This is a genomic window from Enterococcus sp. AZ078, from assembly GCF_051714985.1.
In the GTDB taxonomy this organism is placed as follows: domain Bacteria; phylum Bacillota; class Bacilli; order Lactobacillales; family Enterococcaceae; genus Enterococcus_B; species Enterococcus_B hirae.
Map to the genome: position 1 here is coordinate 405,172 of NZ_JBIOSW010000001.1, position 55,899 is coordinate 461,070.

The 55,899-nt window shown below is 35.2% G+C and carries 71 protein-coding genes, 1 tRNA gene, 2 pseudogenes and 1 other annotated feature (1 of these 75 only partly in view); of the genes and pseudogenes, 58 read left to right on the forward strand and 16 right to left on the reverse strand.

Features of this window, described 5'->3' with window-relative positions; genetic code table 11:
- Positions 1–311: 311 nt before the first annotated feature.
- Positions 312–1,289 carry a diacylglycerol/lipid kinase family protein gene (locus IGJ18_RS01830; RefSeq protein WP_438842791.1) on the reverse strand — a complete coding sequence of 326 codons (978 nt, stop codon included), beginning with the start codon at positions 1,287–1,289 and terminating at the stop codon, positions 312–314.
- A 426-nt stretch (positions 1,290–1,715) separates the two neighbouring features.
- Here IGJ18_RS01830 and IGJ18_RS01835 point away from each other — a divergent pair, with 426 nt between their 5' ends.
- Complete coding sequence (locus IGJ18_RS01835) at positions 1,716–2,219, forward strand: QueT transporter family protein (RefSeq protein ID WP_010720160.1); 504 nt, start codon at positions 1,716–1,718, stop codon at positions 2,217–2,219.
- Between the two features lie 210 nt (positions 2,220–2,429).
- On the opposite strand, the gene cbpA is transcribed toward IGJ18_RS01835, so the two are convergent.
- Entirely contained in the window at positions 2,430–3,071 is a 642-nt protein-coding gene (gene cbpA, locus IGJ18_RS01840) for a cyclic di-AMP binding protein CbpA (protein ID WP_010738510.1), read from the reverse strand.
- 160 nt (positions 3,072–3,231) lie between these two features.
- On the opposite strand from cbpA, the gene rpmG reads away from it, so the two are divergent.
- The 5 genes from rpmG to IGJ18_RS01865 all read left to right on the forward strand — a co-directional run bounded on the left by rpmG (position 3,232) and on the right by IGJ18_RS01865 (position 6,735).
- The gene (gene rpmG / locus IGJ18_RS01845; protein ID WP_002294578.1) at positions 3,232–3,384 is read left to right on the forward strand and encodes a 50S ribosomal protein L33; all 153 of its coding nucleotides are present in this window, start codon (positions 3,232–3,234) and stop codon (positions 3,382–3,384) included.
- Positions 3,385–3,402: 18 nt separating this feature from the next.
- Positions 3,403–3,573 carry a preprotein translocase subunit SecE gene (gene secE / locus IGJ18_RS01850; RefSeq protein ID WP_010720158.1) on the forward strand — a complete coding sequence of 57 codons (171 nt, stop codon included), beginning with the start codon at positions 3,403–3,405 and terminating at the stop codon, positions 3,571–3,573.
- A gap of 99 nt (positions 3,574–3,672) precedes the next feature.
- A complete protein-coding gene (nusG, locus tag IGJ18_RS01855; protein WP_010720157.1) occupies positions 3,673–4,218 on the forward strand; it encodes a transcription termination/antitermination protein NusG in 546 nt (181 codons plus the stop codon).
- Between the two features lie 243 nt (positions 4,219–4,461).
- Positions 4,462–5,346, forward strand: a complete 885-nt coding sequence (locus IGJ18_RS01860) for an alpha/beta fold hydrolase (protein ID WP_438842792.1) — start codon at positions 4,462–4,464, stop codon at positions 5,344–5,346.
- Between the two features lie 408 nt (positions 5,347–5,754).
- Positions 5,755–6,735 carry a hypothetical protein gene (locus IGJ18_RS01865; RefSeq protein WP_438842793.1) on the forward strand — a complete coding sequence of 327 codons (981 nt, stop codon included), beginning with the start codon at positions 5,755–5,757 and terminating at the stop codon, positions 6,733–6,735.
- A 19-nt stretch (positions 6,736–6,754) separates the two neighbouring features.
- Here the strand turns inward: IGJ18_RS01865 and IGJ18_RS01870 are convergent, their stop codons facing one another.
- The 4 genes from IGJ18_RS01870 to sdaAB form a co-directional block, all read right to left on the reverse strand.
- Positions 6,755–7,381 carry an EndoU domain-containing protein gene (locus IGJ18_RS01870; protein WP_438842794.1) on the reverse strand — a complete coding sequence of 209 codons (627 nt, stop codon included), beginning with the start codon at positions 7,379–7,381 and terminating at the stop codon, positions 6,755–6,757.
- Complete coding sequence (locus IGJ18_RS01875) at positions 7,378–8,499, reverse strand: hypothetical protein (protein ID WP_438842795.1); 1,122 nt, start codon at positions 8,497–8,499, stop codon at positions 7,378–7,380. Before IGJ18_RS01875 ends, IGJ18_RS01870 begins: the two co-directional genes overlap by 4 nt.
- 611 nt (positions 8,500–9,110) lie before the next feature.
- The gene (sdaAA, locus tag IGJ18_RS01880) at positions 9,111–9,977 is read right to left on the reverse strand and encodes an L-serine ammonia-lyase, iron-sulfur-dependent, subunit alpha (RefSeq protein ID WP_096709617.1); all 867 of its coding nucleotides are present in this window, start codon (positions 9,975–9,977) and stop codon (positions 9,111–9,113) included.
- Positions 9,978–9,990: 13 nt separating this feature from the next.
- Entirely contained in the window at positions 9,991–10,659 is a 669-nt protein-coding gene (sdaAB, locus tag IGJ18_RS01885) for an L-serine ammonia-lyase, iron-sulfur-dependent subunit beta (protein ID WP_010720152.1), read from the reverse strand.
- A 539-nt stretch (positions 10,660–11,198) separates the two neighbouring features.
- Between sdaAB and rplK the strand changes: the two genes are divergently transcribed.
- The 4 genes from rplK to rplL all read left to right on the forward strand — a co-directional run bounded on the left by rplK (position 11,199) and on the right by rplL (position 13,638).
- On the forward strand, positions 11,199–11,621 hold the full coding sequence (rplK, locus tag IGJ18_RS01890) for a 50S ribosomal protein L11 (protein ID WP_010720151.1): 423 nt from the start codon (positions 11,199–11,201) through the stop codon (positions 11,619–11,621).
- Positions 11,622–11,724: 103 nt separating this feature from the next.
- Positions 11,725–12,414, forward strand: a complete 690-nt coding sequence (gene rplA, locus IGJ18_RS01895) for a 50S ribosomal protein L1 (RefSeq protein ID WP_010720150.1) — start codon at positions 11,725–11,727, stop codon at positions 12,412–12,414.
- Positions 12,415–12,493: 79 nt separating this feature from the next.
- Positions 12,494–12,619 (forward strand) — a sequence feature (ribosomal protein L10 leader region).
- Between the two features lie 94 nt (positions 12,620–12,713).
- Positions 12,714–13,217, forward strand: coding sequence for a 50S ribosomal protein L10 (gene rplJ, locus IGJ18_RS01900; protein WP_438842796.1), 504 nt, complete (start codon positions 12,714–12,716; stop codon positions 13,215–13,217).
- 52 nt (positions 13,218–13,269) lie between these two features.
- Positions 13,270–13,638 carry a 50S ribosomal protein L7/L12 gene (gene rplL / locus IGJ18_RS01905; protein ID WP_010720148.1) on the forward strand — a complete coding sequence of 123 codons (369 nt, stop codon included), beginning with the start codon at positions 13,270–13,272 and terminating at the stop codon, positions 13,636–13,638.
- 77 nt (positions 13,639–13,715) lie between these two features.
- On the opposite strand, the gene IGJ18_RS01910 is transcribed toward rplL, so the two are convergent.
- From IGJ18_RS01910 to IGJ18_RS01935, 6 genes are all read right to left on the reverse strand, one after another.
- On the reverse strand, positions 13,716–14,861 hold the full coding sequence (locus IGJ18_RS01910) for a site-specific integrase (RefSeq protein WP_325821998.1): 1,146 nt from the start codon (positions 14,859–14,861) through the stop codon (positions 13,716–13,718).
- Positions 14,862–14,873: 12 nt separating this feature from the next.
- Entirely contained in the window at positions 14,874–15,188 is a 315-nt protein-coding gene (locus IGJ18_RS01915; protein WP_010738506.1) for a hypothetical protein, read from the reverse strand.
- A gap of 103 nt (positions 15,189–15,291) precedes the next feature.
- Positions 15,292–16,371 (reverse strand): LPXTG cell wall anchor domain-containing protein, encoded by a 1,080-nt coding sequence (locus IGJ18_RS01920; protein WP_010738505.1) that lies wholly within the window; start codon positions 16,369–16,371, stop codon positions 15,292–15,294.
- 140 nt (positions 16,372–16,511) lie between these two features.
- Positions 16,512–16,748, reverse strand: a complete 237-nt coding sequence (locus IGJ18_RS01925) for a type II toxin-antitoxin system RelE family toxin (RefSeq protein ID WP_010738504.1) — start codon at positions 16,746–16,748, stop codon at positions 16,512–16,514.
- Positions 16,749–16,982, reverse strand: coding sequence for a hypothetical protein (locus tag IGJ18_RS01930; protein WP_010738503.1), 234 nt, complete (start codon positions 16,980–16,982; stop codon positions 16,749–16,751).
- A gap of 1 nt (position 16,983) precedes the next feature.
- The gene (locus tag IGJ18_RS01935; protein ID WP_010738502.1) at positions 16,984–17,724 is read right to left on the reverse strand and encodes an XRE family transcriptional regulator; all 741 of its coding nucleotides are present in this window, start codon (positions 17,722–17,724) and stop codon (positions 16,984–16,986) included.
- Between the two features lie 163 nt (positions 17,725–17,887).
- Here IGJ18_RS01935 and IGJ18_RS01940 point away from each other — a divergent pair, with 163 nt between their 5' ends.
- From IGJ18_RS01940 to IGJ18_RS01950, 3 genes are all read left to right on the forward strand, one after another.
- A complete protein-coding gene (locus IGJ18_RS01940) occupies positions 17,888–18,106 on the forward strand; it encodes a hypothetical protein (protein ID WP_010738501.1) in 219 nt (72 codons plus the stop codon).
- A 55-nt stretch (positions 18,107–18,161) separates the two neighbouring features.
- Entirely contained in the window at positions 18,162–18,446 is a 285-nt protein-coding gene (locus IGJ18_RS01945; RefSeq protein ID WP_010738250.1) for a hypothetical protein, read from the forward strand.
- A gap of 145 nt (positions 18,447–18,591) precedes the next feature.
- A complete protein-coding gene (locus IGJ18_RS01950) occupies positions 18,592–18,741 on the forward strand; it encodes a hypothetical protein (RefSeq protein WP_164906921.1) in 150 nt (49 codons plus the stop codon).
- A gap of 217 nt (positions 18,742–18,958) precedes the next feature.
- On the opposite strand, the gene IGJ18_RS01955 is transcribed toward IGJ18_RS01950, so the two are convergent.
- Together IGJ18_RS01955 and IGJ18_RS01960 are read right to left on the reverse strand one after the other, a co-directional pair.
- Entirely contained in the window at positions 18,959–19,180 is a 222-nt protein-coding gene (locus IGJ18_RS01955; RefSeq protein ID WP_010738498.1) for a hypothetical protein, read from the reverse strand.
- Positions 19,181–19,272: 92 nt separating this feature from the next.
- Positions 19,273–19,485, reverse strand: a complete 213-nt coding sequence (locus IGJ18_RS01960; RefSeq protein WP_128436381.1) for a helix-turn-helix domain-containing protein — start codon at positions 19,483–19,485, stop codon at positions 19,273–19,275.
- Positions 19,486–19,592: 107 nt separating this feature from the next.
- Between IGJ18_RS01960 and IGJ18_RS01965 the strand changes: the two genes are divergently transcribed.
- The 42 genes and pseudogenes from IGJ18_RS01965 (at position 19,593) to IGJ18_RS02170 (ending at position 51,168) form a co-directional block, all read left to right on the forward strand.
- Positions 19,593–19,793: a helix-turn-helix transcriptional regulator gene (locus IGJ18_RS01965; RefSeq protein ID WP_071855678.1), complete on the forward strand. Its 201-nt coding sequence runs from the start codon at positions 19,593–19,595 to the stop codon at positions 19,791–19,793.
- A gap of 28 nt (positions 19,794–19,821) precedes the next feature.
- Positions 19,822–20,247, forward strand: a complete 426-nt coding sequence (locus IGJ18_RS01970; RefSeq protein WP_128436384.1) for a hypothetical protein — start codon at positions 19,822–19,824, stop codon at positions 20,245–20,247.
- A gap of 3 nt (positions 20,248–20,250) precedes the next feature.
- Positions 20,251–20,400 carry a hypothetical protein gene (locus IGJ18_RS01975; protein WP_164906922.1) on the forward strand — a complete coding sequence of 50 codons (150 nt, stop codon included), beginning with the start codon at positions 20,251–20,253 and terminating at the stop codon, positions 20,398–20,400.
- An 80-nt stretch (positions 20,401–20,480) separates the two neighbouring features.
- A complete protein-coding gene (locus IGJ18_RS01980; RefSeq protein ID WP_438842797.1) occupies positions 20,481–21,428 on the forward strand; it encodes a YqaJ viral recombinase family protein in 948 nt (315 codons plus the stop codon).
- 1 nt (position 21,429) lies between these two features.
- A complete protein-coding gene (locus IGJ18_RS01985) occupies positions 21,430–22,305 on the forward strand; it encodes a recombinase RecT (protein ID WP_438842798.1) in 876 nt (291 codons plus the stop codon).
- 39 nt (positions 22,306–22,344) lie between these two features.
- Positions 22,345–23,103, forward strand: coding sequence for a DnaD domain protein (locus tag IGJ18_RS01990; protein WP_325822050.1), 759 nt, complete (start codon positions 22,345–22,347; stop codon positions 23,101–23,103).
- A 14-nt stretch (positions 23,104–23,117) separates the two neighbouring features.
- A complete protein-coding gene (locus IGJ18_RS01995) occupies positions 23,118–23,969 on the forward strand; it encodes an ATP-binding protein (RefSeq protein ID WP_014834293.1) in 852 nt (283 codons plus the stop codon).
- Positions 23,966–24,325 carry a DUF1064 domain-containing protein gene (locus IGJ18_RS02000; protein ID WP_010738492.1) on the forward strand — a complete coding sequence of 120 codons (360 nt, stop codon included), beginning with the start codon at positions 23,966–23,968 and terminating at the stop codon, positions 24,323–24,325. Before IGJ18_RS01995 ends, IGJ18_RS02000 begins: the two co-directional genes overlap by 4 nt.
- A 24-nt stretch (positions 24,326–24,349) precedes the next feature.
- Complete coding sequence (locus IGJ18_RS02005; protein ID WP_160445037.1) at positions 24,350–24,586, forward strand: hypothetical protein; 237 nt, start codon at positions 24,350–24,352, stop codon at positions 24,584–24,586.
- Positions 24,580–24,711: a hypothetical protein gene (locus IGJ18_RS02010; protein WP_325822051.1), complete on the forward strand. Its 132-nt coding sequence runs from the start codon at positions 24,580–24,582 to the stop codon at positions 24,709–24,711. Before IGJ18_RS02005 ends, IGJ18_RS02010 begins: the two co-directional genes overlap by 7 nt.
- 11 nt (positions 24,712–24,722) lie before the next feature.
- Positions 24,723–25,037, forward strand: a complete 315-nt coding sequence (locus tag IGJ18_RS02015) for a MazG-like family protein (RefSeq protein WP_160445036.1) — start codon at positions 24,723–24,725, stop codon at positions 25,035–25,037.
- Entirely contained in the window at positions 25,034–25,165 is a 132-nt protein-coding gene (locus IGJ18_RS02020) for a hypothetical protein (RefSeq protein WP_325822052.1), read from the forward strand. The genes IGJ18_RS02015 and IGJ18_RS02020 overlap by 4 nt, the downstream gene beginning before the upstream one ends.
- Positions 25,166–25,280: 115 nt before the next feature.
- A pseudogene (locus IGJ18_RS02025) lies at positions 25,281–25,688 on the forward strand (DUF1642 domain-containing protein); the annotation flags it as partial.
- On the forward strand, positions 25,685–26,215 hold the full coding sequence (locus IGJ18_RS02030; protein ID WP_160445035.1) for a hypothetical protein: 531 nt from the start codon (positions 25,685–25,687) through the stop codon (positions 26,213–26,215). The pseudogene IGJ18_RS02025 and the gene IGJ18_RS02030, both read left to right, overlap by 4 nt.
- A complete protein-coding gene (locus IGJ18_RS02035) occupies positions 26,212–26,406 on the forward strand; it encodes a hypothetical protein (protein WP_325822053.1) in 195 nt (64 codons plus the stop codon). The genes IGJ18_RS02030 and IGJ18_RS02035 overlap by 4 nt, the downstream gene beginning before the upstream one ends.
- Before the next feature lie 70 nt (positions 26,407–26,476).
- Positions 26,477–26,626: a hypothetical protein gene (locus IGJ18_RS02040; RefSeq protein ID WP_325822054.1), complete on the forward strand. Its 150-nt coding sequence runs from the start codon at positions 26,477–26,479 to the stop codon at positions 26,624–26,626.
- A pseudogene (locus IGJ18_RS02045) lies at positions 26,587–27,287 on the forward strand (ORF6C domain-containing protein). Before IGJ18_RS02040 ends, IGJ18_RS02045 begins: the two are co-directional and overlap by 40 nt.
- Positions 27,288–27,897: 610 nt before the next feature.
- Complete coding sequence (locus IGJ18_RS02050; protein ID WP_010738232.1) at positions 27,898–28,311, forward strand: ArpU family phage packaging/lysis transcriptional regulator; 414 nt, start codon at positions 27,898–27,900, stop codon at positions 28,309–28,311.
- Between the two features lie 888 nt (positions 28,312–29,199).
- Positions 29,200–29,388, forward strand: a complete 189-nt coding sequence (locus IGJ18_RS02055) for a hypothetical protein (RefSeq protein ID WP_438842799.1) — start codon at positions 29,200–29,202, stop codon at positions 29,386–29,388.
- Positions 29,389–29,462: 74 nt separating this feature from the next.
- Complete coding sequence (gene terS, locus IGJ18_RS02060; RefSeq protein WP_438842800.1) at positions 29,463–30,122, forward strand: phage terminase small subunit; 660 nt, start codon at positions 29,463–29,465, stop codon at positions 30,120–30,122.
- The gene (locus tag IGJ18_RS02065; RefSeq protein ID WP_086324974.1) at positions 30,109–31,449 is read left to right on the forward strand and encodes a PBSX family phage terminase large subunit; all 1,341 of its coding nucleotides are present in this window, start codon (positions 30,109–30,111) and stop codon (positions 31,447–31,449) included. The genes terS and IGJ18_RS02065 overlap by 14 nt, the downstream gene beginning before the upstream one ends.
- A gap of 59 nt (positions 31,450–31,508) precedes the next feature.
- Positions 31,509–32,990: a phage portal protein gene (locus IGJ18_RS02070; protein WP_160445050.1), complete on the forward strand. Its 1,482-nt coding sequence runs from the start codon at positions 31,509–31,511 to the stop codon at positions 32,988–32,990.
- Positions 32,990–34,153 (forward strand): phage minor capsid protein, encoded by a 1,164-nt coding sequence (locus IGJ18_RS02075; protein ID WP_160445034.1) that lies wholly within the window; start codon positions 32,990–32,992, stop codon positions 34,151–34,153. The genes IGJ18_RS02070 and IGJ18_RS02075 overlap by 1 nt, the downstream gene beginning before the upstream one ends.
- A gap of 102 nt (positions 34,154–34,255) precedes the next feature.
- Entirely contained in the window at positions 34,256–34,825 is a 570-nt protein-coding gene (locus IGJ18_RS02080) for a phage scaffolding protein (RefSeq protein ID WP_160445033.1), read from the forward strand.
- Between the two features lie 2 nt (positions 34,826–34,827).
- Complete coding sequence (locus IGJ18_RS02085) at positions 34,828–35,688, forward strand: capsid protein (protein ID WP_160445032.1); 861 nt, start codon at positions 34,828–34,830, stop codon at positions 35,686–35,688.
- A gap of 70 nt (positions 35,689–35,758) precedes the next feature.
- Positions 35,759–36,697 (forward strand): hypothetical protein, encoded by a 939-nt coding sequence (locus IGJ18_RS02090; protein ID WP_438842801.1) that lies wholly within the window; start codon positions 35,759–35,761, stop codon positions 36,695–36,697.
- A complete protein-coding gene (locus IGJ18_RS02095) occupies positions 36,694–37,110 on the forward strand; it encodes a hypothetical protein (RefSeq protein ID WP_010738480.1) in 417 nt (138 codons plus the stop codon). Before IGJ18_RS02090 ends, IGJ18_RS02095 begins: the two co-directional genes overlap by 4 nt.
- Positions 37,104–37,445: a putative minor capsid protein gene (locus IGJ18_RS02100; protein WP_010738479.1), complete on the forward strand. Its 342-nt coding sequence runs from the start codon at positions 37,104–37,106 to the stop codon at positions 37,443–37,445. Before IGJ18_RS02095 ends, IGJ18_RS02100 begins: the two co-directional genes overlap by 7 nt.
- Positions 37,446–37,793 carry a minor capsid protein gene (locus IGJ18_RS02105; protein WP_438842802.1) on the forward strand — a complete coding sequence of 116 codons (348 nt, stop codon included), beginning with the start codon at positions 37,446–37,448 and terminating at the stop codon, positions 37,791–37,793.
- Positions 37,793–38,200 (forward strand): minor capsid protein, encoded by a 408-nt coding sequence (locus IGJ18_RS02110; protein ID WP_438842803.1) that lies wholly within the window; start codon positions 37,793–37,795, stop codon positions 38,198–38,200. Before IGJ18_RS02105 ends, IGJ18_RS02110 begins: the two co-directional genes overlap by 1 nt.
- The gene (locus IGJ18_RS02115; RefSeq protein ID WP_010738476.1) at positions 38,193–38,669 is read left to right on the forward strand and encodes a phage tail tube protein; all 477 of its coding nucleotides are present in this window, start codon (positions 38,193–38,195) and stop codon (positions 38,667–38,669) included. The genes IGJ18_RS02110 and IGJ18_RS02115 overlap by 8 nt, the downstream gene beginning before the upstream one ends.
- Before the next feature lie 77 nt (positions 38,670–38,746).
- Entirely contained in the window at positions 38,747–39,184 is a 438-nt protein-coding gene (locus IGJ18_RS02120; protein WP_438842804.1) for a hypothetical protein, read from the forward strand.
- An 8-nt stretch (positions 39,185–39,192) separates the two neighbouring features.
- On the forward strand, positions 39,193–39,774 hold the full coding sequence (locus IGJ18_RS02125) for a Gp15 family bacteriophage protein (RefSeq protein ID WP_252702689.1): 582 nt from the start codon (positions 39,193–39,195) through the stop codon (positions 39,772–39,774).
- Entirely contained in the window at positions 39,767–43,882 is a 4,116-nt protein-coding gene (locus IGJ18_RS02130; RefSeq protein WP_438842805.1) for a tape measure protein, read from the forward strand. Before IGJ18_RS02125 ends, IGJ18_RS02130 begins: the two co-directional genes overlap by 8 nt.
- Positions 43,866–44,600 carry a phage tail domain-containing protein gene (locus IGJ18_RS02135; RefSeq protein ID WP_252702671.1) on the forward strand — a complete coding sequence of 245 codons (735 nt, stop codon included), beginning with the start codon at positions 43,866–43,868 and terminating at the stop codon, positions 44,598–44,600. Before IGJ18_RS02130 ends, IGJ18_RS02135 begins: the two co-directional genes overlap by 17 nt.
- 2 nt (positions 44,601–44,602) lie before the next feature.
- Positions 44,603–46,000, forward strand: a complete 1,398-nt coding sequence (locus IGJ18_RS02140; RefSeq protein ID WP_438842806.1) for a phage tail protein — start codon at positions 44,603–44,605, stop codon at positions 45,998–46,000.
- A complete protein-coding gene (locus IGJ18_RS02145) occupies positions 45,987–47,957 on the forward strand; it encodes an SGNH/GDSL hydrolase family protein (protein WP_160445027.1) in 1,971 nt (656 codons plus the stop codon). Before IGJ18_RS02140 ends, IGJ18_RS02145 begins: the two co-directional genes overlap by 14 nt.
- A gap of 58 nt (positions 47,958–48,015) precedes the next feature.
- Entirely contained in the window at positions 48,016–48,366 is a 351-nt protein-coding gene (locus IGJ18_RS02150; protein WP_014834287.1) for a hypothetical protein, read from the forward strand.
- Entirely contained in the window at positions 48,359–48,649 is a 291-nt protein-coding gene (locus tag IGJ18_RS02155) for a holin (RefSeq protein ID WP_010738214.1), read from the forward strand. The genes IGJ18_RS02150 and IGJ18_RS02155 overlap by 8 nt, the downstream gene beginning before the upstream one ends.
- A complete protein-coding gene (locus IGJ18_RS02160) occupies positions 48,646–49,683 on the forward strand; it encodes a GH25 family lysozyme (RefSeq protein ID WP_160445026.1) in 1,038 nt (345 codons plus the stop codon). The genes IGJ18_RS02155 and IGJ18_RS02160 overlap by 4 nt, the downstream gene beginning before the upstream one ends.
- Before the next feature lie 233 nt (positions 49,684–49,916).
- Positions 49,917–49,990 (forward strand) — tRNA-Ile (locus IGJ18_RS02165).
- Positions 49,991–50,139: 149 nt separating this feature from the next.
- Positions 50,140–51,168 (forward strand): Abi family protein, encoded by a 1,029-nt coding sequence (locus IGJ18_RS02170; RefSeq protein WP_014834283.1) that lies wholly within the window; start codon positions 50,140–50,142, stop codon positions 51,166–51,168.
- Positions 51,169–52,033: 865 nt separating this feature from the next.
- Here IGJ18_RS02170 and IGJ18_RS02175 read toward each other — a convergent pair.
- Both IGJ18_RS02175 and IGJ18_RS02180 read right to left on the reverse strand, forming a co-directional pair.
- Positions 52,034–52,591, reverse strand: coding sequence for a GNAT family N-acetyltransferase (locus tag IGJ18_RS02175; protein ID WP_160445025.1), 558 nt, complete (start codon positions 52,589–52,591; stop codon positions 52,034–52,036).
- Positions 52,592–52,605: 14 nt separating this feature from the next.
- Positions 52,606–52,785: a hypothetical protein gene (locus IGJ18_RS02180; protein WP_010738465.1), complete on the reverse strand. Its 180-nt coding sequence runs from the start codon at positions 52,783–52,785 to the stop codon at positions 52,606–52,608.
- A 1,426-nt stretch (positions 52,786–54,211) separates the two neighbouring features.
- On the opposite strand from IGJ18_RS02180, the gene IGJ18_RS02185 reads away from it, so the two are divergent.
- From IGJ18_RS02185 to IGJ18_RS02195, 3 genes are all read left to right on the forward strand, one after another.
- Complete coding sequence (locus tag IGJ18_RS02185) at positions 54,212–54,940, forward strand: hypothetical protein (protein WP_161652239.1); 729 nt, start codon at positions 54,212–54,214, stop codon at positions 54,938–54,940.
- A 13-nt stretch (positions 54,941–54,953) separates the two neighbouring features.
- Positions 54,954–55,328, forward strand: coding sequence for a hypothetical protein (locus IGJ18_RS02190; RefSeq protein WP_010720093.1), 375 nt, complete (start codon positions 54,954–54,956; stop codon positions 55,326–55,328).
- A gap of 391 nt (positions 55,329–55,719) precedes the next feature.
- On the forward strand, positions 55,720–55,899 hold the start of the coding sequence (locus IGJ18_RS02195; protein WP_010720092.1) for a TVP38/TMEM64 family protein. It continues 498 nt past the right edge of the window; the window shows 180 of its 678 coding nt (coding positions 1–180); its start codon is at positions 55,720–55,722; its stop codon lies off the right edge, out of view.

Here is a 55,899-nt window from a genome sequence, read left to right on the forward strand (position 1 = left end):
GACAATAAGAAAGAATTTTTTGAAACAGCTTCTCATGTTTTGAAAAATTCAGGCTTATTTCAAGGAGCTGATGTTTGAACACCGTTTATCCGTTTTTAGAGATCGGTAGAAGAGCCTGAGGCAAGTTTTGGCTCAGGTTCACTTGAATCGCTCCTAATGAGAATGTTACTTATTTTTTAAGAGCCAAGAGATAGATAAAGACCGCAAAAGTTAGCCCAACAAGTCTGACTTTTGCGGTCTCTTCAATATCTCCAGCTCTTTTTATAGGGTTATCTTACCCATGGAAGAAAATGTATATAAAATAGGCAAAATCAATGTGACACGTTACACCAAAACAGTTGCTTTTTGGTAGCTAATTGCAAATCAAAAGGTTGTTTTTGGCTATCTTCACCATCTTCTTGACCATACTGAGGAACAGTTGATAGTATGCGCAATCTGCTAGTAGTAAAATGATGGAAATTTTTTGATTTCATTTGCTTTTTCTGTAGTAATAAGAAGATGATTCCCAAGATTTTGAATAAATTCACTCGTTCAACAACAACTAGATCGATCGTTGGTTTGGCAATTTCTGCTGTCGGCGCAATCGCTACACCGCCACCAAAATAAGGATGGTTCGTTGCAGTACATAAAAAGGCTTTGTCAAAACTGATTTGTTTTCCGCCAATGTCCACTAAGATTGGAAACCCTTTTTGCCAAAAAAAGACACGTAGGATAGAAAATAGGTAAGCAAAAGAACCTAAATTATATTTATTTAATTTTGTTTTTGAAGTAGAGTGGTTTGTAGCATGGACGATTGCCGCATCTAAGCCAATACCAAAATTGTTTACTACTACACCTTGTTTGTCACTCACTTTTTCCTCGTAAGTTAAGAGGTTGATTTCTTGAGGTTTGTTCGTCTTTAGGATATTTTCTAATGCTTTCTCGGCATTTCTAGGTAACCCAATCCCTCGAGCGAAATCATTGCCAGAGCCTGCGGGAATATAGGCTACTGGAAATGCCACATCTAGTTGATAAAAGGTATTTAACACTTGATGCAGTGTACCATCGCCACCGATGATCACGAGTAGGGGAAATTCAGACTCGCTTTCTTGTAGTTCGTCTGTCCATTCAACTAATGTTTCTTTCGCTAACTCTTCGGCAATTTTAGCATCATGCCCTGGATACTCACTGTATTGGATCGAATAGTGAACCTTTTTTTCGGCAAATAGCGGAATCATTTTTTCTGCTACTTTTTTACCAGCACCACTTCCAGCAGCTGGATTGATCAATAAGTAATAATGGAAATTCATTTTTACCTCCTGCATCTGATTCAGAAGATGAGTAAATCTCACTCATTCCACTCATTCATTAAAATAGAAAAAATGATCAAACTATTTTTTGCTTAGTCATTTAGTGAACAAGCAACTGAAACTTCTATCGTTAATTTTACATGGTTTGTGTCTTAGCGAAACTAAGAAAACAAACATTATTTTTTATCCTTGGCTATTATAGCAGAGAAGAGGAATTTTGAAAAAGCACCGTGCATAAATAAGAGATAAAGTTCACCCTGATTTGAATAAATAGCATAGAAGCAAAAGACTTATATTTAGAGAACGTTTTTTGTAGGAGCAGTTTCAAATCGCGGGGATATCTGCTATAATGAATCCTTGCTTATGACAGCTGCGGTTCATCAACCATCCCGCATTAAAAAAACTAGGAGAAATGAGGAATATTTTATGCAAAAAACGGTGGAACGCCAACGATTGATGGTCGTTGTAGTAAATGGAATTATTATGGCTTTGTATTTGGCACTTACGATTTTAGTGGCACCAGTCTCTTCTGGACCTATTCAATTTCGTATTTCTGAAAGCTTGAATCACTTAGTAGTCTTCAACCGGAAATTACTTTGGGGCGTGTTAGGTGGCGTCATTGTCTATAACGCATTTTTTGGTTTTGGTATATTAGATGTGGTCTATGGTGGGGGACAAACCTTGATTTCATTGGGGTTGACTGCTTTGCTACAAAATAAAGTAAAGAATGTCAAAATAAGATTAGCATTAAATACGCTTTTCTTTACAATTAGTATGGGATTGATTGCGTACATGTTGGTACCAACTGGTGGACAAGCATTTTGGACAACTTACGGTACGCTAGCTTTGAGTGAGTTCATCATTATGGCTATTTCTGCACCATTGATGTATTACTTGGATCGTTCCCTAGACTTTGAAAAAAGAGTATAGCGATCAATAGGTAGATAGAGGAAAACCTGTTAATCAGTTAAAATATATTTATAAAAAGGGATAACAGTAGTTAAAAGAAATTCATCTTTAGCTACTGTTTTTATTTCTGAAAAATTAGCGGATTGAACCAACCGTTATTGATTCTATCCGCTAATCTTAGTATGTTTTTTTCTATCGTAAAGTCGTAAAGTTGACTGATCCTTTACACATTTATTCAGGGTTTTGTAAATTTTCGATTTCGATCACTTTGTAATTTTTCTTTTCAAGATGGTTCACGATCGTGTCGCAAACTTTTTGATCTGTATGTGCAGGTAACGTGATCAGTGTACGACGGATGTATTCTTCTTTTTCAATATCTAACGTGATGCAACTTGCGATACTACTATGTTTTGCGATGATTTTAGCGATCGTAGCTAAATCTCCTTGTTTTCCAGTAGAAGCAATCGTTAAAACATAGCTGCCTTGTTCTACGCTCCAAGATTGTGAAAGCATGTTTAGCAATGTACTGTGGGTCAAAATACCGTAGAAATGATTGTCATTGTCAAGAACAGCAATATAAGGCAACTCTTTGATCGTAAAAAATATTTTAAAGAATGAAGTATCTAAATAAATGAATTTTGTTGCATTTTTTAAGAGGTGGGTGACGGGTAAAGTCATATCTCCACCATTCGCTTTGTGACGATAAATGTGCATTTTGTAAATATTTCCACGGAAAATATTTCCTGAAGCATCTAAAATTGGCACACAACGATAACCAGAGGATTCTAGAATCGCTAAGGCTTCTTCCAAGGTACTAGTTTCTGTGACAGTTGTTAAATCTTTTTTCTTATATACGAGTGTTTTTAGTAGCATAAAGTTACCTCCATGTATCTCATTTTTACTTAATTTCAAATTAATCATATCATAATTAATTATAAAACAATAGGTTATTCAATCTCGAATTGACAGAAAATCTTTTCCATGATACTGTAAATGAGTATAATTTTGATTTTCAGTGAGGAGGTAGGAGCGGATGGCAAAGAAGAAAGCAGCATTAGCTTGTTCCGTTTGTGGTTCTAGAAACTATACCAAATCGGTTAGTGAAGGAAAAAGTGGCGAACGTTTGGAAATCAATAAATTTTGTAAATATTGTAATCAATACACATTACATAAAGAAACAAAATAGAGGACAGGAGGGCCCGCAATGAAATTCATTAAAAGTGTAAAAGATGAAATGAAACAAGTGACTTGGCCTAGTGGCAAACAATTACGCAAAGACACACTAGTTGTCATTGAAACATCAATTATCTTTGGTGTGATGTTTTTCGTAATGGACACAGCGATCCAAAGCTTATTTGCTTACTTACTAAAATAAGTCGCTAGTAAAAGCAAGGATATCGTGCTATAATCAACGTGAAGAAAAACTTCGGGAAACTGGGGTTTTTTTATTTTACAACGAAATGAGGAGCCTTTAATGGAATCTTTTGAAAAAAATTGGTATGTACTACATACATACTCTGGTTATGAAAACAAAGTAAAAGCAAATATCGAATCACGTGCGCAAAGTATGAAAATGGCTGACTTTATTTTTCGTGTAGTTGTTCCTGAAGAAACTGAGAAAGAAGTAAAGAACGGAAAAGAAAAAGAAATCGTTCATAAAACATTTCCTGGTTATGTCTTAGTAGAAATGATTATGACAGATGCTTCTTGGTATGTTGTACGTAATACACCTGGTGTAACAGGATTTGTAGGGTCACATGGTGCAGGTAGTAAGCCAGCTCCATTATTGCCAGAAGAAGTAAGTCACATCTTACGTTCAATCGGTATGAGTCTTCGTCAAACAGATCTAGAGATCGAAGTTGGCGAAGTAATCAAGATCATCGAAGGTGCTTTTGCAGGCTTAGAAGGTCAAGTAACTGAAGTAGATGAAGAAAAAGAAAAACTAAAAGTTAATATTGATATGTTTGGTCGTGAAACAAGTACTGAACTTGATTTTGAACAAGTAGATAAAATCGACTAAGTATTCAACTATCTGAGGATGGATTTTTAAATAGAAATCCATGCGACGATCAGATAGCATCACGACTAAAAGATTGAAACCGAGATTTGCAAAAATTGTTTAACCTATTTTTGCAATATTTCGGTTTATTTTTTCAAGTCGTTCACGAATAACCACTAATATAGGTTGGGAATTTGAGCCGATTTGTCAGTGGAAAATTGAGAATGCTAGTCAGAGAATCGATCAAATTAGAAAGGAGAAACAATGAAAAATTGGAGAAAGTCTGGAATCGTCGGCTTTTTATTGATGGTCAGTGTTCTTTTTATAAGTGGCTGTCAGACAAAAGAAACAAGTCAGTCGTCTGAAGCTGCTAAAACAGTTGAAACAACGCAAGCAACGAAAGAAAAGGAAACGCAATCGACTACCCCTACTTTGTTTTTCCATGGCTATAGTGGGACAGTTAATTCATTCAAAGGAATGATCCAGCGCCTGGAATCATCAGAGAGTGGGAAAAAAGAATTAACATTGACGGTTGATGTCAATGGCAATGTACAGGCAGAAGGAGAACTTTCAAAAGAAGCAGATAATCCAATGATCCAAGTTCTATTTGTAGATAATAAAAATAATGAATGGAACCAAACAGAATGGATCAAAGACTGCTTAAGTTATTTGCAACAGACGTATGGAATCAATCAAGTGAATCTGGTAGGACATTCGATGGGGGGCGTCAGTGGTCTTCGGTATTTAGCTACTTATGGACAAGATCAAACGTTGCCTAAAGTGGATAAATTCGTGGCAATTGCCGCACCATTCAATGACTTTGAAGAAAATAATGGGCAAAGTATCAGCGATGAATTAGCTAATGGTCCAGCGATAGCTTCTAGTCGTTATCAAGACTATCAACAACTTATTGGCAATGTGCCAACCACTACACAAATCTTATTGCTTGCAGGACAAGTGAGTGAGACGGATTTAAGTGATGGCACGGTGCCATTAAGCAGCGCTTTAGCAGTGTATGCGTTATTGAAGCAACATGGAAATCAAGTGGAAGAAAAAGTGATCACAGGGGAGAACGTAACGCATAGTATGCTTCATGAGAATAAAGAAGTTGATGCCCTCACGCGCCAGTTTCTTTGGAACATCGACTAATGAAAAAAATAGGTTGTTAAAGTATATAAATATATTTTTAAACTATTGATATATCATAAAAAAACTATGGCAATCGGCAGGAATGGCATGTTGGATTTTCAGTCGCTTTCTATTTTTTAGAAAAGTAGCGCTTGTTACGAAGATCAGTCCAGTAACCTCTAATTATTCGATAGTCGCTGAGCTTGGGACAAAAAGGTCGTCCCGAGCTCTTTAGCATGGATAAAAACGAATAAACAGAGATACAAAAGGAGCACCTTCGAGAACTTTCTGCTTATCTTTGGATAATCAACATTTTAAGCTCAGCCTCTAAGAAACTTTTTTTTCGAAAAATAAGGAAAAATGTACCCGTGTTTCAGCATTTTCTATGAAATAATAAAAGATAGAAGCTAGCGAAAGGAGTAAATGAGCATGAGAGTTTTTTTCCCTGATCCTCAACGAAGACCACAAAAAGATATTCAAGAAATGACTGCTAAATTAACCAAGCAATTCCAAGCAATTGATGAACGATTAACACTAGAACATTTTGATGATTTTGTTGATTATGGCCCAGAAGTGTTTCCCCAATTAGCTCCACTTTATTGGGATCCACGAGTGCCGAATCATCCAATGGAACACTTTGTTTACTATGAATATGTTTTGAGATTAAATGGGTTTCCTATTTATGTGATCACACCGTATAGTGAGGTCATAGATAAAACTTATACGAGAAAAGGGAGAGATAAAGATCCCTTTTGGTCTTTGATGAGACGCATTGATCCTGAGATTTTATCGATCATCCATGAATATCAGATCCAAAATCTTCATTACTGGCGGGATCTTTATTCAGTAACCCAATTTCAAGCAGAAATCAATAAAATCAATAGTAGAGTATCCTTGATCCCCGAAAAAACAAATAACGAGGCGCGTACACTCCTTTTTATTGATCCAAAACAACGAGACCCTGAATTTGTCCGACGAACCACAGAACAAATGGCTCAAGAATTAGCTGAGCTTGATCCGCACTTGTCCGTGGTCTACCATGAGGATTTTATTGATTTTGGCCCAGAAGATGGACTGTTTTTATCCGAGTGTCCTTTTGATCCGGAAGAGGATGATCCCGATGATCCGCGAGCGGGGTTAGCAGATACAGAGTATACCGTCTATTATGAGGATACGATTTTATATGCTTCAACCCCTTATTCCTTAGGTTATGGGTACCATGGGGACTATTTTAGAGGAGGAATCCCTAGCAGGGAATACTTAGGACTATCTCAAGAATTTACGGAAGAAATCCTAAGAATAATGAATAAATTTAGCCTTTATAACTACTATTATTGGCGACATTTATATACTCCTGCAGATTTTCAAACAGAAATAAGACGCTATCAAAAAAGTTGGGACTTAGAGTAAGCAAAGTCCCAACTTTTTTCTATTTTTTTACAAGAGGATAGACGGTGGAAATCGTTATTTTTCCATTTTCTTTGATATTGACATGACCTTGGATCTCAAAAAGACCGTTGCTTGCTTTTCCGCTGAATGGTTTATTTCCGGTGCCATTAAAGGTCGTTTCGGAAATGATTTGTTCGACTTCTTGCATGATTTTTTCTGCACCCCAATCATCGGGAAAAACAGTAGAATTAGCTTTCTTGTATTCCCCCGCATATTTTACTTTTGCTTCATAAGGCATACCTTCTGTTACTTTCCCGACTGGTTCGTAGATAATGCCGCTTTCTTTTCTATAAAAATCTGGGTGTCTTGAATGCGCACCTGACAGATCAGGAACACCATTTTTTCCTGGTTTGACCTCGCCAGATAGATGATTGAGGGTTTTCCGTTTAAAATATTTTGTAGGCTGGATCTTTTCTACAATACTTTTATTCGGGCACCCTTTGAGAAGGGCTTCTTCTTCTACTGCTAGAATCGTTTTTACTTGTGCTTCTTCAACTTCAACCGCTCCGAGGAGTTCTCCTCGTTCGACCGTGGTCAATAAGGAACGCATCTCACTCCACGGCAGACACATCGCCACTAAAAGCACATCCAGTGGTTCAATTTTCATCTCGGATTGCTTGATGCGCAATTCGGTAGGTTCCTTAAGACGTTGCCACCAATCTCTTCTAAGATATTTACCGTGTCGTCATTTAAGGTTTTAGGTAAGGCATCGGTTCGTTCCTCGTCATAAAAGCCATCAGCTAATGCATAGTATGTAGCGTAAATACCAAAAAATTTCTGGACTTTCCGTAAAGAATAGATGACTTGTTGGTTATAGCCGATCGTGATTTGTTCCATCGGCACAACGGTTTGTGTCCCGCGATAAACGAACATACCTTCTCGATTGAGTACTAAATCCTGTCCGTTGGCTTGGGCAACGATTCGAAAGAAATTGGTATGAAATGTTTCGGGAAATTGGTTAATCAGCTGATCTCGTTCCTTGATCATTGCTCCGGTGATGTCTTTTCCTGTACGATTGACGGTATCAACATCGGTTGGTGGGATCGCACCTATTTGAACGGTTGCATGATTCAAAAAGAACTGTAGTACGGTCTCAGGTGTGTCCATTTGGTTAAGGAAGGTAGCAAAATCTGTTTCGATGGCAATATTGATCGTATTAGAACTGTAGTTATTGTAGGTTTGTTTCTCATGATCATAGGCAGTAAATGCAAAAGTAGCATTCACTTGCTTATCGGTCCACATCGAAGGAACAAACGTGATTTCTTGTAATGAGCCGATCCTAGGTGGAATTTTGATGTTCCCGGGGTAGTAATTATTGATCGAATTCTCTAGATAAACTAATAAACTTTGTCCATCAGTTGTTTTTGGTCGAAAAGTCAATTTTTCTTTGGTTTTGATGAGTTGATAGCCTGACAGATCGGGACTGACATTTAAGTAATCGATAAATTGGTTTTGTAAAGCAATCCAGCTAGCCATTTCCATTTTGCTAAATTCGTCTAAATCGGTAGGATTTTCTGGATGATCAATGATTTCGTCAAAAACAGCAAGGGTATGTCGTAACAACTTCTTTTGTGTGAGACGATAAGCTTGACTAAGGGCGGTTTCTTGTGCACCGGGTTTGAGATACGGGGTAGTAAACTCTGCTAAGGTGACCGCTTGAATAATTGGTGCGATCGGTGCAAGATTGAAACGGGTGCTTAACGGTAGGAACGCTGGGCCATACATTAAATCTATGTAGTCATTTAAGATCAAATTATCGAAGACGTTTCGTTGACTCGATAAAGAAGATGGGTCTTTTTCAAATTTGAGTTTTTCTATTTCTGTTATTTTTTGTGGTTACTCGGGAGACGAAAGCGCATTAGGTAGTGTGAACGTCACTGGTGCTTCTCTACTTGCAGAATGAAGGGTATGATCGGTCGCAAAAGCTATGATACTAGGTGGAAGTATCGTTGTTAGTAAGAGATAGAGGACAAGCCACCAACAGCCCCAAGTTAATTTTTTGTTTTTCATTTTTTATCACTCCTTTGTATTTGGTACCACAAGTGTACAAAACAAAGAAAGCGTTTTATTTGAAAATGAATATTCTCTAACACCTTATTTTTCCAAAAAAAAAGAAAAAAAGTTCTTCTATAATGAGCAAACATGAGCAAGGTGGTGTAAATCATGTGTTTTTACGATGGCTTATAAATAGAAATACTCTTTGACAATAAAAAAAGGCTCTTTTAAAATGCGAAAAACGATTTTAAAAGAGCCTTTTTTTATTGCTCAAGATGAGGGAAATCAACACACCCTCACATGAAACAAATAACTATTCATTTTTTATAAGGAAACTATTGTTAGTGATTCAAGAGTTCGGCTGTTAAACGTTTTGCTGTCGGTGTAACCGCCAAACCACCTTCAGCCGTTTCTTTAAAGATGGCTGGCATCTGACGACCTACTTGATACATCGCTGCGACGACTTCATCTGGTGGGATGACACTTTCGATTCCTGCTAAGGCCATATCTGCCGAGATGAATGCCTGAGAAGAGCCGAGGGCGTTTCTTTTAACACAAGGGACTTCAACGAGGCCTGCGACAGGATCACAAATCAGACCCATCATGTTTTTCAGCGTAATTGCGATAGCTTGGGCTGCTTGATGGGGCGTGCCATTTTTTGCACAGACTAGGGCGGCAGCGGCCATTGCACTTGCTGAACCAACTTCTGCCTGGCATCCGCCTTCTGCACCACTGATGGAGGCGTTATTGGCAATGACTAATCCAAAGGCACCAGCGGTAAAAAGAAACTCAATCTGTTGTTCGTGGGTCAAAGACAATCGGTCACGGACAGCCATGAGAACACCAGGTACAACACCAGCGCTTCCTGCTGTAGGGGTGGCACAAATCAACCCCATTTTTGCATTTACTTCGTTGACAGCGATAGCGTTGCGGACTGCTGACAAAATGGTTTCACCACTTAAAAAGTCGGCTTCTTTTAAGTAACGAGCTAGTTTTTGGGCATCGCCGCCAGTGATTCCAGTCACAGACGTTACACCTTCGTTTCCTTCAGCGATGGATTGTTCCATGACACTGAGGTTTTTTTCCATGATTGCAATGATTTGTTCTCGTGGACGACCACTCATATCCATTTCAACAGCAATCATTAATTCTGCGACACTAGGATAATTTTCTGCTTGGCGAACCAACTCTTCAATAGAGAAAAACATCTTTCTTCCTCCTTTAATCAAAATAATTAACGCTGTCGATCTTCGGTAATTGCGTTAGTTTACTTATAGTGTCATCTACTTGTGGATCATCTACTTCGATAATCATAATGGCATTTTCACCCTTTGATTCTCGTGTAACAGTCATTGTACCGATATTTGTATTTGTTTCTGAAAGGATATTCGTTACTTTAGCAATCATCCCAGGTACATCTTGATGAACGATGATAAAGGTCGGTGTTCCCATGCTTAATGAGATTTTGAAGCCGTTTAATTCCGAGATTTGGATATTTCCGCCACCAATCGAGATACCAGTGACTGAAAGCTTCCGTTTTCCTTTTTTCAACAATAGTTTAACGGAGTTAGGATGCTCTGCTTTTTCACCCTTAGGCACAAAGAGAACTTCCATTCCTGCTTCATAAGCTAACTGCAGTGAATCTGCCAGACGCTCATCATCTGGTTCCATGCCTAACAAACCACCAACTAAGGCGATGTCTGTTCCGTGTCCCCGATAGGTTTTTGCAAATGATTCATAAAGATAGATATCCACAGAATCTGGTTGTTCCCCAAAAATACTACGGACGATTTTGCCGATTCGAGCAGCTCCAGCAGTGTGAGAGCTGCTTGGACCGATCATGACTGGACCAATAATGTCAAAAACACTACGATATCTTAATTCTTTCATTTTTCCACCTCTTTAAAATAGATAAACACCCCAGCAAAAGTAAGTGAACTGTGTATAGCTCACTTACTCGTTTCCTCATCATTTTTGAACCATAAACTACATTAGTTAAATTAAATAAATATTTCACAAGCGTGCATTAATCTAGGAAACGCATCAATGATAGCTATGAAAATATATCGAACAATATTTTTATATTTTTAAATAGAAGAAAGCAGAAATTTCTAAATTACTAATGAGTGAGCGGTAGTGCTACCTTATGTATTTTCGCTTGTTTTCTTTTCAGCGTAAGTGTATCACAAAAGAAGGAAGATGAGGTGGACTTCCTGTTGATTTTTAGTTTTTTTTTAGAGGTTCAAGCAATAAATTAAACATTTATCAGAAAAAAATCTTGAAAAATAGAATATATTTGCTATACTGTATCAGTGTGCATTGTCATATGCATTATTTTGACTGATAATCGAAGGATTATGAGTGAAAACGTGGGAGGAGAAATATGCATCTCCAATTAACCACATCACGGACTTAAGGAGGTATGTCTCGTGGCAAAGAAAGTAGAAAAAATCGTTAAATTGCAAATTCCTGCAGGTAAAGCAACTCCAGCTCCACCAGTAGGTCCTGCACTAGGTCAAGCGGGTATCAATATCATGGGATTCACTAAAGAATTCAACGCTCGTACAGCTGATCAAGCAGGTTTAATCATTCCGGTTGTTATTTCTGTATACGAAGACCGTTCATTCACATTCGTTACAAAAACACCACCAGCTGCAGTATTATTGAAAAAAGCTGCAAAAATCGATAAAGGTTCAGGCGAACCAAACAAAACTAAAGTTGCTAAAGTTTCTAGCGATCAAGTAAAAGAAATCGCTGAATTAAAAATGGAAGACCTAAACGCAGCTGACATCGAAGCAGCTATGCGCATGGTTGAAGGAACTGCACGAAGCATGGGGATCACTGTAGAATAATCGCTACACCCTAAGAAAGTAGCTTCTCAGTTGGCTCTGTATTGAAAGATATAGAACACGTGGGAGGTACAACCGTTATAACCACAATCAAGGAGGAACCAAAATGGCTAAAAAGAGCAAAAAAATGCAAGACGCATTAAAAAAAGTTGATTCAAGTAAAGTTTATCCTGTTGCCGAGGCTGTAGCTTTAGCAAAAGAAACAAACATTGCAAAATTTGACGCGACTGTTGAAGTTGCATACCGTTTGAACGTAGACCCTAAAAAAGCAGACCAACAAATTCGTGGTGCTGTAGTATTACCAAACGGAACTGGTAAAACACAAACTGTTTTAGTTTTTGCTAAAGGAGACAAAGCAAAAGAAGCTGAAGCAGCTGGTGCAGATTTCGTTGGTGACGACGACATGGTTCAAAAAATCCAAAACGGATGGTTTGACTTTGACGTAGTTGTTGCTACACCTGATATGATGGCAACTGTTGGTCGTCTAGGACGTGTTTTAGGACCTAAAGGCTTAATGCCAAACCCTAAAACAGGTACTGTAACAATGGACGTAACAAAAGCTGTTAACGAAGTAAAAGCTGGTAAAGTTACTTACCGCGTAGACAAAGCTGGAAACATCCATGTACCAATCGGTAAAGTATCATTCGACAATGAAAAATTAGTTGAAAACTTTGCAACAATCCATGATGTATTAGTGAAAGCTAAACCATCAGCAGCTAAAGGTCAATACATGAAAAATATCACAGTTACAACAACATTTGGACCTGGTATCCATGTAGACCAAGCTTCTTTCTAATTCTTGAATTAGAACGTTGATTGATCCAACTGAAAAATAATTCTTGACTCAACTAGTTTAGCATGCTAAGCTAGTTGAGGTTAATAATTAACTTGTACCGAAGACAGTAGGTGGCGTAGCCTTAATTTCCTACCGAGGACGTTTATTGAATACTTTCAATAGTCCCTCTATGTCTACGGTGGCATAGAGTTTTTTTATTGTGAATCACTAAGAACGAAGTGAGTAGATGATGAACAATACTCGGTCAATGATCAAGTGTAAAAACTCTTCCATCAAAATTCAGGAGGTGAAACTCAAAAATGAGTGAAGCAATTATCGCAAAAAAAGCAGCAATCGTTGATGAAGTGAGCGAAAAATTTACAGCAGCAGCTTCTGTAGTCGTAGTTGACTACCGTGGTTTAACTGTTGATGAAGTGACTCGTTTACGTAAACAACTTCGTGATGCAAACGTAGAAATGAAAGTTATCAAAAACTCAATCCTTTCACGTGCCGCTAAAAAAGCTGGATTAGAAGGCTTAGACGAAGTATTCACTGGACCTACAGCCGTTGCATTTAGTAACGAAGACGTTGTAGCACCAGCGAAAATCATGGACGAATTTGCTAAAGAAGCAAAAGCATTAGAAATCAAAGGCGGTATCATCGAAGGTAAAGTATCTTCATTGGAAGAAATCACAGCATTGGCAAAATTGCCAAACCGCGACGGACTTCTATCTATGTTGCTATCTGTACTACAAGCGCCAGTCCGCAACGTGGCTTACGCTGTCAAAGCAGTGGCAGACAAAGAAGATGGAGATGCAGCTTAATAGCCGCATAGCATAAATAAAAATACGAACATCTAAAACGGAGGAAATTATAATGGCAATGAACATTGAAAACATTGTTGCTGAGTTAAAAGAAGCAACTATCCTAGAACTTAACGACTTAGTTAAAGCTATTGAAGAAGAATTTGGCGTATCTGCTGCTGCTCCTGTAGCTGCAGTTGCTGCTGGTGGCGCTGCTGCTGCTGAAGAACAAACAGAATTCACTGTAGAATTAACTGCAGCTGGAGACCAAAAAGTTAAAGTTATCAAAGCAGTTCGTGAAGCAACTGGCTTAGGCTTGAAAGAAGCTAAAGCTGTAGTTGACGGAGCTCCTGCACCAGTTAAAGAAGGCGTATCTAAAGAAGAAGCTGAAGAATTAAAAGCTAAACTTGAAGAAGTTGGCGCATCTGTAACTGTTAAATAATTTTATTGATTTTTAATTGGCTGAAAACCTTGATATTTAAGGTTTTTAGCCTTTTTTTATTTTTTTGACCATACTTTTTAAAAATTTAAATAAGCTGCAAATTTATCAGCAGACCTTTCTTTTTGTTTTTTAGTCACATGAGTGTATATGTTCATTGTTGTATGAATATCTGAATGTCCTAACCTTTCTTGAACTTCTTTGACAGACAAACCAGCTTCAAATAATAAGCTACAATGTGTATGACGGAAGCCATGTATGGTAATATCATTGAAATTATGTTCTTTGCATATTCTAGATAAAATAATATTAGGTCGAGTTATATCTATATAATTATTGTTTTTAGAAGAAAAAATTATTTGATTCTTTGTTTTAGCATGTTGACCATGGGCAAGTAAATAACGTTTTTGCTGAGTTTTCCATGTCTTCAAAATATTTAGTGTTTCGTCATCTAGCGAAATTTTTCTAATAGATGTGTTTGTTTTTGGTGGTGTAGAAATAAATTTATTATCTGAATTTCTCGTGATAGTTTTATTGATTTCAAGTGTTTTATTAAAAAAATCTACATCGTCCCAAGTTAATGCTAATGCTTCACCTTTTCGTATTCCTGTAAAAGCTAGAACTCTGAATAGAGGATAAGTTATAAGGAATTTGTCTTTTTGACAGCATTCAAGAAAATCTTGTAATTCTTCTTTTTCAAAATATTTTAATTTAGTCTTTTTTTGCTTGCGTTCTCCTTTTGAAAAAGTCACTTCTTTCATAGGATTTTCTTTAATTAGGTTCATTTTTTTTGCATAATCAAAAACTGCAGATGTATAACATTTTAAAGCTTTATAGGTAGAATATTGTTCTTTCCATTTGTTGATAGCTTCTTGACAGTAAGCTATGTTATAGCTTTGTATTTTTTTATTTCCAAAAAAAGTTGAAATGTTTTTATCAAACAAAAACTTAACACGTAAGTAAGTACTTTCTCTGACTGTTGGTTTATATTGTTCAATCCACATATCTTTTACTTGTGTAAAAGTGTAGTTATTGTCTTTTACTAGTTTTTTATCTGTAGCTAAAACTTCTAGTCTAGCTAGTGCGATTTTCGCTTCTTTTTGTGTTTTGAATCCTCTTTTAGTTGTATATCTCTTTTTTCCAGTTAATGGATCAATACCAAGATATGTCTTGAAGTACCACGCTTTTTCACCATTTTTCTTTTGATATTGTTTGATCATAGCCATAAAATTCAACTCCTATTCTAATTCTATTTCTAAAATACTATTGTCAAATGATTCTAAAATCTCGTTTTTTTCTATGAAATCAATCCATTCTTGGTATCCGTTGTATTTTGGAATTCCTAAATGAGATTTAAGCTTTTGATAGGTATTCATTACGATTTTTTTCCATTCTTCTTCACCAGTGCGAATGATTTTATCATCATCCCACTTTTTTGTTTTTCCGGTTCGTTTACTATTTTTTGATATTTGATAGTCTTTCCATTTTGTTAAAAATATATGTTTTGAATTAGAGTTGTTTTCTAACCATTCTTTGAATTCTTGATATTGCATGTTTTTCTCCTTTCGAATGTATGTTCTTATCGTTGTAAAAGAAAAGCCCGAAGGCTTTTCTTTAATCATTTTTAGAAAAAGAGAGCATCAGCTCTCTTTTTTATCAGAATTTCCAAATTAAAGCAACAGAACCAACAATTAAAGTCATAAGCACACCAGCCGTAGATAGAATATGATTAACTTTTTCTCCAGTTTTTGGCATGGTATATTTAGAGGTTGAAACTGGATTTTTCTTGGTAGTTCCGACAGATGATTTGGTTGCGATAGGTGCAGGTGATTTAGTTGTTGCATTATTCGTTTTCGGAGTAGCTACTGTTGATGATGATGTCGTCATTGTTGTTTGATTAACAGTTCCTGAATTTTGAGTATTTCCAGAAACGACTGCTGACGCTGGGTTTCCGACAGTTACTGTAGTTGTAGTACTCAAACCTGTTTTTCTATCTCTGAATGTAATTTTATATTGTCCTGGCAAAGAGCAATTAATAACTTCGATATTTTTATTTGCATTTCCTTGGGCAGGAGTAAAGCCGAGTTTTAGAGCTTGGGCAATTGTCATTACCTGAATATTATTTAAGTTTGCTGGTCCAATCAAGGCATTTAAATCAGTGTAATAAACTTTTGAATTTTGTTGCCCATTTTTAGAAATGTAGGCATAATTACTTGTAATGATGACATCTAAATTATTTTTATCCCCGTTTGTGTAAGTTATTAATTGCAACAATTCATTTTTTGAGATTGTAACACCTGGTTTTACTCCATAAGATTTAGATGTAGCTTTTAAAGTAGTAACAGGTGATGCGCTTGATTGTGTTGTTTCTTGAGTTGAGCTGTTAGTAGTGCTACTAGATTCTGTTGAGCTACTAGTACTTGATTTAGTAGTAGATCTTGAAGTAGTACTTGATGATGCTTGAGTACTATTTTGTGTTTCTAGCTTGCTAGTAGTACTAGTCTCTGTCTTAGCTGAAGAGCTTGAACTAGTGCTGTCTTTAGTACTAGAAGATGTAGTACTGCTAGTCGAGCTATCTTTTACTGGAGTAGTAGAAGATGTAGTAGTACTGTTTTTTTCAACAGAAGAAACTGTAGTTTTTTGAGGACCAGAATCACTAGTTGTTTCTCCATAAACTACTGGCGATGCACAAATAAGAGATAATAGAGCGACGGACGACAATAAAGCTTTTTTCATATATTTTCCCTCCTCTACAAAACTTTTCAAATTTAGAAAAAGATAATAACCTAAGAAAAGTTTTGCTTGCTATTATTTATTTGCAGTCAATAGCCGAGGAAATTCGGTTAGGTAGTCCGTGTTGGTAGCACGGGCTTTTTTTATTTGTAAATATCGCCACGGTTGCCAATTCTAGCAATAATACATACTTTGCCATCATCGTCAAAAATGATACGGAACGTACCAACACGTAATCGTTTGTAAGAAGAATGACCTTGCAATGGTTTGACATCGCCACTAGGTAGAGCATAGATAGCTTTGATAATACGACTTTTTGTTTTTTCATCTTGTTTCTTCAAAAACTTTAAAGGTTGTTTTTTGAAAATTACTTTTTTCATTTACATAATTCCTAATTCTTTTTTTAATTCTTCATAGGTAAAGTCTTGACCACTGTCTGTTTCATCAATACTAGATAAGAGTTTTTTATAGAAATCGTCAACGATAACTTCGCCATCTTCGTTAATTAGATCATTTCCATTTGATAGTTTATAAACTAATTGTAAGACAATTTCTGTTGCTTCATCATCTAAATTTTTAATAGCATAAGATAATTCTTCTTGTTTTGTAGTCATCTTACATAACCACCTTTCCAATAATTCTAAAATCATCATTTTCAGTCACAATAATATCATCGTAATCACTGTTAAAAGATTGAAGTCTCGCAATGTCGTTTTCAAACCATATGCGTTTTAAAAAAGCTTGACCATTTAAAATAACTACTCCAATTGCTCCGCTGAAAACTTCTAGTTGTCTTTTGACAAACACATAATCATCATCATGGAAAATAGGCTCCATGGAAGCTCCATTTACGGTTAAACAAAAGTCAGCGTCATCAGGAATGATTTCAGTAGGGAGAGTAATTTCTTCTCTATATTCATCTGCTAAAAATTCCCCGGTACCAGCAGAGACAGCACCGCACCAGTAAAATACGGACATAGATTTTTTTTGTTGTTTTCTCTGTTTGTATTGTTCTAAAGAGGTGATATTTTTATTTCGACTATTTTCTTTTTCTTGTTCGTCCAATTGGTTTTTTGCAAAAACGTAGACTTTCTCTTGTCGAGGTGGTGATAGTTGATTGTATATTTTTTCTATAGATGAGCTGCTATAATCGTCTAGTGCCATTAAATAAACCGGTGAAACACCAAATATTGAAGACATTTTTTCAATCATGGAACGTTTCATGTTTTCTACATTACCTTTCTCGTACTTATTAATAGCAGCTCTTTTAATACCTACTTTTTCTCCAAGTTCTTCTTGAGTCATATTATGCTCGATACGAAGCCTCTTGATTCTTTCAGCCATTGTTTCACTCATATTTACCTCTCTTTCCTACACTTCAAAATTAACATTTTTCATAAATTGTTTCAAGTTGTTTTTAATTTGTTTAAAAAAAAGATACAAAAGTTGTTGACAAGTGTCAAGTAAATGATATACTCGTAGTATCTTTAAAAGATACAAAAGGTTAGGAGGGGGAAATATGAACAAAGAAAAATTGCGTTCTATTATTGTTTTAAACGGTGAAAACCAAAATGTTTTGTCTCTTTTTATGGGAATTACTCCACAAAGTTTTTCTGGAAAAATTAATGAACGTAATGGTGCTGAATTCACTCAATCAGAGATCAAGTTAATTAAAGATAGATATAATTTGACAGCAGAAGAAGTAGATGAAATTTTTTTTAGCCACTTTGTATCTTAAAAAGATACAAAGTGGTTCTAATATAACCAAACAACCAGCGTAGGAGGTATAACTGATGCAACTAAACATTCCAGATGAAGTAATTCAAAACGAATTAGCAAGTAATATTACTTTTATTGTTTTGAAAGAAATCGAAAAGCGATCCAGCTTGTTGACTAAAACTGTTGAATTACCACCTTACCCGAATAAGTCTCAAGTAAAAGAAATATTGAGAATTGGTGATGACAAATTAAGCGGTTGGATTTCAAAAGGTTTAAAGATTCAACAATGGAGTGAACAAGATATTCGAATTGAACGAACTGAATTACAACGATTTTTAAAAGAAACTTTTGAAATTTAAATATTTAAACTTGTTCTACACTCACCACTTCCGAAAAGAGGAGTTGCGAGTTTTCTCCTTAAAAAATCAAGTTCGCACATACACGTTGGCATGAGCAACTCCTCTTTCCGGAGGTGGTGACGGTGAGAAACGAAGGAGGGAGCGAATGACCTTACAAGAGCATCAACACTTGATGCAAAGACTTAATCAGGAATACCACAAGGAAATGAAACCTAGATTGTTAGGGGAACAATGGCGTGAACGCCAGAAGAAGTGGTTAGAAATAAAAAGACCGACCAGCGAGTGCAATCGCTAATCGGTGAGAAATAAGAACTAGTAACTTAAGTCTATCACTCAGAAATGGAGGTAGTCAAATGGAAGAATTACAAATGGTAGCACTCAATGAGCTTCTTAAGCAACAGCAACAAATTATTGTATCGCAAGAAGAAATAAAAAAAGAGCTCCAAGCTATCAGAAATAGCAAGGAGTGATATGGAAACAATAGTAATTACTTGTGTACCATAGATGGAAAACTAAACAGAAAGGGTTCCATCGTCTAGTTTTTTGAGTTTTGTATTTGTCCACAGTTCGCCAGTCTTCATATTTGAGATCGAATAGATATTGTTCTCATGAATGTGAAAAACAATATATTCTTTTTCAGTGGTAGCAAATGCAGCTTTGATAGTTCCTAAATTCGCGCTACCAGTTATTGGGTAGTAATAATTAAGCTCAGTCAAAATATCTCGATAATCCATCTAATCACCTCCCTATCAGATATTTCAGTCTGTCACCCTGATAAGGAGATTATATCAAAGACTGTGGCAACAAAAAAAGACCGCCTGAGCGATCATTTCTCGTCTGTTCTACCGACCAAATAATCAAGCGACACACCGAAGTAGTCGGCTAGGACGATTAATACATCGAGACTGGGGCGTCTACTACCGTATTCGAAACGTTGATAACTTTGCAGCTTTACATCAAGTATTTCGGCCATATCTGATTGAGTCAAATTAGCTGTTTCCCTAAGTTGTTTTAATCTGTCAGGAATGTTTGTTTCCATGAGAAAACCTCCAAAATAAAAATACTTGACTACAACCGATATGGATGTATAATAAAATTAGGTTACAACCTAATCGGATGTAATCAATAAAGAAAGTGGGATGTGATTTGAATAACGAAAAACTAAAAAAAGCCCGCGAAAATGCAGGTCTAAAGCAACATGAAGTAGCAAAAAAAATAGGAATTACGCTAACTTCATACCAAAGATTTGAATACGGTACACGCCTACCAAGCTTGAGTACCGCATTCAAACTAGCCGAAATACTCGGCACAAGTGTTGATGCACTTTTTAAAAATCATTTTAGCTAAAGTATACCATGATAACGGAGGAACAACAATGGCAGAAACAGCAAAGAAACACCAGCTAATTATCGAATATGAAGATGTAGCTGATTTAAGAGCTAAGTTGAAAGATGAACAACGCAATTTAATCGGTACTCGCACGTTTGACGTGTTTAGACCAGTTGCTATCCAAGATGAGGAAATAATCGCAGTCAATAAACAGTATTTTACTGAAGATGATTTTGATAAAACAATGCTTGAACCACTGAGAGCAATCTATGTGGCTGAAGGGAAATTTTTAACTGAATCTACAATCCACGAATCATTGAAAAAAATAGCATTGAATGTTTTTGGTGTTACCAAGAACAAGGATTTAATGCAAGAGCAGTTACTGCAAGTACAAGAAGCGTATCAAGCGTTTAAAGATTTATATTTACGTTTATATGAAGAGCGTGTGAGCAAAATAGCAAAGGAGCGATAGTACATGAACGAAAAAATAATTGATTTATTGATTATTTTATTTACAACGTTAGTACTTGTAGCAAAAAACTACGTCATCTTTGGCTTGTTGTTCGCAATTGCCATGCTTGTGCTTTGCGTATTAGCAAGAGGAAAAGAGGTCAAGCATGAATGATTTTGCGCAGTCGTTAGACAATTGGATTACTACTCCTGATTACGGAGTTCCTCAATATGAAGCACCAATCGACGAGGAGGATGAAGATGAGTAAATCAACTTTAGACATGAGCCATCAAGAATGGCTCGAAGACCGCAAAAGAGGTATTGGTGGTTCTGATGTCGCAACAGTACTTGGATTGAATAAATACAAATCCCCTTATCAATTATGGCTTGAGAAAACGGGTCAAATTGAATTGAAAGATTCAGAAAGCGAACCAGCTTATTGGGGCAATGTTTTAGAAGAAGTTGTTGCCAAAGAATTTCAAGAACGAACAGGCAAAAAAGTACGCAGAAGAAACCAAATGTTTGAACATCCGTTACATCCATTTTTAAGAGCCAATATCGACCGTGATGTAGTAGGAGAAAATGCCATTCTTGAATGTAAAACAGCGAATCAATTTCTTAGCAAAGAATGGGAAGGAGAAGAAGTGCCACTTAGTTATTTGTGTCAAGTGCAACATTACATGAATGTTTTGAACAAGGATTATTGTTATATCGCTGTGTTGATTGGTGGTCAAAGATTTATATGGAAACGAGTTGAACGAGATCAAGAACTGATTGACATCATCACAGAACGGTTAGTTGATTTTTGGGAAACGAACATTATCGGCGGAGAAGAGCCACTGATCGATGGAAGTAAAGCAACGTCAGATTTTCTAAAAGAACGTTATTCGGAATTAGATTCAACTGAAATTATGCTTCATGCCGATTATGATGTTCTACTCGATCAAAAAGAAGAGTTACTCAAAAATAAGAAGGAACTAGAGAAGAGTATTCGACAAATCGACAATCAAATTATCCAGGAACTTGGAATAAAGAATGCCTCTACAGGTATCACACCTAATCGGATTATTTGTTTAAAATCAGTCGTTTCTAAACGAAAAGACTTGAAGAAAATAGCAGAGAAATATCCATATGTGATGAAAGATGAGGAAATTTACAGTTTATCAACTTCAAATAGATTAGTGATAAAGGAGATTCAGTGATATGGCAACAAGTAAAGATTTAAAGAATCAGCTAACAGAACAAAATAATCAAGCAGTTGATCCTTCTAAATTAGGGCTTAAAGCTCTAATGAATACACCGACAATGAAAAATAAATTTAAAGAAGTATTGAAAGAGAAATCTGATGGTTTCATGGCAAGTGTATTAAATTTGGTAAATAACGATTCTTATTTATCTTCTGTTGATCCAATGAGCATTGTTACTAGTGCAATGGTTGCCGCTTCCTTAGATTTACCAGTGGATAAAAATTTAGGATACGCATGGATTATTCCATATAAAGGAAAAGCCCAATTTCAGTTAGGGTACAAAGGATATATACAGTTAGCACAACGTTCGGGTCAATATCAGTCTTTGAATGTTATCGAAGTATATGAAGGCGAATTAAGAGGTTGGAATCGATTGACGGAACAGTTTGAATTTGATCCAGAAGGTCGTTTATCTGACAAAGTCATTGGGTATGTTGGATATTTTGAATTATTGAATGGGTTCAAAAAAACTGTTTATTGGACAAAGCAAGAAATTGAATTGCATAAACTAAAGTTTAGTAAATCTGACTTTGGTTGGAAGAAGGATTTTGATGCAATGGCCAAAAAAACTGTTTTAAGAAATATGTTGAGTAAATGGGGAATTCTATCAGTGGAAATGCAAAAAGCAACGGTAACTGATGAAAATGTCGTAAAAGATATCAATGAGAATGGTGATATTTTATCCGATACAAATGTTGAAGAAGATATACCAGAACGTAAAGAAGCAGAAAAAGTGGAAGACGTATCATCAGCGTTTGATGAATACGAAGAAACAGCAAATACAGACGAACAACATGATTCATTGTTCGATGATATGAATCCACCACTATAGCGAGGGAGTTTCCCCTCGCTTGTCTAAGGAGGAGTGATGATGGACTATATTCGACAAATTTTAGCGTTTGACGATTATTTAATGTACAATCAGGGACTTTCATCTGGTCAAATTGCTTTATGGCGCGCATTGATGAGCATAAACAATAAAGCAAGATGGAGTGAGTGGTTTACGGCAAGTAATCAAACGCTTGAAACTTTGTCCGGTCTTTCACGCCAAGGAATAAATAAAAATCGAAATATCCTTAAACAATTAGGGTTGATTGATTTCCGAAGTAATGGAAGAAAAGCAACCTCTTATCATATATGTAAACTTTATACGTCAAATAGTTTACAAGAGAGTGTACAACATAGTAGCGAAATAGTAGCACAAAAGTATACAACACAGTTGCGCAACAGTAGCACATTAAATAAACATAAACAAAACAAAAACGAAAACAACACTGTAAATGCTTCTGGATCTAGTATAGATTTTCATTCAGAAATTAGCGCAACAGGTTATTGGTTAAATCAAGTGAATCCAGCAGAAGCACCAATGGTCTTAGAATCTATTCGTTTTTGGGTAAATGATTTTCAAGGACAAGATGAAATTGTCATCATGGCGATTGAAGAAATGCTGAAAAATGGTGCTAAAAATTATAACTATCTCGATAAAGTGCTGAAAAGTTGGGAAAACAAGCAACTAGACACCGTTGAGAAAGTGAAAAAGTATTTGCAAGGTCATTATTCAAAATCGCCTAGAAATGCAAATAAAACGCTTGAATACGAGAAATTTAGCACAGATGAGTTGCCTATTTGAGAGGAGGCGTAGGCATGGAAACCGTTGGAGAAATCATGGAAAAGCTGATACAGAAAGTGCTTGTCCAACGTGGCGAATGTCCTGAATGCGGACAGCCCTTGTATGGCTGGCGTACGAAGAATCCTGATGGCTCAGAGCGCTGTAAACCAACCTGTATGCAATGTGGGTATAAAGCATTGCGAGTTCAGGAAGACTTACAAGCAGAGCAAATGTACAACGAAAGCCTGAAAGCAAGAGCTATCAATTTTTTCAAAGGTGGTTCTGTCGTGCCTAATAAAGCGATGTTTGATTGTACATTGCAGAATTATCAAATCGTTGATCAAGAAACAAGACAAGCGGTTGAAGTAACCAAACGCTTTGTTAATTCAGTCTTGTTAGGAAATCCAAGTCACCTTGTTTTAACTGGCAAACAGGGAGCAGGTAAAAGTCACCTAGCGATGGCAGCGGCTTGGGAAGTTTTGAAGCGCTCAAACTACGACAAGAAAATCTTGTTTATCGGATTACAGGAAATGCTGGATCAAATCAAGTTTTCGTACAACAATCCTGAACTCAGAAAAACGATTGAAGGCTCGTTGATTGCAGATATCAAAACAGCGGATTTAGTTGTCATTGATGATATCGGATCAGAATTAGGAAAAGATGCATCGGAAAGTCGAGCGTTTGGCATAAACACGCTAAATTCATTTTTGGATGCACGACAAAACTTAGCAACGATTATCACAACGAACTTGCTTGGCAAAGAACTGAAAGAAGCCTACGGTACGAGGACGACATCAAGAATGTTTGTCAATTCTGATGGATTTACGATGGTATTTTCTCAAACAGCAGATAAACGATTAAAACCAGTAAAAGGAGCGACAGCATGAACAAATACCGCAATCGAAAAACGGTTCATCGTGGGATCAAATTCGATTCTGTAGCAGAAGCAGAGTATTATGATCTGGCAGTATGGCAAGCGGAAGCAAACGGCTGGAAAGTAAAGCTTCAGGAAAAATTTGAACTATTGCCAAAATTTGAATTGGAAGGCAAGAAGTACCGTAAAATCGAGTATATTCCTGACTTCACGTTTTATAAAAACGGTAAGCTTGTGAAAGTTGTAGATGTCAAAGGAATGCAGACAAAAGATTTTAAAATCAAAGCGAAACTGTTCTGCCATCGTTATCAAGTGCCGTTGATATTAGCTAAAAAATATGGCAAGACGTTCAAGGAAGAGCGTTTTTAAAAGAAAGGTTAGGAAGGTTTGAAAATGAGCAGAAAAAAGAAATTCATTCCAGAAGTTAACCAAGAGGTTGAATGCTTCTGTTGTGATTCAAATAGAGAGACACCATGGCTTTATCCATTTTCGGGATATGTAAAACATGTTTATGACAATTCAGCGATGGTAACGATTGATAGTACTCATCCAGACGATGATGGTTTAGCAGTTGGATACCACGGGAAAACGATTGTTCCATTTACAGAAATGAGGGCTGTGGAATGCTAGATATGAAAGGTTTACTAAATATCGCATCAGCTTTTTTAGGATGTGGACTTATTTTAGCAATGGCAATGCTTGTATTAGCAGGAGTAGTCAAATTAGGCGTACTTCTTTGGCAAATGATTTTTTAGGAGGAAAAATAATGGACGAACTGATTGCAAAAGTAGAGCAGTGGGAAAAAGACAAAGGATTGGATCAAGCAGAATCTAGCAAGCAAATGCTTAAAACGGTCGAAGAAGTCGGCGAAGTCGCGTCGGCTTTGGCTAGAAAAGATAAACATGGTTTAAGAGACGGAATCGGTGACGTAGTGGTTACCTTAATAATTCTTGCGATGCAAAATGATATGGACCTATATGAATGTCTAAATCAAGCGTACAACGAAATCAAAGGACGTAAAGGTGTAATGATTGCTGGCGTGTTTGTGAAGTTAGAAGATTTACTGGAGGATAGCAAATGAAACGTATATCGATCAGAACAGCCATTCGTCGATTGAGAAGCTATCTGATAATTTTCGCAACTGCTGAAGAACGAAAAGGCCTAGAGAAAGCTACTATTTTGGAAAATATGGAGGACGGCGATGAATAAACAGGAGTTGATTGATAAACTAGCAAGCCTTGTAGGTAGCATGGAAGACTTTAAAGGTATAACTGATTTTCATGATGGGAAATATGCGGGTTTAGAATAAGCATTAGAACTAATCAAACAACTAGACGAACCGCAGAAGCCAGTTGTGCCTCAGTTTGTGGCGGAGTGGTTTGAAGATAATAAAGATGCATTGGATTTAGCGATTTTTATGGCAATCAGAGAATTAGACAATGAAGAATGGCCACACAAGACAGATTTTGAGAATTGGTTAGATGTTGCTGAAAATAAACCAATCGAAACACTCATTCGTATGAAAGACGGCTACGAGGTCGAAAAAGAGCCGTTGTACTGCGTGAAAATTGACAAAGGATATTTTTCTGGTTTTGATGACACTAAAGTGACCTATGTTATTGATGATGCTCCAGGTGCCTTAGCTCAACGTGTTAAATATGAGACTAGAGAAGAAGCCGAAATGGATGCTATACAAATCGGTGGAACAGTGGAAGAGGTGATAGAAGGATGAAATATAGAAAGAAACCAGTAGTTATTGAAGCTTTTAAATTAAATTCAAGAGGGCTTATAGGGGAAGAATGGTTTTGGGATGCTGTATCAGAAAACAGAATTATTACCTATAATTTCGGTAAAAATTATCCGCAAGATGCATGGTGTGAAATAAAAACTTTAGAAGGGATAATGGTTGCTAAAACAGGTGACTACATTATTAGAGGGGGAGAAGGTGAGATTTATCCATGTAAACCGGATATTTTTGAGAAAACGTATGATGTAGCAAGTCAGCAATCACAGTTAGACGACAACCAGCAAATCGTGTTGGAGCAACTGAAAATCAATGCAGGTTCAGAAGGTTCACTAACAAAAGCGATTCATTCTCTCTTTAATTCACTATCCATTTCACCTGTTCGGCTTGAAAAAGATGGAGCTGAGGAATTATTGAAAGCTAGAAATGCACTTGCAAGATTGACTAGAAAACAAGAGGCAGAAGTTCTAGCAGCATTCGCTCAGTGGGGATTAGAGCAGGAGAAAGCGGAATGAAAAACACAATCATTAAAACAGATAACGACGAACAAGGCTGGATGGACTCATTCAACGATTGGAATAGTAGCAGTTACTCATTAAATCAAAAAATTGATTCAAAAGAGGTTGAAGAACTAAAAAAGAGAATCGATGAATTTAATCACTCTGTGGCATGTGGTCCAGCGGTTCGATTGGAGGAAGCGGAATGATCTATCCTTTTATCTTTATTGTACTTTTCGTTTCTATGCTAGTAATCATACAAGAGGAGAACAAGAAATAATGGGAAAGACGAAATCGAAAATCAAGAAGAAAAAACGCCGTTTGGAACAAAAGGCAATTCAGAATGGAACGGCTAACGCAAAGCTCTTGAAGAAGGGAGAAGTAAGCAGATGGAAACAATTGAACAAACGATTACGAGTAATGAAGTAGCGAAAATGGTGGGGCGTACACATGACAACGTGTTGAAAGATATTCGAAATATCATCAAACAAATCGGTGGCGTGAAAAATCACGAGTCCTATTTTATCGAATCAACGTATACAAATTCTCAAAATAAAGAACTACCAAATTACTTGTTAACTAAAAAAGGCTGTGAGCTTTATTCAACCAGAATGACAGGAGCCAAAGGTACACAATTTGCAGTAGCTTACATTGAACGGTTCAACCAAATGGAAAATCAATTGAAGGAAGCAATGCCACCGATCAGTAATACCGAATTACTATTAGAAACAGCGCTAAAACATGAACGAAATTTAGCAGCAGTAAATGAACGATTAGATAAATTAGAAACGGAAACGATCATCAATTCTAGTCAACGTCGTAAAATACAGGGATTAGTTCGATCTACAGTAATAAAAATACTAGGTGGCAAGAAAAGTAATGCCTATAAGAATAAGAGCATAAACAGAGCTGCGTTCAGTAATTGTTACAATCAATTGAAAGCAGTATTTGATGTGGCTTCTTATATGGATATTCCAAAAGCTAGATTTCTAGATTTATAGAAGCTATAGATTTAATCCCAAAATGGAAACCCGATTTAGAATTACAAGCTAGGATTAATCAAGCGAACGGAATTTCTAGCTTGTGGTAAAAAGAACATAAAAATAGACAGCCGAAATTGGCTGTCGCTACATAGAATGGTGAGTTGTAACAAATCCTTTCTCAATTATAACATACCTTAGAGTGATTTGTAATGATCAAAGAAACCGACATAAAACAAAAGAAAATGCCATTTACAAGAAAAGTAAAAAGAACAATTAATTATTAGTTATTTTTTTCTTCGAAAATATAATTTTTGAATGTCTTTGATAGAGGGAAAAATATCATACAGAAAAGTAATAATGCCTGGTAAGAACAAATCATTTTTAGATTGGCTGTCTGATATTGCAGATTTAGGTAAAAATGGATGAAAAACTCAAATAAGTTAAGCACTAATAGGCAGAGATAATATCTTTGTTTTACTTTATAATTATGTATCCAATAAAAACTAATTTTGTAATCAATAGTTACAAGTAGTAGTAACAAAATTTTAAGTAACACTGTAGTAGTATTATGCTCGTGAGCAAGGCGATTGAACATTAACATTAGTGTTGGTAGGGGAATATAGATAGTTAACAATGAAATAAAAGGCATATATTACTCCTGAAAATTTAATACATTCCACAATTTTAGTATATCACATAGAGGAGTGATTTTGCTTGATGAATTTATTAAGAGAAGTAGATTTCAAACAAACAAGAGATAATGCCAGAAATGTTTTAAAGAATTTTAGACGTTTAGAGCGTATAGCAGGTCGCTCTTTGATAGATATTAAGTCACCAGTTATAACAGATATGCCTAAAACTCCTAGTCATGGAAACAAAGCAGAAGATGCCATGATCCAATTAGCAGATGCTGAAGCAGAAAGAGATGCGATTTTGAGGGCTTTGATGGCGCTTAGTCTAATTAGTCGTCAGATACTCTACTACAGTTTCTGTGTGCCAGACAGTTTCTCAAACTACAGGATTAGTCGTGAAGTAGGTTATTCAGAAAGAAGCATTCAACGGATGAAGTCTGAAGCTCTGATAGAGTTTGCAGAAGCATATAGACATGGGGAAAAAATTGCTTATAAATAATTTGGCGGTTTTTTGGCGGAATGATGGCGGTTTTTAGCCATTTACCAGTGATATTATGATAGTGTCGAAAGATTAGTAATTCGACAAAATAAGCGAAGGGAGGCAGTCTCCCTTATCGTTGTAATTATGCTTTGATAGACAGCAACTAATCACAAAAATACGAAAAAGGAAGTGAAAACCTCCTTTACTTTCCATTATTTATCTATATCAACTGGTTGCTGTCTGTTTTGATATAAAAAAATTAGCTATCCTCAAAAGATAGCTAGCAATACAATTATTTTTTACTGCAACAAGAACGACAACAGTATTTGCATCCAGAAACATTTAAATTTGGTTTTTTGATACGAATATATCGGAGCGCTGATGAACATTCTATATAGTATCCAATTTCAATCGAATGATTTTTGTCAGGGGCATATGGACAGTCTATTTCATGTAGTATGTGAGTATTATTTTTTGTAGGTGTTGTATCAATAACATAATTAGGCATATGAAAAATTCCTTTCTTCATTTGCAATCCAATAACCATGGTAAAAGATTTTCAAGTATTATTGTGTTATTGCGATTTTAAAGACATATGTATAACAAGTAAGACATAATACTAATATTTTGCAGAGTAAGGAAAGATAATAAAAATTAAATTCCTCTTAAGAATAGAGGAAAACTTAAGAGGAAAGGTAATGTTATTAACCAGCAGACTAAACAATGTGAGCGTTTATTTAGTTATTCATTTTTAAATTTTGAAGGAACAAACATTACCTAACAGTAATATTAACAAAATTTATTTAGTATCCCTATTATTTATTTGTATGTAATGGAAATAAATAATAAGAATTTCTTTTTAGTGTGTGTTAAATTACTAAAAAAATTCAAAGGTGCGAATCAAAAATGTTATTTATTGTTTGTATATTGGCGATATGGCTTAATTTATTTGATTATATAGATATTAGTTGGTGGTTTTTAGTACCGGCTCTAATAATTGTTTTTCTAATGGGTATTTTAGAATTAATATTGATTTTTAAAGAGAGAAAGTCTTCCATGAAAGATAAGAAAGCTAAAAATAAAAAGTATAATTGAGATCACTCGTTGAGTGGTCTTTTTGTTTTTGAATTTACAAAACAAATGTTGCAAAAAGTGAGGTGGTATCACATGTGAAAAAATACGAATTAGCCAAAGAAGATTATGAAAAAGGCTTAAAATACAGGGAAATAGCCGATAAATACGATGTATCAATTAGTACGGTAAAGTCATGGAAATCTCGTTATTGGTCGCAAGAAAAGGTTGCAACCAAGGACGCAACCATACCTAATAACAAGGGAGCTCCTGTCAGAAATAAAAACGCTGTAAAACATGGTCTTTTTGCTAATTGGTTACCCTCTGAAACGTTAGAAATCATGAATGAGGTTGCAACCTCTAAGCCAGAAGATATTATCTGGAATAACATTATGATTCAGTACACGGCTATTATCAGAGCGCAGAAAATCATGTATGTTTCTGGGTCAGAAGATTTATCAAAAGAAGTTTCGAAATGGTCCTCAAGCGATTCTGGTAGCTCAGAAGAATATGCTATTCAATATGCATGGGACAAACAAGCAAACTTTTTAAATGCGCAGTCAAGAGCGATGAGTACATTGTCTAATTTGATAAAGCAGTTTGTAGCTATTGCTGATGAACAGGATGAAAGACGTAAAAAGCTGGAATTGATAGATGCGCAAATTATGAAAATAAAGCATTCAATTCCTGATAATGAGTCAATAAGTAGTTTGATTACAATTATCGATTCTTGGAGTGAATCCAATGTGCAAAATTAATATACAAAAAGAAGTTAATCCTCACTTTAAATCAGTTTGGCAATCTAATAAACCTTACAATATTCTAAAAGGTGGAAGAAACTCGTTTAAGTCTTCAGTCATTGCATTACTACTAGTTTATACGATGATTAAATACATTCTCTTGAATGAAAAAGCGAATGTGGTAATAATACGTAAAGTTGCAAATACAATTCGTGATAGTGTTTATTTAAAAATACAATGGGCATTAAATAAATTCGGTATAATGGATGATTTTTCTTGTACCGTTTCGCCATTTAAAATTACACATAATCAAACAGGATCAACTTTTTATTTTTACGGTCAAGATGATTTTCAAAAGTTGAAATCAAATGATATCGGAAATATTATTGCGGTATGGTATGAAGAAGCTGCCGAGTTTAAAAATGCAGAAGAGTTTGATCAATCAAATACAACATTTATGCGCCAAAAGCATCCATTAGCAAAGACTGTTCAATTTTTTTGGAGTTATAATCCACCTAGGGATCCTTATTCATGGATTAATGAATGGGTTGAAAAATTAAAAAATCAACCTAGTTATTTGATTCATGAATCAAGCTACTTAAATGATGAATTAGGTTTTGTTACAGATCAAATGCTAGAAGAGATAAATCGTATTAAAGAAAATGATTATGATTATTATAGATATTTATATTTGGGTGAGCCTGTGGGCTTAGGAACAAATGTTTATAATATTGATCTGTTTAAACGATTAGATGAGCTACCAACGGATGATCGTGTTATAGCTTTATATTATGCGACGGATGTTGGACACCAGACATCTGCAACTGTTTGTTTGTGTTTTGGTCTGACTGCAAAAGAAAATATTATTCTATTAAATATGTACTATTACAGCCCACAGGGAAGAGCAATAAAAAAAGCACCAAGTGACTTATCAAAAGAGCTACATGAATTTATTACAAAAACTTCTCGTCATTCCTATGTGGGAAATGCACCAATTAGACAGCGAACAATTGATAGCGCAGAAGGTGGGTTGCGTAATCAATATACTAAGGATTTTGGAAAAAGATGGCATCCTGTAGCAAAGAAAAAAAATATAGATATGATTGATTACGTCCATGACTTATTAGCGCAAGGACGTTTTTATTATTTTGAACCAACCATAAAAACAGGGTTGAGTAATTGTGACAGTTTAAATTTGTTTATAGAAGAACATAAGCGATACCAATTTGATGAACGTTATTTAGAATCAGAGGATCCAAAGGTTATCAAAGAATTCGACCATTCTGTTGATGCTTTCAAGTATGCCTGTGTTGATAATGCAAGAGAGTGGAAACTCAAAAGGTAGGTGACATCATGAGTTTTATAGATAAGATAAGAAACTTATTTAAGAAGGGAGGGTATGCAGTGACAGGACAATCGCTAGCAACAATCAATGATCATCCAAAAGTAAATATTGATACGAAAGAGCTAGAACGTATCGCAATTGATTTTAAAGAGTATAGAAATGAATACGATGAAATTCAATACATCAATTCTTCAAATAAAATTCAAAAAAGAAAATACATGGCATTAAACATAAGAAAATTGACAGCGGAGTTAATGGCTAGTTTGGTATTTAATGAACAAGTCGAAATTAAAGTCGACGAACCTAAAGCAAATGAGTTTATTCAGCATGTTTTAGAACACAATGATTTCAAAAAAAACATGACAAAATACTTAGAACCTATGTTTGCTACAGGAGGGCTGGCAATTCGTCCATATGTAGATACTCAAACAGGAGAATTGGAATTCTCTTGGGCATTAGCTAATGCTTTTTATCCATTACGTTCTACCTCTAACGGTATTTCAGAAGGTGTAATGATGTTTAAAACATTAGAAGTTGAGGCAAACAATATTATTTATTATACACTTTTAGAGTTTCACGAATGGTCAAATGGAACGTTAGTAATTACCAATGAACTCTATTGTTCTGATAACTCGAATATTATTGGCAAAAGAGTTCCACTTGGTTATAAAAATCAATATAAAGATTTACAAGAAACGACTACAATTAAAAATCTACAAAAACCTTTATTCAATTATCTTAAGCCAGCAGGATTTAATAATTTTAGTTTGCATAGTCCGTTAGGGTTGGGGATTTGTGATAATGCGACAAATACAATAAAACAAATAAATGATACTTTCGATCAATTTCATTGGGAAATCAAGATGGGACAACGTACAGTTGTCGTTAGTGATCATTTATTAGATTATGTACCAGATGAACAAGGTAATCAACTACACCCTATTTTTGACCCTGACGTTAATATTTATCGTCCGATGAGAATGGAAGACGATAGAGAATTTGTACAAGATATTACTCGTGATCTTCGTACAGAGCAATATATATCTTCTATCAACTATTTCTTAAAAACTCTTGAAGTACAACTACAGTTAAGTGTAGGAACGTTCAGTTTTGATGGCAAATCTATGCAAACAGCTACAGAGGTAATCAGCCAAAACTCACTGACTTATAGGACTAGAAATATGCATTGTAACGAAATAGAAAAGTTTATCAAGGGATTAATTGTTTCTATTTTAGAACTAGCTAGTGTGATGGTTTATGAAGGTCATAAGTTATACTCTGGAGCTATACCCTCATTTGAGGAAATAAGTGTAGATTTTGATGATGGTATTTTTGAAAGTTTAGAACAAAAATTAGCATTTTACAGCAAGGCTAAAACAGCTCAATTAGTACCAACTACTGAAGCTTTAAAAGGGATTTTTAATTTGACGGATGAGGAAGCAATTAAATGGTTTCAACGAATACTGCAAGAAGAGTATGAACTAGATCCAAAAGAAGTTGAGGAATTTCTGACTAAAAAAGAGCTAGGAGATGAGGAATAATGATTACACCTCATCAATTAGACTTATGGTCTTCTAATATGGCGCATCTATATCAATCATTGGAAGGCGAATTAATACGTATTATCATTAAGAGATTAAACAACGGACATGACGATATTTTAGAGTGGCAAAGAGAAAAACTGCAAGAGCTACACTTATTCAATAAGGAAACCGTCAAAGTGATTTATCAAGTAACAGGAATTGCTGAATCTGAAATTGAACGAATGTTTGAAAATACGGGTGACAAGATTATAAGGGATACAGATAGAGAGTTACCTTATGATACAAAACCTATTCCAACTAATTTAGATAACATCATGAAAGCTTATCATGATCAAGTTTGGTCTGATATCAATAATTATGTGAATCAAACGTTGTTATCTACCAACTTCGGTTATGGAACTGCCACTACTCAAATGTACACAGAAATTGTTAACAAGACTACGGCTGCATTTAATAGTGGTATATTTACGTTTGAAGAAGCTTTAGCTAGAACCATTCAGCAATGGGCTCAAAAAGGGATTAAGTCAACCTTTATTGATAAAGGGGGACATACGTGGAGTCTAGAGCGATATGTTCGAACGGTTTTAAAGTCTACCCTATCAAATACCTATGACACGTTAAGAAAAGAACGTATGAGTGAGTATGGTGTTTATACAGTTGTAGTAACAAGTCATATGGGAGCAAGACAAGCATGTTCAAAGATACAAGGAAACGTTGTCGATTTAAGGCAAATGTCTGAGTTGCCATCTAATTGGAAATATCGAAGTATCTACGATCCATACTGGAATGCTGAATATGGTACCCCTGGCGGTCACAGAGGTGTTAATTGTCAACATTTACATATTCCGTTTGTTCCTGGTGTAAATACCAATAACCAACCGAAATATGATGCGAAAGAAAATGAGAAAGTAGCTCTGTTAACTAGTCGTCAACGTCAATTAGAAAGACAAGTTGTGAAATATAAAAAGAATAGAATGGTTTCAGAAGCTCTAGGACAAGACGAAAACGCCAAAGATTGGTCAAGGAAGATTAGAGCCACACAAAGTCGCTTACGTACTCTAGTTGATTCTAATGAGTATTTGAGTAGAAATTACGCAAGAGAGAAGGTATACACACCTATTAATACCTTATTGAAAGATTTTCACTATGATGATTTTTAAGTCTAATCAATGATTAGGCTTTTTATTTTGCCCTGAATACGGCGTTAAACTGTTCAATCCATCGAGGGCGTAGCCTCGTTAAACAACGAAAGGATGAAGAAAATGAAGCGAGAACAATTAAGAGAACTTGGATTGACAGATGAACAAGTGAATTCTGTTGTGGGGTTACATGGTCAAACTGTTACTGAATTGAACAAAACTCTTGCTGCTGCAGAACAAGAGCGTGATCAACTTAAGGAACAACTTAACTCAAATCAAACAGAGTTAAACGCTTTGAAAGAAGCGACTAAAGACAACGAAGAGTTAACTCGACAGCTTGCAAATTTACAAAGTAAGTTCGATAAAGCGAAAGAAGATGCTGAAGCAAATCTTACGGAGCAACAAAAAGATTTTGCCATCAAGCTAGCTTTAAAAGAAGCGAATGCACTTGATGAAGAAATTGTGCTTAGTCAACTAGATAAAGACACTATTAAAGTTGTCGACGGCAAATTACAAGGTTTTGACGAACAATTAAAGGGACTACAAAAAAATAAATCATTCTTATTTCAAGAAGCAAAAGACCCTAAAACAATTCCGCCGATACCAACGATTGTTTCCTCTGGTAACCCTGCTGGGGCTACAGTGGACGGAAAAAGTATTGTACAAAAAATTCAAGAAAGATTAGGTGATTAAATATGGCTTTAGTATTAGATTCGAAAGATTTAGCAACTATTGACAAAGATTTTAGAGCTGATTCCCAAGTATGGGATGTTTTAACCCAAGGGGCAAAAAGCATTACGGCTGCTGATTTTGTCGGTGTAAATGAAGTACGGGTTAATAAAATGTCCGGCTTTGTTGAAGCTTCAAAATATAACCGTAATGGCGATAATGCACGTAATAAAATTAATATCGAAAAAGAAACGATTAAATTAACACATGAAGATTGGTTTGCTTATGATGTAGATCAACTTGACCAATCAGAAAGCTCGGCATTGACGATTAATAATATTGTAACTGAGCATAAACGTCTAATTACAGTTCCACATCGAGATAAGGTAGCTATTCAGGCTTTATATGATAATGCAGGAAATAAAGAGAATGAAACTTTAACTGAAGATAATATTTTATCAGCATATGACGCATCAGAAGAATATATGACTGATAACGAAGTGCCTGGTGGCTATGTGATGTTTGTTTCAGCCGCTACTTATCGCCTATTGAAAAATGCTAAAGGTGTTACAAAATCATTCACTACTAATCAAATGTCTATTGCGGGAATTGATCGAACAGTAGCACAAATTGATGGTGGAGTTCCTATTTTGAAAGTAGCGAAAAATCGTATCGGGGGATTAACTATTACTGAAAACATTAACTTTATTGTTACTCCTTTAACAGCAGTAGCCCCAATCGTTAAATATGGAACAGTAGATACTGTCCCTGCTTCTCAAGACAGAAGTGGTTATCGAGATACAATCAAAGGCTTAGATTATTACGATGCTATCGTGTTTGATAATGCAAAAAAAGCAATCTATCTATCGTATGCCCCAAAAGATTAACCCCATCAATAGATGGGGTGGATGTGACGGCAACGAGCGCCACTTTTCAACTTAGTTAGGAGAGATAGTAATGTCGCAAGTTTTTGTTATTTACAAAGGAAACGAAAAAATTGCAGAAGGAGCTAGTCCGCTGACAATCGATGGATTAGCTCCATCAACCTTTTTTCCTGAAGGAACCTATCAAGTCGCTTATAAAGAAGGAACGGAAAAGACAAATATCCCCAGTTTTACAACGCTCCCAATTAAGGAAAGCCGAAATTTGATGATTAATGGCGAAGAACGTACCGGTGATTATTATGTATTAGATATTTCTCAAGAAGATTATTTAGCAATACAAGATTATTCAAATGAAACGATTTATCGTGTACAGCCTGATATTGACGCGTCAGGTAGAGTCTATTTCTTAGGTGATGTGCCAATTGATGTCTCTAAAAAAGATAATGTTGTCGAATATACAAGAAACTATTATCCAAATAATAGCAGTGAGTGGCAAGAAGTTACCTATTCGGGATGGTCACCACCTAATACAGCATTCACTAGGACACTAAAAGAATTGAACTTGAAGCCTGGAGATAAAATTTCTGCTAGTGCAGAATATCAAAATAATAGTTCTATGGCGGTAACTACAGAGCTAAAAGTTCAAAAAAGTTCTGGAAGGTTAACGGCGCCATCTAATGAAATAGCGTCGAGCAGTTCAGGTATATCAAAGGGAGAGATTATTTTACCCGAAGATACCGTCTCTTTAAGTGTGACCCCAGGTGTTAAGGGGAATGCTTCTACTTCAGTTACGATAAGTTATCGACAAGTAAAAATGTACCGAGGTTCTAAAGATGAGATGTGCGGCTATACAGTTGCGCCAGAAATAATCATCGGGAATAAATCATCCGTTTCTTTAAAAAGTAAAACTATTCCTGAATTAAAGTCATTATTAGATGACCGAATGATTTCTTACAAATCCACCGATCGAAAAAGTGATCTAATCAAGTTGCTAGAAGGTGAATCTGTATGAGTGCTTATATCGAATTCGAGGAATTTAAAGAATTAACAGGAAAAACGGATGATTACAAAACGATTTTTGCTTCTAATCTAGCGAAAGCTTCTGCTGTTCTAGATAATATAACCAACCATTTTTATCGTTTCAATGATATAAAAAGTGATCCAATTGCTTTTCGTGTTCACCAATTCAAGTTAGCGCTCTGTGCTCAAATCATTTATTTCGATGAAGTTGGCGGAGATACTTACGAAAGTATTAACAATACGCCACAAAGTTTTTCTGCTGGTAGAACAAGCATTACGAACGGCAACCGTAGTAGTTCTTTAAAAGGAAGTGGGGCTTCTGGGAATAAATTACTTGTCGCAGAAGACGTCTACATTTATTTAGAGAGCACAGGACTTTTATATCGAGGTGTACAATTATGTTAATGCTAAAGCCACCAAAGAAGTTTCTAGTTGATTCTTTTATCTATCGAGAATATTTAGGAGAAGGGGATTATAACAAGCCGATTTATGGAGATTATGCAACTATAGAAAATTGTCGCATTGACCGAGGAAGTCAGTATACTTTTTCGTCAAGCGGCAAACAGTTACTCTATAACGCAGTGATTTTTTGTTATGAAGGACTAACAACTCCGCTACCTACTTTTAAAGAGCAGTCACTAGTGATTTATGATGGTAAAGAACATGTCATTACTAAGGTTGATACGGTTATAGATGCTTATTCAAAAACTATTTATTCGTATGAATTAGAGGTGGTCTAAGTGGGAGTAAAGGTAGATATTGGAGGTATTCGAAAAAAAATAAGTCCAGAAGCTATGAAGCGCGGGAGATATGCTTTAGGTAATCAAGCAATGGCTGATATGAATCGCTATGTCCCAAAAAGATCTGGGGGAGGCGCATTGAGAGGGAGTGCTCATCTTAACGGTGATCACTCGAAAATTATTTATCAAACACCGTGCGCAAAAGCACAATATTATGGAACAAATGGAAAAGTAGTATTTAGAAAGTATTCCACACCAGGAACAGGTAAACGATGGGACTTAAAAGCAAATTCCATTCACGGTGCTAATTGGAAGAAAGCTTTTTTGAGAGGAGCGGGTATTGAATAATGGATTTTATTGATCGAGTAAAAGATAAAATCAATACTATTTCAGACTTGCCGATTCCATTAAGAAAAGGCTATCTGTCAGGAAATGAAAGTTTAGTTGTTTATCCATTACCAGGGGGTCAGGTATTGAAAGAATACTACGATGGGATAAAGGATGAACAATTAAACTATGAAATAGCTATGAAATCAAAAGATGGTTCGAAGATTGAGCAAGTCTTATGGCTTATTTCAGACTATTTAGAGCAAATTGAAGATATTCATAGCTTGAATGAATCTTTTGAATTCAGTCGATTAACTATAACGAGCAAACCATTCATCAATGAAGCGGATGAACAAGGTTGGTTCGTTTTTTTATTGGATTTTCAAGTGAAACTAACGACTTTTAAGGAGGAACAGCAACATGATTAAAATGAATTTACAATATTTTGGTCGCAAGAAAAATGCATTAAGAGAACATTATATTGCGGAGTATACACCAGGAGAAGAAACAGCACCAGAAGAAGGAGAAAAGTGGTTACCATTAGCTAAATTTATTAGTTCAATCGGTGATGACACTGACGAAGAAACAGACGATACAGGGTTTTATGACGGAGACGGCACCCCCGAAACAACTGTAACTTCTGTTTCAGGAGCGTATAGTCCGGAAGGGTTCTATGATCCAGAAGACAAAGCACAAGCGTTGATAGCATCTAAAAAATATAAAATCGGCGATGAACGAAAAATTTGGCATAAGGTCGTCCAAACTAACGGTGACACAGTTGTGGGACGAGCTACATTAACGGATATTGTCGCAGGTGCTGGTGATGCAACGGAATACGAAGAATTTAGTTGCAAAATTACCTTTGATACGTTACCAAAAACTACCCCAAAAGGCTAACCCCATCTATTGATGGGGTTGTCGTTGGCGATAGGGAAGTAACTGTACATGTTCATTAAAATAAGGAAGTGTTCAATGTGGAATTTCAATTAGAACGAAGTGGTTTTCCAATCAAAATTGGTGAGTTAGAATTTTTCTTTGGGACAGAAGTTGAAGAATTATTACGCTTTTACGACGTCCAAGATGAATTAGAAGTAAAACAGAGGGAGCTTTCAAAGCAGCAAGAAGAGCTTAAAAATATTGATAATTCTACTAAAGAATATGGATTATTACAGATTAATTTGCTGAAGGAAGTATTGAAAGCAAAATATGATGCATTACTAGGTGATGGTTCGTTTGCCAAGATATATGGCAAGTATCCATACATTAGCCAGTTAGATAGCTTATTCGATACTCTAGAATTTGAGGTTGCTGAAGAAATAGAAAGAGAAGCGACTAAGCGACAAAATGAGGTTATAAAACGGAAAAATGATTTATTGAAAAAGAAAGCATTAAAAAACAAGAAAAAGAAATAGGTGATTAGATGCGGTTAAACGATCCGTTAGTCACTTCGATTGAATTTGAAGGCAAAGAATATTCGATTGATTTAGCTTTTGATAATGTTTTAGATGTTTTCGACATATTAGCTGATGAAAGTTTATTCCCTGAAGAAAAAATAAATATGAGCTTAGAACTGTTGGTCGATGACTTTGAAGAACAATTTCAAGGGACAATCGAACAACAGTTTTTATTCTTTCATTCTATTTTTAGTACTTATATTAACACGGAAGAAGATGAGATAGAAACCGATCGATTAGGCAATCCGTTACCAAAAAAGCCGACAAAACATACGAAATTAATCGATTTAGTTCAGGATGCCAAGTATATCTATGCTTCGTTTAGGCAGATAGGAATTAATCTATTCGAAGAACAAGGGAAACTATCATGGGAAGAATTTCAAGCGTTACTTGAAAGTTTACCCGATGATACTATCTTGGCAAAAATTATTCAAATTCGTACTTGGAAACCAAGTAAAGGTGAATCAATGGAAGAAAAAAATCGAATGAAAGAGCTTCAGAAGAAATATGCATTGTCAGATACAGAGGGAGGTGAGGACGATGAGTGATGGAAGAGTTGAGATTGATGTTGAAGTTAATGGTAAAGGTGTAACTTCTCTAAATAAGAGTCTTAATCAATTGACAAGTGTAGGAAGTCGAGCAGGTGGGTCAATAAAAAACTTAGTTGTATCAATGGGACTACTTAAAGTTGCTTCTGCAGCAATTAGTACTTCGATGAATGCTATAAAAAGTTCATTTTCTAGCGCAATTTCTGAAGGAGCAAAGCTTGAACAGTCAATTGGTGGGGTCGAAACTTTATTTAAAGAGAATGCGGATATTGTTAAAAATTATGCAAACCAAGCTTTCAAAACAGCTGGCGTTTCAGCAAATAAGTATATGGAAAATGTTACTTCATTTTCTGCGAGTTTAATCGGTAGTCTTGGTGGTGATACAAAAAAGGCCGCAGAATTAGCTAATACGGCGATGATCGACATGTCAGATAATGCCAATAAAATGGGAACTGACATGGAAATGATTACTCAAACATATCAATCTTTGGCTCGCGGTAACTATGCCATGTTAGATAATCTAAAACTAGGTTATGGTGGAACAAAGTCTGAAATGGAACGCTTGATGAAGGATGCAGAAAAACTAACTGGTGAACATTATACAGTGGGTGATTTTGCAGATACGGTTAAAGCGATTCATGCAGTGCAAGAAAAATTAGGGATTACAGGAACTACAGCTAAAGAGGCTGCGACCACGATAAGTGGCAGTTTCGCTTCAATGAAAGCAGCAATGCAAAATGTTCTTGGAAAGTTGGCAATAGGTGAAGACATTAAAGATGAATTAAATGAACTTGCAACGACTACCTCGACTTTTTTATTTGGCAACTTTATTCCTATGGTGGGGAGAATTTTAAAAGGGTTACCTGAATTATTTTCGACATTCGCTAAATTAGCAGTTGATAACTTAAAAAAAGGGTTAAGCGATTTAACTGGTAAAGATTTATCAAAGCCGATTGATGCAGTTGTCGAAGTTTCTACTAAAGCTATTAAAAGTGTGAAAGAAGCCATAAAGTCAGTAATGACAGCTTTTTCTAATGTTTCGGGTGGTCCAAGCGCTTGGGTTTCAACGCTAGGAAAGGTTTTTATTGCTTTGAATAGTGTTATTACTGCTAGCGCCAATATCGTGAAAAAATTTATGACGGCACTAAGCAAAACTGGTGCTATTCAAAGTGTAAAAAACGCTATTGAAAGTGTTAGCGCAGCGTTTAAAAAAGTCGCAGATTCTGTTGGCGACGCTTCTATCTGGTCGACGTTAGGAACAGTTGTCGGTAAAGTGGTCGATGTAATTGCTAAGGCTGTAGACGGTATAGCCAAATTTATAGCTAAGCTAGATCCAAGTATCATAAGTGGATTTACAAATGTTTTAGTTGGAACTTTAGCAGGTTTTTCAGCAGTAAAAACAGGGATGAAAGGATTAGATTTTATAAAATCTTTCAATCCGTTTAACTTGTTCAAAAAGAACGTTGAACAAGGAATGAACGGAGCTGTAAAAGGTGTTAGTCGTTCAAAGAGTACGATGACTAATGTTTTCACTGGTCTCTCTAATGTAATAAAGTCTTCTGGAAACGCCATTAAAGCAAGTGCAACAGGTATAGGAACGGGTATAAAAACAGCTCTTACTGGAGTAGCAACTGCTGCAAAAGGCATAGGTGCTGGATTAGCAGCTACTTTTAAAGGGATAGGTGCGGCAATGAAATTAGCTGGTCCTGCTAATATTTTAGCACTTGGTACTTCTGTTGGGATAGCTGCTGTAGCTATTGGAGCTGGTATCGGCATTATTAACGCTTCGTTGGCATTACTGGCTACTCAAAGTGAAGGTGTGTCGATGATTATTTCTGCTTTATCTCAAGGGTTTTCACTGGTTGCTTCGACACTTATCGGTTCATTTGCTCAAGCTGTATCTTTAGTTGCTACGACTGTTATTAATGCTCTTGCCGAGGCTTTTGTGAAAGTTGCTAGTGTACTACCCCAGGTAACGATGGCACTCAGTAATTTGTCTCCTTTAGTAGTTGCTGTTGGCATTGCGATTGGTGCGATGGCAACAGCAATAGAAGCTGTAGGAATTGCTATAGGTGCAACTGCTCCAGCTATTGACGCTCTTGGAAATGCTATTGCAAAAATTTTAAGTACTTTGCCTCCAATCATATCTGCTTTAGGAACAGCTATCTCACAAATAGCAACAGCAATCACTCCAATTATTCAAATTATAGCTGATGCATTTGTTCGTCTTGGTCAAGTAGTAGCGGATGCAATCGTCCGAATAGTACAAGCATTAGCGCCATTTGCTCCGGCTGTACAAGCAATGGTTGAGGCTGTAGCACCAGTTATTTCTCAAATCGTTCAAGCGTTCCAAACTCTAATTACTGAAATTAGACCGATAATCGACTCTATAACTAATTTGATTAAAGAGTTAGGTACACAAATATCGAGCATTTTAGATAATATTGGAGGAGTTATTGAAAAATTTGGCGGAGTTATCAAAAATGTTTTTGATGGCGCTTCTAGCGTTATAGAAAGCTTTGGTAATGCTGTTAATAATATTCTTAGTGGAATTTCTGGTATTTTTGATTCAATTGGGAACTCTGCTTTGAATGCTGGAAAAGGCGTTAAACAAATGGCGCAAGGAATTAAAATACTTGTTGATTTAAAACTTGGTGATTTGGCAGCTACATTGGCGGCAACTGCAACTGGTTTGGCAGCTATTGCTGGTTCAGGAATCGCAACAGCGGGACCAGGAATGCAACAAGCAGGAATGGGATTGACGATGATTGCAAATGCCGGACAGGCTGCGAATATTACTTTGCAGACACTTCCTAATGTAATCACGCAATTCTCGAATAGTATCAATGCATTACCAGCGCAAATGATACAAGTTTCTAGTAGCTTTGCTAGTTTTGCTTCAGGGGCGGTTACTGGCTTATCGGGTTTATCAGGGGCAAATATCTATATATCAGCTTTTAGAACCCAACTAATGACGATTCCTCCTACACTTATGTCGGCTAGTGTTTCGTTTAATGCTTTTAGCACGAAAATATTGTCAATTAATTCGGCATTGAGTGCTGTACAAGGTGCGATTGCTTTATTCAATGCTAGGGTCATGAGTATTTCGGCAGCAGTGAATAACGCAGGTAACTCGTTTAGATTATTGACTAGTTCCGCAGCTATGATGTCAGCGGCGTTGAATAGAGTGAGTTCCGCAGCAACCAATACAGGAACTAACATTACAAGCATGACTGCTAATGTTAGTAATCAAATCAGAACAATGGCGACAACAACTAATGTTTTGGCTATGGCTTTTTCAACGATGTCTTCAAGGGTTTCGTCAATTATGAGAACAATGGTTTCTCAAATTTCAAAAACATTTACAAGTATGGGCAATCAAATTACGAAAGTATTTGCTCAAATTAATCAAAGAGTAGCCAGTGATGGCATGAAAATGGCGAGAACCGCTTTAAATGTTGGAAAAATGACAAGTAATAATATGGCTACGGGAATTCGCAGTGGAAATAGTCAAGTTCGGAGTGCTTCTAGTCAACTTGTGAATAGCGCTGTAAATGTTGCGCGATCGGGAGCTGGGTCAATGAGAGCAGTAGGATATATGATCGGTGCGGGGTTAGCGCAAGGTATGCGTTCTGCGCTAGGGTCAGTTACTGCAGCTGCTAATGCATTAGTAGCACAAGCGGAACGAGCTGCAAGAGCAAAAGCGAAGATTCATTCGCCTTCTCGTTTATTCCGTGATAATGTCGGTCGCTATATTCCTGAAGGAGTTGCTGTAGGTATTACTAGAGGTTCGCAATCAGTTGATAAGGCAATGGCTAGAATTTATGATGGACTGATGAAACCAATCCAACCAGAAACAGCCCTTGCAACTGGACGAATTGGTCTTGAACATTCAGGAAATCAAATTATTAATAATACCTATCATCAAAATGAAGGTATAGATTTGAAAGCTTTGGCTAGAGTATTAAATGCCCGCCCACTGAATGTCCAAGCGGTAGTTGATCCAAATCAAGTCAATCGTCGACTAACGCCTTATAATGCTGCGACAGTCGCAGAAAGAACCATTTTTGCAGAAAGGGGGATGGTAAACGATGCGCGATGGCAATAATCGCTATAAGTATGGCATTACATTTAACGGTAAACATAGCACCGATTTTGGTTTAGATGTTTTGGACGAAAAAGAGTTCGAGCTTCCTGAAAAAGAAAAAATACTCGTTGATCTTCCCCATTCTAATTTGGTTTATGATTTTTCTGAAGTTTATGGCGATCAAAACTATTCGGAAAGAACGATTACTTTTCCCTTTTTGATCATTGATCGTGAAGAAATGACGAAAGAAGCGTTATATCGTTTATGGACAAAAGTTGTTAATTGGCTGATGCAACCAACAACGAAAACAAAACTAATCGATGATGTGATGCTAGATTATTATTACTTGGCAGAGGTTCAAGAAGCGCCTACTTTTGAAGAAGCTGTTCGTTTCGGTACTTTAACTGTAAAATTTCAATGCTATCCTTTTCGAATCAGTGAATCCTTAGAATCCAATGATAACTGGGATGAATTTGATTTGGAAGATGGCTTTGCACAAACAACCTCTTATACGATTGACGGATTTCGTGTGTTGAAATATGTGAATGCTGGGATTGGTGTTGTCACTCCTACGGTAACTGCGCGTGGAAATTTTACCATCCAAAAAGATGGACAGACGTTCAAAATCTATTCAGGAACTGGTACTTCAGATGCCTTAGTTTTGAAAAATGGCGAGAATATACTTTATGTGACAGGAACAGGAACGTTGACGATTGATTTCAGAAAGGAGATTATCTAAAGATGTATTTAGTGACGATTTATACGAATGATGGGGAAATTGTGATCCATTCTCCCTACGCTAATGCAGTAAAACTAATTGATCCAACGATTGATTTTGGTTTGTCCTTAGAAGTAGATAAATTTACTTTTCAGATGTTGCCGACGTTTCCTGGTTATAGTTCTATTGATGCATTGACTACTCGAATAACAGTTAAGAATACTCAAACAGATAAAATCGTGTTTTCTGGAAGAGTGGTTTTACCAAAAGAGAGTTTTTCAGAAGACGGAACACTTTTTAAAGAAATCACTTGTGAATCTGAAAAAGGATATTTGAATGATAGTATTCAAAGTTATTACAAAGCCCAAAATATCACGCCCAAACAATTTTTTACGCATATTATTCAAGAGCATAATAAACAAGTAGAAGAACATAAGCAGTTTTTAGTGGGAACAGTAGAAGTGACGAATTCGACAGATAATGTTTATAAGTTTATTGATGATACAGCAACTACCTATGAAACGATAAAAGAAAAATGTTTAGAGACTTTTGGTGGTGAAATACGAATCAGACGAGGAGAAGGAGTTAATTTCATTGATTGGTTAAACAGTTCAGGAATGAATGGTTCACAAACTATCGAATTGAAGAAAAATATGTTGTCTGTTTCAAGAACGATGGATCCAAATGAAATTATTACAATTCTAAAACCTCGAGGTGCAAGAATTGAAGCACCCGAGGGTGAAACTTCTGATGTTTCTATGCCTCGAATAACCATTGAGAAAGTTAATAATGGACGTGACTATTTAATCGATGAGCAGAAGCGAGCTCGTTTTGGATCTATTGCAGGTTCGGTTGTTTGGGATGATGTTCATGAACCGGATATCTTGTTAGCTAAAGCAAAGCAATGGTTAGCTTCACAGAAGGTATCTACAAATCAGTTTCAAATTTCAGCAGTAGATTTATTCCCGATTGGTTTAGCTGTTGATCAATTTGAAGTAGGAAATTGGCATGTGGTTAAGAATAAATGGTTAGGACTTGATGAAAATATTCGAATTGTTGGTATGCAGTTGAAGTTAAATGAGATAGAAAAATCGACGTTAACTTTTGGGAACAAGTTGAAGACGCAAGAACAGTATAACGCTGATATTTCTTCGGCTAAGTCAGCAGTAACGACGATGGCGTCTGGGGTTGAGCAGCAGCAGACGAATATTGTCGCAATAAATAAGAATGTAGCAGTTTTTACTGAAGATATTCGTGCAGAGATGAATGTTTTGCAAAAAAGTTTCGCTGATATATTTAATAATTTTTCAGCGATGGAAAATGAATTCAATGCATTTACAAGTATTATTCATGAGTATAATCAACGAATTACAGCGTTAGAAAACACAATAAATGGAGGTAGTGGTAATGGCAGAGTATAGAGATCCCACAGCGGTTACACCGACAAATCCTGAATATGATAAAAATCAAGTTAATTCGACGGTAGCTAAGTACGCCGATTTCATTCGTACGAAACAAAAAGGATTGGATACAAGAGAATCCATGGCACGAGCAATTGAAATCACGAATATTCAATCTAATTTTGCAGAGAAATTATCTTATGAAACTTCTGCTTCGCAGAAGGAACTAGAAAAGAGAGTCAACACTAGTATCGGGCAACTAACAGAAGATTCTGAGGTGATTGATTCACGAACGGATGCAAACGGAGTCACACAAGCAGTCTTGAGCGAGCGATTAGATGCCGATTTTAAGAATTTAGCTTTTATACGTGACCAAAGTTATCTTTTATCTGTCGCATTTCAAAAACTTAGAAGCAAAAAAGAAGCGATCAAGATTGTGGTGGCAGGAGATAGCTTGACGTATGGTTTGGATCAAACAAGTACAGATAGACGCCCTGCATTACCTGATCAACCGAATCAAAATAGTACGAGGGCCGGAGTGACCTATCCAGAAAAGCTTCAAACGATTATGAATGAAATCTTTCCTGGTCTGGTTACAATCGGAGCAAGAGCAACTCCTGGAGAAACAGCAGAAGCCTATCAAAAAAGATGGACAACTAGCGCTAATGCAGATATCACGGTTTTTTGTTTAGGAACTAATGATGCCACCTATGGCGGTATGAAAGCATTTCAAAATACCTATCGGAAACTTATACAACGTGAAAATGAATGGGGTGCTGGAGTGATGGTTATGTTGCCACCAAAGCAACGTACAACAGTCAATCTAGGGCTACATACTTTCAGAAAAGCAATTGTAAAATTATGTGATGAATGCGATGTGCCATATCTTGATTTAGGAATCGAAACATCTAATTTACCTGCTAATTACTATTCAGACAATATCCACTTCAATACGAAGGGTTATTCTTTTTTAGGGGCTAAAGTAGCTAATTTCATCTTAAGTTATGGAAAATTAGAAGTGAATCAGTTATTAAATGGTGTTCTTTCTGTACGTGATATTGATGGATTGACCGTGGTTTCAGGAGCTACTTATGCTTATAATACTTCCTATCCAACGCCTGATGAAACAACTAGCGGAAAAGGTGTTGCTTTGATTATTTCACCTGGTGGGAAAATTGTTTATACATTTGAAACCTTAGAAGATAACCTGATTGCCTATCCGAATTCTTATTTAGGAAAAAATAATGCCGCTATTTTGAAAATGAGTTTGGATTTTGGTGTTTTAGGACAAAATACATCAACTTCCACTCAATTCGGTTCTAAACAAAGTAGCTTAACTTTTGATAGTAGTGTAACTTATACGACTCCTAAAAATGGGAATTTTTATAATATCTATTATCAAACTTATTATGGGGCTTTTATCACAGAATTAGGGCAAGTTTCTAGTGAATCAGAACCAGTTTTAGTGATTCCAAGAAAGGGAATGCATAGTGTTACGATTCAAAATACTGGAACAGAAAATATTCAATTTTTTGGTTTGGAGTTTATGACGCGTACACAATTGATGGCGCAAATTAGAAGTCATCGAACAACTGGTGTATGGTCTAAAGTCGTTTCAGCAAATGGAGAGGTTGAAACAACAACGAAAATTACGTTAAAGGAATTATTTGATTCTTTACAGTATGACTTTTCCGATCAAAATGCAGTATATAATCCCCCTGTTCAAGTTACGGTTAAAACTAATAATAAAGGTGTCGCTATTTATCAATTACAATTAAAAGCGATAAATGGTGGAGGCTCAAATTTGGTCTTAAGCGAACAGCTATTTAAAGCAAGTGAAAAAATAACCGATGGAGAACTAAGAGTGTTAAATCGTGCAAATGGAGCAACTCCATTTACTTTTTCAGCAGACGGTTTAGTGTTAAATTGGCGATATGCGACTACAGGGTTATCTACTGTAACAGTACAATTAGGGTAGAATCACATGTAATTTTACATGTGGTTATTTTTATATAAAGGAGGAACAACGAAATAACATGCTTGATCGTTTTTTAGAAATTAATAGTTTGTTCGTTGCGCTAGGCTCTGGCGGAGTGATTTCTTTGTTTGTAAGAGTGTTCAAACAATTGAAAGCACAACGAGAACAAACAGAAAGAAGGTTTCGGAACTTAGAATCCGCAAACCTAGCGTTATTACACGATAAAATCTATCAACAATGTATCTATTTTTTAGAACAAGGATGGATCTCAGTAGATGATTTAGAAAATCTGGAATATATATGGAAAGGGTATCGAGCGCTTGGTGGAAATGGAACAGGCGAAGCGCTATACAGTAAAATTTTAACCTTACCCCATTATCCATTGAAGGAGGAAGAAAAAGATGGATAATATCTTACTTGCGACATCGATTATTGGCGCAATCGTTGTAGGTGTAACACAAATGATTAAACAAACGGCAATCAATAATAAATGGTTGCCGTTTTTGAATGTTCTTTTTGGATTGATTATTGGTATTAGCTATGCACTGACGATCATTCATGGAGAAATAGCCACTTATGCCTGGGCAGGAATACTGGCAGGAATGTCTGCGGGTGGTTTTTATGATTTGCCGGCTAATGGAAAATCACTTTATAAAGAAACAAAAATCAATGAAGGAGACGATGAAAAATGACATTAAAGGTAGTAGATTTATCCAATAATAACGGTTCAAAAAATATCAAGGATTATCCAGCAGACGCTTATATGTTTAAAGCAACGGAAGGTTGTAACTTTGTAGATCGCTATTGTGATCCGTTTGTTCAACAAGCTATCAAAGCTGGCAAACCTTTTGGTGTGTATCATTTTATTGATGATTCAAACTGGCAAACACAAACAGATTTCTTTATTAATAATGTTCAAGGATATATTGGCAAAGGAATTCTAGTTTTAGACTATGAAATGTATGGACGACAAGGAACGTGTGTTTTAAAACAAATGCTGGATCGTATCCAACAAAAAACAGGAATCAAAGCCCTAGTTTACACGTCAGCTTCAGTTTTATTTGAAGAAGATTTTTCCGAAATAGTAAAAGCAGATTATGGATTGTGGGTAGCAGCTTATCAATCAAACTTCCCTAAAATTAAACACTGGACTAATGCGGCAATGTGGCAATATACTTCGATACCATATGATCAAAATATCTTTTATGGTGATCAAAATACTTGGAAAGCCTATGCCACATCTGGTAAGTGTCAACCCTCAAGTAATCAAGTGAAAGTAGAATCTATCCAAGTACAGCAACCAAATCCCCAAACACCATCTGATCACGATAAAGCAGTAGCAGCAAGTAAAGCTGTTCATCAAGGTAACGCATGGGCGAAATTGGATAAATTCAATGGAGCAAGCAAAGGAAAAGTCCGGATTGCTGGTTGGCTAGTGCCAGATAAACCAGAAGGTGCAATCGGTAAATTTGCTTATATCTTGATCATGAAACATGGCACAAATGAAGAAATTACTCGTGTGGCTTCACAAGGAATCAAACGACCTGATGTGAAGAAATCCTATAATTATAAAGGTGGCGATGCCTTAGGAATGGACGTTACTGTGGATTTAAGCTGGGTGAAAAAAGGCACGAAAATCGATGTCATTTTCCGCCGTTGTAATCAAGCAAATGGTGAAGGTGCGGTTAACGATGTTCGGATTAAGGATATCTATTTAACATTATAAAATGTATTATTAATTTTTTCTAAAAAATAATAAAAGAAAATATTCATTACAGGTAAGTTAGGAGTAACATAATTATTGTTATAGAGATTTCAACTATTAAATTATTCTCTCATATACAAGCGAATGAGTCTCTATAACAACTCTATTTTTCTTTAATATCTGATCATACAAATCTGGTAGAATGTTATTTTCTATTCTCTTTCGTGCCCTCTACCAGATTTGCATGATACCTTGTACCCTTAGCTCAGTTGGTCAGAGCAGACGGCTCATAACCGTCCGGTCGTAGGTTCGAGTCCTGCAGGGTACATAAACTTTAAAATTAACGTTTTATTCTAGAATAAATTATAAAAAATAATTTTTTGTTGCATGCGGATTAGTTTGTTGTTATAATTTTTCTAGAAGATTAAGCCATGATCGTCAGAATGCGGTTATGGCGTTTTTTGTATAGGTGGTAATATGATTAGCAAACCGTTTAAAACATTAGATAATCAGATTGATATTTTGATAAGTAGAGGACTGGTTGTTTCCGACAAAGAGGTAACTAAGTCTATTCTTTTGAGAGAAAATTACTATAATGTTATTAATGGATACAAAGATATCTTTTTAGATAAAAGCTATGGTAGTTCTGAAAAATTTATTGAAAATACAAATTTTAATGAAATTTATCGTTTGTATTCTTTAGATAGAGACTTTAGAAACCATATATTTAAATATTTATTGATGTTTGAAACTAATTTAAAAACTATTATTGCATATAGATTTGCAGAAAAATTTCCCGAAAAGAATGCGTATTTAAACGCAAATTGCTATACAAAAGAACCTAGTTCTTTGGATAATGTATTAATAAATATAGCTAATTTATCTAAAATAATTCAGAGAGAAAAAAAGAAAAAATACAGTAATTCAATAAAACATTATTTAGAAAATCATTCACATATACCAATATGGGTACTAATTAATAATTTAACTTTTGGCGAAACATCATATCTTTTTAATTCTTTAACAAATGATTTACAAGAAAAAATTGCTAGAGATTTTAGTGTAAAATTTAAAAGAGAATATAATACAAAAAATGACGTATCAGTTGGTGCTTTGAAGCAAATAATTAAAGCTGTTAACTTTTATAGAAATATATGTGCTCATGAAGAAGTTTTATATTCCAAAAAAATTGGAGCACTTAAAGAAAAAAATTTCAAAAAATATTATGATAATAGTGTGTTGAATGAAATAAAAAAAGGTAGCCTCTTTGGTTTATTAGCAATGCTAAAACTAGTATTATCATTAGAAGATTTAAATCAACTTTTACTTAGTATTTATTTTCCTTTGGTAATTAATGATAAATTAGGTATCTTTGAAACAATATCAATTACTACTATTAAATTAAAAATGGGGTTTATTGAAGGTTGGGAATATAAAATATCGAATTTTATAGAAATGAATTCAGGATTACTAAAAATTTTTGAAGACAAAGAAGAATTTAAATAGCATTAACTTGCAAAATAAGAGTTTAATAATTATCCACCTTCGGGTGGTTATTTTTTATATCAGCTATAACAAAATTGAATAAAAAAGCTTAGTTTCATAGATTATAATTATATTGTGCTACTAAATATTCTGTGTTGTGTTCGCATTATTTAGTTTAAAATTATGTAGCACAAAATAATTTTTGTAGTAATCCACGATCAACCTCACAAGATCTCCTGTGTTTTACTACGCTTTTCTATCTAGGGCTACTCGAAAGAGTAGCTTTTTTAGAATTATTTGCAAATAACTTGGTTGTGAAGGATGTTTTTTTGCAATTTTTTACCACAAAAATTACCACAAATTTGGGTCATTCTTTATCTATCTTAGATTATTTAAAAAAAGAAAATATTGATTTAATGCGATAAAAATGATATTTTTGTTTCTTAAATTTGTCCAGAATTTCAGAAAGGGAGAGGAGATAAAACTATATTTAGATATAGTGTAGAAACATTAATTAGTAATTTTATTCTGTTAATTTTAACTATATTTTTACAATCAGTAGTTAAAATGAAGCCGCATCCTGATTTCGCCAATTTTACGGTGCAACTTTGGTTTTTTATGTTCGTTTTTTCGATTGTTTCATCGGTCAGAACAATATTTTATCTTTTACTAATATCCTTTAACCAAAATGATAAAACAAAGAGGCCAGAATCAAAATATTAAAATTTTCAGACTGTAGACAGCTCCCTAAATTTTGAATCTGTCTACAGTCTTTTATATATATGTTAATTATATTGGTCAGAGCAGACGGTGGAAAACGTCGGTCGTAGGTTCGAGTCCTACAGGGTACATAAAAAGACTTTCAAGAATTGAAAGCCTAAATAAATTATTCTATAAAAAACTCATTTGTTAAAACAGCCATGCTAATGTTTTTATCTCTTGTTTGACCAGTTTTACAAAAACCGATTTCTTCATAAAATTTAACAACGTCTTTTTCGCTTTGTAAAGTAATTAAACAAGCTCCAATATGTGGTAAAATAAAATTTTTTATATATTGGAATGTATAGAACATCATTTCACTACCTAATTTTTTACGTTGTTTGTCTTTATGAATAGCAAAATAATGAATCCTAATTGCTGGTATAGATTGTGGCATAATAGGATTACCCCAAATTTTTAACGCATTAGTTAACTTAGAAGTTCTAATTATTTGAACTCTATCTGTAGTTAGAGAAAAAAATCCAAGTAGGAAGAGAGGATTATTTTTCTGTTTTATAAACATTAGAAAAGTTTTTGAAATACCATATTTTATTTCTTCTAATGCTTCATTTTTTAGATAGGAGTCAATATGATCTTTTCCACAAGAAAAAGCCTTGACCAAGGCTTTTTCTTGTGGTGTAATATTAGAAATTTTTTTAAAGATAACTTCATCTTCTAATAACATTTTATCACCAATTTTTAGATGTTATATTTTTTTCCATCAATATTCATAGTTTTAATTTTTTTCATTCCAGCTAGAGTTCTAGCTATATTAGGATTTGAAGGTTTTGTTTTTTTAGAATAAATATTATTTAAAAATTCGCTACACTCTTTAGAAGAATTAAACTTTAATTCTGTATTTACCATAGTAGTAGCCATGAGATTCCCCCTCCTATATATATTGCGTGCGAAATATAATACATACATAAATATCTATTTATATATCTAAAAAAATATATAGTTAGATATCATTTAATATATATTGTTGTATATATAGTCTATCAAAATAATTTTGATTGGTAAATACAAAATACTTGACAAGAGATAAATTTAATTTTTACATACAAATACTACAACACTCCCGTAAACCAACTCATACCACCATACCCCCAACCTTCGGGTGGTATTTTTTATTTTTATCTGTACGTCAAAAAAGTAATGAAACAATAATTTCAATCGTGGTAAAATGACAGTGTCATCATTTTACACAATCTATAAAAAATGAATTTTTTCTGACCCCCCCCAAGATGATGACATCCGTTCAAGGCTACTCGAAAGAGTAGCTTTTTTAGATTATTTGCAAATAACTTGGTTGTGAAAATTCATAGATTATTGTATAAAAAGTTGTAAAAAATAAAATTCAATAATGATATAATAAAATGTCGGCTCGTCGCTTCCACAGAGATTTTTGTGGAAGGAGGTGTATAATTTGTTTGAATTCACTTTAGAGCACGTGCTCTTGCCATTGTTAATTGGTTTAACGTTGGCATTATTTAGTCATTGGCTAGATAAACATTAGAGCCGACATGGCGCTTACTGTTTCGCAGCGGTAAGCGTCTTTTTTTGAAAAAGAAAAAACACAACGTATTCGCAGGTACGTTGTGTTTATGGTGTATATTTGTTTAAATTCACTTTCAACTATCATTATACTTGATAAATAAAATGTGTCAAACGTAATGAAAAATGACCATACTTTGACCATACTTTTTAGAAAAATATAGAAAATATTAGTAACTGAAAAACTTTATAAACGTTGATATTAAAGCAATCAGAATTAACTAGAATTAGTCAAAAAATGGAAAAATAAAAACTGTTAAATAATTTTATTTAATGATTCGAGTACCGCAATCCTGTTCACTTAGGATTGCGGTACTTTTTTTGGCTCTTTGTCAAATGATGTTGCTATAGAGAAATCTTATAATAACTGGAACAGAAAGAAGAAAAGCTTCTTTTTGTTCTTTCTAATATCATATTCGGTGATTTCTGTATTATCGAAATATTTAAACGTGTTATGTTTGGTATTTTTGTATTGAATATATTTTTTCTCCAATAAATTTAGTTTGACTAGGATAAATAGAATTATTTAATTTTTTTATTTTAAAGTAAAAAATGTTATTTTTTAGAGAAAATAATGTATAAATAATATATAAATAAAGATTTAAAGTTACAAAACATAACATCTTCTATTAAAAAACATAAATTATTTAACAAATTAAATAAAAATGTGTTTTAATGTAGTTAACATAGAAAGCGCTTCCCATGAAAAAGGTTAAAATAACAGAATATAATATTGGAGGTAAGTTATATGAATATAAAAAAAATAGCGGTGTTATCTTCGGCAACTCTTATGTTAGTTGCAACTTCTGTCTCCCCAGTGCTAGGATTGAGTAGTACTGTATTTGCAGCTGAAATTGGAACAAAAGTTGATAAGATTAATGATTTACCAGAATCCAAGTTATTTACTGATGCGGTTGCAAATAAAAATCCGAAATTTAGTGTAAATGTTTCTTATGATGGTGATACTAAAATCAGTCAGTTGTTAGATGAAAATTTAAATGCTGTAGCTACTGAAATTTCAAACCCTACCACTTCGGAAATTTTAGCCGTGAAAAGAACAGATAAAGAAGTAATTGTTGAAAAAACAATAAAAGGGTATGATGGCAACTATGTTGTAAACACAGAGCATTTTGCGTATGCTACAATTGATGAGAGTACAAATCCTATCAATATTAGTCCAAGATATTATTATACGCCTTGGAGATATACTAATATTGCGGTAGGAACAAATCTTTTTTCATTCCTTACTGATCTTTCAGTAGGAGCAGTAGTTGCATTTACAGCAAATGTTTTTGGTATTACTGCAAAAGCAGCTGATTTGTTACTAGGATATATGGGGGCAAAAGGATTAAGTACTGGAGAGGCTATTGCAGCAGCACTAGATACAAATGGGAACGGTTGGATTGGATTATACGTTCGGGAAATGTGGAATGATTCGCAGACTGTTTTTATTGGGACAGAATATAAAACAATGTAAGTAAGGTGTAATGATGAAAAAGTTCGATTCCAGATATATAATAGGTGTATTTCTTGTATTGTTTATTTTAATAGGAAGTGTAGAATTCATTTTGAAAGGGCATCACTCATTTATTCTCAATGAAATTTATTTTAGAGTACCTATTGTTGTTGTCGGTATGGTTGAGATGCTACCAAATGAGAAAGGTTGGGGAACGTTTCGTGTGCTTTTTCTCGTTTTTTTGAGTGATTATTTATTAAAAAAAATATTCGATCATTTTGGGTTAGAAGAAATAACACTTACATTTATACCCTATCTAATTATCTTAGGAATCCTTTTGGTTATTTTCTTTGCCAGATTAACGATAAAAAAAGACTTTTTCGAACACATAAAAAAGGAAAATAAATGAACAGAAGAGGCTGTGACAGAAGTGTCTAGCTCTGAGAAATAAGCCGGAGAATCCAAAAATAGCATCCCCTATTTTTGGTGTTCTACGGCTTATTTTCTGATAGAATTTGGAATACCGTGGAAATGAGGTTGTGAGAGTATCGGGTAGCTCCAATGACAATAAGAAAGAATTTTTTGAAACAGCTGCCCATGTTTTGAGATTTTTTGACTTATCGCCTAAGGTCAGCTCTTTGAATACCGTTTACCCGTTTTTAAAGTGATTCCCCAGACTCTTTTTCTCATACTTCTGAATAATTACCAATGTGATAAAAAGCGTAAAATGAATAAAAAAGACTCATAGTTATTTTTGTGATACTCTAATAGAAGATGGATTATTTTAGGCAGGTGAAAAAATGAAAACAAAAAAACTACGTGTTTTCTTAATCATTATTGGACTCCTTTTGATTCTATTTATTGGTTATCGTTTATATTTGGAGTATCAGACGGATATCCAAATGTTTTTGGATCCCAAGACCAGTCGACAAGCATTACTGGATCAGATTCGATCACATGGCTTTCGGACAGCGCTCTTT

Coding starts and splice junctions, on each gene's coding strand:
- IGJ18_RS02035 (WP_325822053.1), top strand. CDS start 26,212: ATGAAAAACACAATCATTAAAACAGATAACGACGAACAAGGCTGGATG.
- IGJ18_RS02050 (WP_010738232.1), top strand. CDS start 27,898: ATGAATTTATTAAGAGAAGTAGATTTCAAACAAACAAGAGATAATGCC.
- IGJ18_RS02010 (WP_325822051.1), top strand. CDS start 24,580: ATGCTAGATATGAAAGGTTTACTAAATATCGCATCAGCTTTTTTAGGA.
- IGJ18_RS02170 (WP_014834283.1), top strand. CDS start 50,140: ATGATTAGCAAACCGTTTAAAACATTAGATAATCAGATTGATATTTTG.
- IGJ18_RS01940 (WP_010738501.1), top strand. CDS start 17,888: ATGAACAAAGAAAAATTGCGTTCTATTATTGTTTTAAACGGTGAAAAC.
- IGJ18_RS02150 (WP_014834287.1), top strand. CDS start 48,016: ATGCTTGATCGTTTTTTAGAAATTAATAGTTTGTTCGTTGCGCTAGGC.
- IGJ18_RS01835 (WP_010720160.1), top strand. CDS start 1,716: ATGCAAAAAACGGTGGAACGCCAACGATTGATGGTCGTTGTAGTAAAT.
- IGJ18_RS02115 (WP_010738476.1), top strand. CDS start 38,193: ATGATTAAAATGAATTTACAATATTTTGGTCGCAAGAAAAATGCATTA.
- IGJ18_RS02030 (WP_160445035.1), top strand. CDS start 25,685: ATGAAATATAGAAAGAAACCAGTAGTTATTGAAGCTTTTAAATTAAAT.
- IGJ18_RS02015 (WP_160445036.1), top strand. CDS start 24,723: ATGGACGAACTGATTGCAAAAGTAGAGCAGTGGGAAAAAGACAAAGGA.
- IGJ18_RS01955 (WP_010738498.1), bottom strand. CDS start 19,180: ATGGATTATCGAGATATTTTGACTGAGCTTAATTATTACTACCCAATA.
- IGJ18_RS01950 (WP_164906921.1), top strand. CDS start 18,592: ATGACCTTACAAGAGCATCAACACTTGATGCAAAGACTTAATCAGGAA.
- rplL (WP_010720148.1), top strand. CDS start 13,270: ATGGCAATGAACATTGAAAACATTGTTGCTGAGTTAAAAGAAGCAACT.
- IGJ18_RS01930 (WP_010738503.1), bottom strand. CDS start 16,982: ATGACTACAAAACAAGAAGAATTATCTTATGCTATTAAAAATTTAGAT.
- IGJ18_RS01960 (WP_128436381.1), bottom strand. CDS start 19,485: ATGGAAACAAACATTCCTGACAGATTAAAACAACTTAGGGAAACAGCT.
- IGJ18_RS01990 (WP_325822050.1), top strand. CDS start 22,345: ATGGACTATATTCGACAAATTTTAGCGTTTGACGATTATTTAATGTAC.
- IGJ18_RS02055 (WP_438842799.1), top strand. CDS start 29,200: ATGTTATTTATTGTTTGTATATTGGCGATATGGCTTAATTTATTTGAT.
- IGJ18_RS02175 (WP_160445025.1), bottom strand. CDS start 52,591: ATGTTATTAGAAGATGAAGTTATCTTTAAAAAAATTTCTAATATTACA.
- IGJ18_RS01945 (WP_010738250.1), top strand. CDS start 18,162: ATGCAACTAAACATTCCAGATGAAGTAATTCAAAACGAATTAGCAAGT.
- rplJ (WP_438842796.1), top strand. CDS start 12,714: ATGAGTGAAGCAATTATCGCAAAAAAAGCAGCAATCGTTGATGAAGTG.
- IGJ18_RS01920 (WP_010738505.1), bottom strand. CDS start 16,371: ATGAAAAAAGCTTTATTGTCGTCCGTCGCTCTATTATCTCTTATTTGT.
- IGJ18_RS02140 (WP_438842806.1), top strand. CDS start 44,603: ATGTATTTAGTGACGATTTATACGAATGATGGGGAAATTGTGATCCAT.
- IGJ18_RS02180 (WP_010738465.1), bottom strand. CDS start 52,785: ATGGCTACTACTATGGTAAATACAGAATTAAAGTTTAATTCTTCTAAA.
- IGJ18_RS02095 (WP_010738480.1), top strand. CDS start 36,694: ATGAGTGCTTATATCGAATTCGAGGAATTTAAAGAATTAACAGGAAAA.
- IGJ18_RS02000 (WP_010738492.1), top strand. CDS start 23,966: ATGAACAAATACCGCAATCGAAAAACGGTTCATCGTGGGATCAAATTC.
- IGJ18_RS01865 (WP_438842793.1), top strand. CDS start 5,755: ATGAGAGTTTTTTTCCCTGATCCTCAACGAAGACCACAAAAAGATATT.
- IGJ18_RS02110 (WP_438842803.1), top strand. CDS start 37,793: ATGGATTTTATTGATCGAGTAAAAGATAAAATCAATACTATTTCAGAC.
- IGJ18_RS01875 (WP_438842795.1), bottom strand. CDS start 8,499: ATGTATGGCCCAGCGTTCCTACCGTTAAGCACCCGTTTCAATCTTGCA.
- IGJ18_RS02125 (WP_252702689.1), top strand. CDS start 39,193: ATGCGGTTAAACGATCCGTTAGTCACTTCGATTGAATTTGAAGGCAAA.
- IGJ18_RS02185 (WP_161652239.1), top strand. CDS start 54,212: ATGAATATAAAAAAAATAGCGGTGTTATCTTCGGCAACTCTTATGTTA.
- IGJ18_RS01970 (WP_128436384.1), top strand. CDS start 19,822: ATGGCAGAAACAGCAAAGAAACACCAGCTAATTATCGAATATGAAGAT.
- rpmG (WP_002294578.1), top strand. CDS start 3,232: ATGGCAAAGAAGAAAGCAGCATTAGCTTGTTCCGTTTGTGGTTCTAGA.
- IGJ18_RS01975 (WP_164906922.1), top strand. CDS start 20,251: ATGAACGAAAAAATAATTGATTTATTGATTATTTTATTTACAACGTTA.
- IGJ18_RS01935 (WP_010738502.1), bottom strand. CDS start 17,724: ATGAGTGAAACAATGGCTGAAAGAATCAAGAGGCTTCGTATCGAGCAT.
- sdaAB (WP_010720152.1), bottom strand. CDS start 10,659: ATGAAAGAATTAAGATATCGTAGTGTTTTTGACATTATTGGTCCAGTC.
- IGJ18_RS02155 (WP_010738214.1), top strand. CDS start 48,359: ATGGATAATATCTTACTTGCGACATCGATTATTGGCGCAATCGTTGTA.
- IGJ18_RS02080 (WP_160445033.1), top strand. CDS start 34,256: ATGAAGCGAGAACAATTAAGAGAACTTGGATTGACAGATGAACAAGTG.
- IGJ18_RS02160 (WP_160445026.1), top strand. CDS start 48,646: ATGACATTAAAGGTAGTAGATTTATCCAATAATAACGGTTCAAAAAAT.
- IGJ18_RS01870 (WP_438842794.1), bottom strand. CDS start 7,381: ATGAAAATTGAACCACTGGATGTGCTTTTAGTGGCGATGTGTCTGCCG.
- IGJ18_RS01995 (WP_014834293.1), top strand. CDS start 23,118: ATGGAAACCGTTGGAGAAATCATGGAAAAGCTGATACAGAAAGTGCTT.
- IGJ18_RS01910 (WP_325821998.1), bottom strand. CDS start 14,861: ATGGCTATGATCAAACAATATCAAAAGAAAAATGGTGAAAAAGCGTGG.
- IGJ18_RS02005 (WP_160445037.1), top strand. CDS start 24,350: ATGAGCAGAAAAAAGAAATTCATTCCAGAAGTTAACCAAGAGGTTGAA.
- IGJ18_RS02130 (WP_438842805.1), top strand. CDS start 39,767: ATGAGTGATGGAAGAGTTGAGATTGATGTTGAAGTTAATGGTAAAGGT.
- IGJ18_RS01860 (WP_438842792.1), top strand. CDS start 4,462: ATGAAAAATTGGAGAAAGTCTGGAATCGTCGGCTTTTTATTGATGGTC.
- IGJ18_RS02075 (WP_160445034.1), top strand. CDS start 32,990: ATGATTACACCTCATCAATTAGACTTATGGTCTTCTAATATGGCGCAT.
- IGJ18_RS02065 (WP_086324974.1), top strand. CDS start 30,109: ATGTGCAAAATTAATATACAAAAAGAAGTTAATCCTCACTTTAAATCA.
- IGJ18_RS02040 (WP_325822054.1), top strand. CDS start 26,477: ATGGGAAAGACGAAATCGAAAATCAAGAAGAAAAAACGCCGTTTGGAA.
- nusG (WP_010720157.1), top strand. CDS start 3,673: ATGGAATCTTTTGAAAAAAATTGGTATGTACTACATACATACTCTGGT.
- IGJ18_RS02020 (WP_325822052.1), top strand. CDS start 25,034: ATGAAACGTATATCGATCAGAACAGCCATTCGTCGATTGAGAAGCTAT.
- IGJ18_RS01925 (WP_010738504.1), bottom strand. CDS start 16,748: ATGAAAAAAGTAATTTTCAAAAAACAACCTTTAAAGTTTTTGAAGAAA.
- IGJ18_RS01980 (WP_438842797.1), top strand. CDS start 20,481: ATGAAGATGAGTAAATCAACTTTAGACATGAGCCATCAAGAATGGCTC.
- IGJ18_RS02100 (WP_010738479.1), top strand. CDS start 37,104: ATGTTAATGCTAAAGCCACCAAAGAAGTTTCTAGTTGATTCTTTTATC.
- IGJ18_RS02085 (WP_160445032.1), top strand. CDS start 34,828: ATGGCTTTAGTATTAGATTCGAAAGATTTAGCAACTATTGACAAAGAT.
- IGJ18_RS01830 (WP_438842791.1), bottom strand. CDS start 1,289: ATGAATTTCCATTATTACTTATTGATCAATCCAGCTGCTGGAAGTGGT.
- IGJ18_RS02135 (WP_252702671.1), top strand. CDS start 43,866: ATGCGCGATGGCAATAATCGCTATAAGTATGGCATTACATTTAACGGT.
- IGJ18_RS02145 (WP_160445027.1), top strand. CDS start 45,987: ATGGCAGAGTATAGAGATCCCACAGCGGTTACACCGACAAATCCTGAA.
- IGJ18_RS02190 (WP_010720093.1), top strand. CDS start 54,954: ATGAAAAAGTTCGATTCCAGATATATAATAGGTGTATTTCTTGTATTG.
- sdaAA (WP_096709617.1), bottom strand. CDS start 9,977: ATGTTTTTCTCTATTGAAGAGTTGGTTCGCCAAGCAGAAAATTATCCT.
- secE (WP_010720158.1), top strand. CDS start 3,403: ATGAAATTCATTAAAAGTGTAAAAGATGAAATGAAACAAGTGACTTGG.
- rplA (WP_010720150.1), top strand. CDS start 11,725: ATGGCTAAAAAGAGCAAAAAAATGCAAGACGCATTAAAAAAAGTTGAT.
- IGJ18_RS01985 (WP_438842798.1), top strand. CDS start 21,430: ATGGCAACAAGTAAAGATTTAAAGAATCAGCTAACAGAACAAAATAAT.
- IGJ18_RS01915 (WP_010738506.1), bottom strand. CDS start 15,188: ATGCAATATCAAGAATTCAAAGAATGGTTAGAAAACAACTCTAATTCA.
- cbpA (WP_010738510.1), bottom strand. CDS start 3,071: ATGCTACTAAAAACACTCGTATATAAGAAAAAAGATTTAACAACTGTC.
- IGJ18_RS02090 (WP_438842801.1), top strand. CDS start 35,759: ATGTCGCAAGTTTTTGTTATTTACAAAGGAAACGAAAAAATTGCAGAA.